Raw genomic sequence first — 56,527 nt, 5'->3', positions numbered from 1 at the left:
GTCAACAAGGCGAAAACACACTGCCTTATCAACTCCTTCGGGCCTCGATGAACCGAAGCGTAACCGCTGCCGAAAACTGCGTAACTCTTTGTTTACCAAGGAGTTTTCCGTTTCGACTGCGCCGGAAGTGGGGCGAATTATAGACTTCCAGAATCTGCCGTCAACCCCTAATTCCAGCTTTACTCGGATTTAAGCGTAATACGCGCGAATGCCTTCTTTCCGGCCTGGCAAACATGGGTCGCGCCCAGCGCATATATAAAGGTGCGATCAACCACTTCACCATCTATACGCACGCCGCCAGAACCGAGCAGGTCGCGCGCGACCGCCGAGTTCTTTACCAGCCCTGCTTTATTAAGCACAGCTGCAATCGGCATATCCTCAGCAGCAGTCAGCTCGATCTCTGGCAGATCATCCGGCAGCTCGCCTTCCTTCATACGGTTACCCGCAGCACGGTGAGCATTCGCCGCAGCTTCTTCACCATGGAAACGCGCAACAATCTCTTCAGCCAGCTTGATCTTGATATCTCGCGGATTGGCGCCAGCTTCGACATCAGCACGCAACGCATCGATCTCATCCATGGAGCGGAAGCTGAGCAATTCGAAGTAGCGCCACATCAGCACATCAGGAATCGAAACCAGCTTGCCGTACATGACGCCCGGCGCTTCTTGAATACCGACGTAGTTGCCCAACGACTTGGACATCTTCTTCACGCCATCCAACCCTTCGAGCAATGGCATGGTCAGAATGCACTGAGCCTCCTGACCATAACTGCGCTGCAGCTCACGCCCCATCAGCAGGTTGAACTTCTGATCAGTACCGCCCAACTCGACATCCGCGCGCAACGCTACCGAGTCATACCCCTGAACCAGTGGATACAGAAACTCGTGAATAGCGATCGGCTGATTGGTCGTATAGCGCTTACTGAAGTCGTCGCGCTCAAGCATACGCGCCACGGTGTATTGCGAAGTCAGGCGAATGAAGTCCGCAGGCCCCATCTGATCCATCCAGGTGGAGTTGAAAGCCACTTCGGTTTTCGCCGGATCAAGAATCTTGAACACCTGAGTCTTATAGGTCTCGGCATTCTCGAGAACCTGCTCACGCGTCAACGGAGGACGGGTAACACTCTTGCCGCTCGGATCACCGATCATCCCGGTGAAGTCACCTATCAGGAAGATCACCTGGTGACCCAGTTCCTGGAACTGACGCAGTTTATTAATAAGCACCGTGTGACCCAGGTGCAAATCCGGCGCAGTCGGATCGAAGCCAGCCTTAATACGCAGCGGCTGGCCGCGCTTGAGCTTCTCGATCAGCTCGGACTCGACCAACAGTTCTTCCGCACCACGTTTGATCAGCGCTAGCTGCTCTTCAACCGACTTCATAACAGACCCGCAAGGCTCAGATTCAAAGGGAACCAACCATACAAGATCGCGCACCAATTACAAGTTTTGCCCGGCGCACGGACACCAATCCACGAACAGAGCATTCGCGACTTGCTTAAGAGATGATTTGGTTATATTTTATACAGTTATTTCATCTTCATCATGTCATTCATCTTTTCCAATTCATCTTTTCCAAAGTCAAATTACCTATGACCACAGAACCGTCTAAAGCGCCGCCGCTTTATCCGAAGACTCATCTGCTCGCGGCGAGCGGCATCGCCGCACTCCTCAGCCTGGCGCTCCTGGTATTCCCTTCCAGCGACGTTGAAGCCAAAAAGACAACCCTGAGCCTTGAACTGGAACGCCCTGCAGAACAACTGACACAAGATCAAGACGCTGCTGACGCCGTTCAAGCCACAAACGAGCCGGTCGAATCTCCATTCGCCCAGATCGAAGACAGCACCGACGATACCAAGGAAACAGCTAAAGCGGCCCCGGAACCGGTCGTTGAAGAGAAGAAAGCGCCTGGCCACCGGGAAGTAATCGTTGCCAAGGGCGACACCCTCTCCACACTGTTCGAAAAAGTCGGGCTCCCGGCCGCTTCAGTGCACGATATATTGGCCAGCGACAAGCAAGCCAAGCAGTTCACCCAGCTTAAACACGGTCAGAAACTCGAGTTCGAACTGGGCCACGATGGCCAGCTGACCAATCTGCACAGCAAGATCAGCGACGTTGAAAGCATCAGCCTGAGCAAAAACGCCAAGGGCTATACCTTTAACCGCATCACTGCCAAACCAACCGTGCGCTCCGCCTATGTTCACGGCGTGATCAACAGCTCGCTTTCGCAATCCGCAGCGCGTGCCGGCCTGTCCCATAGCCTCACCATGGACATGGCCAGTGTGTTTGGCTACGACGTCGACTTCGCCCAGGATATTCGCCAGGGTGACGAGTTCGACGTGATCTACGAACAGAAAGTCGTCAACGGCAAAGCTGTCGGTAATGGCCCCATTCTTTCCGCCCGTTTCACCAACCGCGGCAAGACGTACACCGCCGTGCGCTACACCAACAAACAAGGTAACAGCAGCTACTACACGGCCGACGGCAACAGCATGCGCAAGGCGTTCATTCGTACGCCAGTGGACTTCGCCCGTATTAGCTCGCGTTTCTCCATGGGCCGCAAGCATCCAATTCTGAACAAAATTCGCGCGCACAAAGGCGTCGACTACGCAGCGCCTCGCGGCACACCAATCAAGGCGGCCGGTGACGGTAAAGTGCTGCTGGCCGGGCGCCGCGGCGGTTACGGCAACACAGTGATCATTCAGCACGGCAACACCTACCGCACGCTTTACGGCCACATGCAGGGCTTCGCCAAAGGCATCAAGACTGGTGGCAACGTCAAGCAGGGCCAAGTGATCGGTTATATCGGCACTACCGGACTCTCTACCGGTCCACACTTGCACTACGAGTTCCAGGTCAACGGCGTTCACGTCGACCCGCTGGGACAGAAGCTGCCGATGGCCGACCCGATCGCCAAGGCTGAGCGCGCGCGCTTCCTGCAACAAAGCCAGCCGCTGATGGCGCGCATGGAGCAAGAGAAAACCACCCTGCTGGCTTCGAGAAAGCGCTAAGCCATGGCGCTCTATATAGGTGTGATGTCCGGTACCAGCCTTGATGGCCTGGACATTGCCCTGATCGAACACGCCGTGGCGATCAAACTGATCGCCACACACTACATTCCCATGCCCGAATCCCTGCGCGCCGAGCTGCTTGGCTTGTGCGCCAGCGGGCCTGACGAGATCGCCCGCAGCGCCATCGCCCAGCAAAACTGGGTGAAACTGGCCGCCCAGGGCATCAATACCCTTCTCGCAGATCAACAGCTGAAACCGGACGATGTGCGGGCTATCGGCAGCCACGGACAGACCATTCGCCACGAGCCTGCACGCGGTTTTACCGTGCAGATCGGCAACCCCGCGCTGCTCAGCGAACTGACCGGAATCACCGTCGTCAGTGACTTCCGTAGCCGCGACGTGGCTGCCGGCGGGCAAGGCGCACCGCTGGTTCCAGCGTTTCATGAAGCTTTGTTTGAAGAGCGCAGCGGCAACCGCGCAGTCTTGAACGTCGGCGGCTTCAGCAATCTCAGCCTGATCGAGACCGGCAAACCCGTCTCAGGCTTTGACTGTGGCCCAGGCAATGTCCTGCTGGACGCCTGGATTCACCAGCAACGCGGCGAAACCTTCGACCGTGACGGCCTGTGGGCCGCAAGCGGCAACGTAGAACCTGTTCTGCTGAAGGCCTTGCTCAGCGACCCGTTCTTCCTGACCAAGGGCCCGAAAAGCACCGGCCGCGAAGTGTTCAACCTGCAATGGCTGACACAACACCTGGCGCGCCTGCCCGCATTTGCTGCACAGGACGTACAGGCCACGTTGCTTGAGCTGACGGCGCTGACCATCGTCGAGTCGCTGCAAGCCGCACAAGCCGATACGCAAGAGCTGCTGGTCTGTGGCGGTGGTGCCCATAACGCAACGCTGATGGCCCGCCTCGCCAGCCTGCTACCAAACGCCAAGGTCAGCAGCACCGCGGCTTACGGCGTAGACCCGGACTGGGTCGAAGCCATGGCCTTCGCCTGGCTGGCCCATTGCTGCCTCGAAAACATCCCGGCCAATCGCCCGAGCGTCACCGGCGCTCGTGGTTTACGCGTTCTCGGCGCCATCTACCCCGCCTGAATCCCGGACAGTAAAACGCCGCAAAGCCGTGAAGCCATGCGGCGTTTAGTGATGCTTTGAAGTGCGATCAGATCGAGAACGAAGAGCCGCAACCACAGGTCGTGGTGGCATTCGGGTTCTTGATCACGAAACGCGAACCTTCCAGACCTTCCTGGTAATCCACCTCGGCACCTGCCAGGTACTGGAAGCTCATCGGATCTACGACCAGGCTGACGCCTTCGCGCTCGACGATGGTGTCGTCATCGGCCACTTCTTCATCGAATGTGAAGCCGTACTGAAACCCCGAACAACCGCCGCCCGTAACGAATACGCGCAGCTTCAAGCGATCATTACCCTCTTCATCGACCAGGCTCTTCACCTTGTGCGCGGCACCGTGGGTGAATTGCAAAGCCGTGGGGGTGAAGGATTCGACGCTCATGCTGACTATCTCCCGGCGTTACGCCGCCATAATGCGTGATGACGCGCATTATCCGCTTCTCCCAGAAAATCGGTCAACTATTGTTACGGTATATCAATCAACACAATTGTCAGCCCGGAATACAAACAGGCCCGTTCAACGGGCCTGTTTGCTGAGCGGGATAAAGCCTTAAGGCAGCATGCCTGCATGGGACAGGCCCAGACGCTCGTCCAGACCAAACAGGATGTTCAGGTTCTGCACCGCCTGACCCGACGCGCCTTTGACCAGGTTGTCGATCACCGACAACACCACCACCAGATCGCCGTCCTGTGGACGATGTACCGCAATACGGCAAACGTTGGCACCCCGCACGCTACGGGTTTCCGGATGGCTGCCAGCAGGCATGACATCGACGAACGGTTCGTTGGCGTAACGCTTTTCAAACAGCGCCTGCAAGTCCACCGAGCGGTCGACCACGGTGGCATAGAGCGTGGAGTGGATACCGCGAATCATCGGCGTCAGGTGCGGAACGAAAGTCAGACCGACGTCCTTGCCGGCAGCGCGGCGCAGCCCCTGGCGAATCTCCGGCAAGTGACGATGCCCTTTGACGGCATAGGCCTTCATGCTCTCGGACGTTTCGGAGTACAGCGAACCGACGCTGGCGCCGCGACCAGCGCCGCTGACACCCGACTTGCAGTCAGCGATCAGGCGCGACGTATCGGCAAGACCTGCTTCAAGCAACGGCAGGAAGCCCAGTTGCGTGGCGGTTGGGTAGCAACCCGGAACCGCAATCAGGCGCGCCTGCTTGATCTGCTCGCGATTGACTTCCGGCAAGCCGTAAACCGCCTCCGTCAGCAGTTCTGGAGCACCGTGCGGCTGGTTGTACCACTTGGCCCACTCGTCCGCGTCCTGCAGACGGAAGTCTGCCGACAGGTCGATGACCTTGGTCCCGGCCGCCAGCAATTCACCGGCCAGTGCATGCGCTACGCCGTGCGGAGTGGCGAAGAACACCACGTCGCAGGCACCGAGGGTTTTGATGTCCGGAACGCTAAACGCCAGGCCGTCGTAGTGGCCTCGCAGGTTCGGGTACATGTCGGCAACAGCCAGGCCTGCCTCGGATCGGGAAGTGATCACTACCACTTCAGCTTGCGGATGCTGTGCCAACAGACGCAGCAATTCAACCCCGGTGTAACCCGTGCCGCCGACGATACCGACCTTGACCATAAACCTGCCCTCAACGAACCCACTGGAAAGCCGTCGATAATAGGACGCGCACCGCCCTGCGACAACCGTCAAGGTGACGTACGGAGGCTCAAGCCTCTACTATTCGGGCTACCGTGAACCTGGGAATAACCAAAAATGCTTTATCTGTGGCTCAAAGCGCTTCACATCATCAGCATGGTCTGCTGGTTTGCCGGCCTGTTTTACCTGCCGCGCCTGTTCGTCTACCACGCGCAAAGTGAAGACAGCATCAGCAAGGAACGCTTCAGCATCATGGAGCGCAAACTGTATCGGGGAATCATGGGCCCGGCGATGATCGCCACGCTGGCTTTCGGCATCTGGCTGATCAGCCTCAACCCCAGCGCGTACTTCGGTCAAGGCGGCTGGATGCACGCCAAGTTGACCCTGGTGGTGATCCTGATCGGCTATCACCACATGTGCGGTGCGCAGGTAAAACGTTTTGCCCGTGGCGAAAACACCCGCAGCCATGTCTTTTATCGCTGGTTCAATGAAGTGCCAGTTCTGATATTGCTGGCTATTGTAATTCTGGTCGTCGTACGGCCGTTCTAATCTTAATCAGTCGCACCTTATCGGGGTACTTCCAATGTCGCTGCCCGCTTTGCTCGAACAACGTTTGCGTCTGCCTGTCGTGGCGGCGCCGATGTTCCTGATTTCCAATCCGCAGTTGGTGCTCGCCTGCTGCCGCAATGGCGTGGTCGGCAGCTTTCCAGCGCTGAACCAGCGTGAAAGCAGCGGCTTCAAAGCCTGGCTGGAGGAGATCGAAGCGGGCCTGGCGCTACTGGAGAACCCGGCACCCTATGCAGTGAACCTGATCGTTCACCACAGCAACCCGCGGCTGGAAGCGGATCTGGCGATCTGCATCGAGCATAAAGTGCCGATCGTGATCACCAGCCTTGGCGCGGTGAAAGAGCTGGTCGATGCGGTACACAGCTACGGCGGCCTGGTGTTCCATGACGTGACGACCCGTCGTCATGCAGAAAAAGCCGCCGAGGCTGGCGTTGATGGTTTGATCGCCGTTGCCGCCGGCGCCGGTGGTCACGCCGGAACCTGGAGCCCCTTTTCACTGATTGCCGAGATTCGTCAGTTCTTCGACAAAACCTTGCTGCTGGCTGGCTGCCTGAACCACGGCCACGAAATTCTCGCTGCGCAACTGCTTGGTGCGGATCTGGCCTACTTCGGCACACGCTTTATCGGCACCACCGAAAGCCACGCGCCTGAAGCGTATAAAGAGATGTTGCTGACCTCCAGGGCCGCCGACATTGTCCATACTCCAGTGGTGTCTGGCGTTCCGGCAAGCTTCATGCGCCAAAGCCTGGTAAACGCCGGTTTTGACGTAGACGCGTTGCAAGGCAAGGGTGAAGTCAACTTCGGCTCCAAGCTCAAACCCTTGAGCGATGAAGCCAAAGCCTGGAAAACCGTCTGGTCCGCAGGCCAGGGCGTGGGTGAAATCGACGACCTGCCGAGTGTCGATCAACTGGTTGCACGGCTGGACGCCGAATACCGCAAGGCGCAAGAACTCGCAGCCCAACTGCCCAAACGCTGGCCGCGCTGACGCACAAGGTTTGGCCAGCCGATTCTGGCTGGCTTAAACTGCTGGGTACCGAACATAGACTCGCGACAAGGATGCCCCGGCATGAGCGAAAATCGTTTCAAGATCGTCTTCCAGGGTGCCCTGCTTCCGGGGGTCGACATCACCACCGCGAAACTCAATCTCGCCCAGCTGTTCAAAAGCGACGTCTCGGCCATCGAACGCTTGTTCAGCGGAAAACCTGTCGCACTTAAACGCGGCCTGTCCCACACAGATGCACAAACTTATCTGAATGCCCTGTCAAAAACCGGCATCGATGCACGCATCGAAGCCGAACCGTCGATCGAGCTCAATCTGACCGACGTTCACGAATCACCCCCGCCCCCTTACACGACACCCGCATTCGGCGACAACGAATCACCCTACAACCCTCCTCGCGCGCCCGTTGGCGAAGCCTTGCCAGAGTTTTCCGAACTCAAGGTGTTTGGTGTGCAGGGTCGAATCGGTCGCCTGCGTTATCTCGCCTGGTCATTGGCCGCGCTACTGGTCATTGGTGCTATCGCCGGCGTTTTTGGGCTCAGCCTGTTGGCCGGCAATCAAATGGTGCTTAGCGCGATTGTTTGTGTCGTGGCGATCGTGGCGTACCTCTACATAAACATCACCATCAGCGTGCAACGTCTGCACGATCTTGGCTGGTCCGGCTGGCTATGGTTTCTGAACCTGGTGCCCTTTATCGGCGGCCTGTTTCCGATCGCGTTGGCGGTGCTGCCAGGAAACATCGGGGCTAATCGCTATGGCGCGCCGCAGCCGCCTAACAGCACGGCCGTGAAAGTCCTGTGCGGGCTGTGGCTGGTGGTGATCGCGGTGGTCTTTGTCGGTGGGCTTGCCGGCGGCCTCAGCACTATTACCGAAGAATACGAAAGCACCTCGACCAGCCGTTATGAAAGCAGCGAGTCGCCTGACGCGGTTGAAGCAGACGATGCGGCGAAAGCAGCTCAGCCCCCTGTAGACTATGAGAAACAATAAACGCGCTCGGTATCTGTGACAGCTCTGTCCACAGGCCGCGAGCCGTTGCGATGGAGAATTGCATGACCCGTTACGCTCTGATCACTGGCGCTTCCAGCGGCATCGGCCTGGCCATGGCCGAAGCGCTGGCGCGACGCGGCCGCAGCCTGATTCTGGTGGCCCGCCAACGTGATCAGTTGGAAAGTATCGCCATCGAACTGACCCAGCGCTTCGGCGTCGAGGTGCTGTTTCGCGCTTGCGATCTGGGTGAACCGCTGCGCCTGTCCGGCTTTCTGCTGGAACTCGAAGAGGGTGACCGACAGATCGACCTGCTGGTCAATTGTGCCGGTATCGGCACCTGCGGCCCGTTTCTGGCGCAGGACTGGATGACCGAACAAGACCTGATCGAAGTGAATATCCTGGCCCTGACTCGCCTGTGCCACGCCATTGGCAACAGCATGGCTTTGCAGGGCGGCGGACAGATTTTGAACGTCGCATCGATGGCGGCCTTCAATCCAGGCCCATGGATGAGTACCTACTACGCCAGCAAAGCGTATGTACTGCACTTCTCCGAAGGTTTGCGGGTAGAGCTGAAAAAATGCGCGGTCAAGGTTTCGGTTCTTTGCCCCGGCCCCACGCGCACGGCGTTTTTTCGCACAGCGCAACTGAACGCCGACAAACTGGCCAACAGCAAACTGCTGATGAGCCCCGAGGAAGTGGCCCTGTACACGGTGCGTGCGCTGGAGAAGAACCGCGCGATCATCATTCCCGGGCGCCGCAATCGCTGGTTCGCGCTGTTGCCGCGCTTCGGTTCGCGCTGGCTGACTCGTACCATCGTGGGCATGGTCAACAAGGCGTATTGCCCGCGCTGAGCGCTCAACCACGTAAAAGTCTGGGCTCGGGACTGCTCCGTTCAGTACACTCAGCCCGGACCAACACAATGGAGAAACAGCTGTGGATACTCTGTTCACCAAGATCATCAACAGAGAAATACCTGCCAGGATCATTTACGAGGATGACCAGGTCCTGGCCTTCCACGATATCGCCCCGCAGGCGCCCGTGCATTTTCTGGTAGTCCCGAAAAAACCGGTACGCACCCTCAACGACCTCACCGAGGACGATAAGGCACTGGCCGGACATATTCTGTTCACTGCCCAACGCCTGGCACTGGAGCTGGGCTGCGAAGAAGGCTTTCGCGTGGTCATGAACTGCAATGAACAGGGTGGGCAGACCGTCTACCACATTCATATGCACGTGCTGGGTCAGCGCCAGATGCACTGGCCGCCGGGCTGATTGTATTTTCGCTCAAAAAGATCGCAGCCTGCGGCAGCTCCTACAGACGGATAGTGTAGGAGCTGCCGCAGGCTGCGATCTTTTGCTTCAGGTGCAAACAGCCTACATGACCCAGCGCAAACCTTACCCGGCCGATTGCGGTAAACTGGCCGCCGAGATTCTTCCCGGAGGTCAGCATGACTACCCAACGTCACTACTCGCCGATTGACCGTCTTCTGTTGCAAGCCGACGCCGCCATGCGCACTTTGCTGCCCTTCAGTGGCCAGCCATATCGCCCATCGCCAGCCATCGTGCAGCCAGAAGCGAAAATGAGCGACGAAGACACCCGGCACGTCGCCGGCCTGATGCGCATCAACCATACCGGCGAAGTCTGTGCCCAGGCGCTGTACCAGGGCCAGGCCCTGACCGCCAAGCTGCCGCAGGTGCGTGAGGCAATGGAACATGCGGCCGAGGAAGAGATCGATCACCTGGTCTGGTGCGAACAGCGCATCCGCCAACTGGGCAGCCACACCAGCATTCTCAATCCACTGTTCTACGGCATGTCGTTCGGCATTGGTGCCGTCGCCGGGCTGATCAGCGACAAAGTCAGTCTGGGTTTCGTCGCGGCAACTGAAGATCAAGTCTGCAAACACTTGAACGAACACCTTGAGCAACTGCCGGCCGAAGACGAGAAGTCCCGGGCCATTCTCGAGCAAATGCGCATCGACGAAGAACAGCACGCCGAAAGCGCGCTGGATGCCGGGGGTTTTCGCTTCCCGGCGCCGGTGAAATTCGGCATGAGCCTGATGGCCAAGGTCATGACCAAAAGTACCTACCGGGTCTGACTTCAGCGTCGTCAGACAGGGCCTCATCGCGAGCAAGCTCGCTCCCACAATGGATCTATGTTCGCAGGACTAATGTGGGAGCGAGCTTGCTCGCGAAGGCCATACCACGGTCAATAAAAAAGGCGACTACCGCAAAGTAGTCGCCTTTTTTGTGTTCGAAAATCTTAGCTCGACATGTTGCGCGCGTAGAAGATCTCGAGCATTTCGTGTTTCACACGCTCAGTCACCTGGGCACGTTGCTCAGAGGACAAGTTGCTGGTGGCGTCGCCGAACAGGTAATTATCCAGTTCAAAGTTCTTCAACAGCATTTTGGTATGGAACAGGTTTTCCTGGTACACGTTCACGTCGGTCATCTGATAACTGTCGCGGGTATCTTCGGACAGGTAGTTCTGGATCGAGTTGATCTCGTGGTCGATGAAGTGCTTTTTGCCTTCAACGTCACGGGTGAAACCGCGCACACGATAATCCACGGTCACGATATCCGAATCGAACTGGTGAATCAGGAAGTTGAGCGCCTTAAGCGGTGAAATGACTCCGCACGTCGACACGTCGATGTCCACACGGAAGGTGGCGATACCGTCCACCGGATGGATTTCCGGGTAGGTGTGCACCGTAATGTGGCTCTTGTCGAGGTGGGCCAGAATGATTTCGGGTATCGGCCCTGGAGACTCTTCGATCTGACTGTCGGTCGGCGTCACCGGCTCTTCAGAAATCAGAATCGTGACGCTGGCGCCCTGGGGTTCATAGTCCTGACTGGCGATGTTCAGGATGTTGGCACCAATGATATCGACAACTTCTGTGAGAATCTGCGTCAGGCGCTTGGCGTTGTACTCTTTATTGATGTACTCAACGTAAGCCTGCTGGTCTTGCGGGGTTTCCGCGTAGCAGATGTCATAGATGTTGAAGCTCAAGGTCTTTGTCAGGTTATTGAACCCATGGAGCTTGAGTTTGCTTTTCACCGTTTAAAAACTCTCTATGTATGCGGCCGGGCCGCGTGATCAAGCATGCCCGTCAAATGCGAACAACGCACCTGCGTAGGACGGTTAACACCTCTTCGCGATGGCGATTTTGGTTGTCTGTTCTGGGGAGGTGACCTGTCGGCTGACCGATCACTGCCCTGAAAAAAGTGGCGCATTATGCAGACCTGGGCCAGTGATCGCCAGAGTCTGCACTGCATTTATGATAGTTGAATGTCGATTCAACCGAGTTCGATGATTTCATAGTCGTGAGTGATGGCTACACCGGCCGCCCCGAGCATGATCGACGCCGAGCAATACTTCTCGGCCGACAGTTCGATGGCCCGCTTCACCTGAGCCTCTTTCAGCGCCCGGCCCTTGACCACGAAGTGCATATGAATCTTGGTAAAAACCTTGGGATCTTCAGTCGCGCGCTCGGCTTCAAGGAAGGCTTCGCAGCTTTCCACGGCCTGGCGGGACTTCTTCAGGATGCTCACCACGTCGAAATTGCTGCAGCCGCCCACACCGAGCAGGAGCATTTCCATCGGACGTACACCCAGGTTCCGACCGCCGGCATCAGGCGGACCGTCCATGACCACCACATGACCGCTGCCGGATTCACCGAGGAACATGGCTTCGCCAGCCCATTGGATGCGTGCCTTCATCGCCAAGACTCCACTGTTAAAAAAGGGTCGCCAGCTTAGCACAGGGACTTTGCCTGACAGGGTTGGCATCAGCGTAAGTAACGCACTTACAGTATTGATAAATTCTCGAATAACGACGGAATGCGTCTGTTAAGCTGGCGCCAATTCAATGGCGCATAGCCAGTTCCAGTAGCGAATAAAAAGATCGCAGGCTTCGCCAGCCCCTACAAAAAAAACTACATCACACCGTGCAGTCTTTTCGGGATACAACCATGGTTGCTGTTAGCCAAACACCCAAAATCAAGAACCTCGACAAGTTATTGATGCATTGCCAGCGCCGTCGTTATCAGGCCAAGAGCAACATCATTTGCGCTGGCGATCGTTCGGATGCGCTGTTTTTCATCATCAAAGGCTCGGTCACCATCCTCATCGAGGACGACGATGGCCGGGAAATGATCATCGCCTACCTCAATGCCGGTGACTTCTTCGGCGAGTTGGGCCTGTTCGAACAAGCTGGGCAAGAGCAGGAGCGCAGCGCCTGGGTTCGCGCCAAGGTCGAATGCGAAGTGGCCGAGATCAGCTACTGCAAGTTCCGCGAGCTGTCCCAGCAGGATCCGGACATCCTTTATGTGCTCAGCGGCCAGATTGCCCAGCGCCTGCGCAATACCACACGCAAGGTTGGCGATCTGGCGTTCTTCGACGTCACCGGCCGGGTTGCACGCTGTTTGCTGGAGCTGTGCAAGCAGCCCGACGCCATGACACATCCGGACGGCATGCAGATCAAAGTCACCCGCCAGGAAATCGGCCGGATCGTCGGTTGCTCGCGGGAAATGGTCGGGCGCGTGCTCAAGGACCTGGAAGAACGCAACCTGGTCGACGTCAAAGGCAAGACCATGGTGGTGTTCGGCACTCGTTAAGCCGACATCACTTCGGCGAGCATTTGCCGATACAACGTGTCCAGCCGTTCGATGGCGTCCGGGGCGGCGAATTGTTCATGCAGGGCGATATGGCTCTGTGCGCGAACCCGCTGCTCCAGACCGCAAGCCTCGTTAAACCGATTTACCGCCTCAACCATCGACTCCCGCTCGTCGTCCAGCAACAGCGCACCGTGCACCAGCCCCACCGGGCGCTGACCACCCTTGCTCTGCCGCCAGCGCTGAGCAGTGCCGACCATCTTGCGACCGTCGAGATTGACGTTGAAACGCCCGTCACAGAACGCACCCTCGACTTCACCCAATGAAGGCTTGCCGCCGAGCTCCGTCAGCAGCGCGCAAATCGGATCGCACAGACGCCGATAAGCGGTTTCGATCCGACCGTGATCACCTTCACTACGCGGCGGTGCATACACCAGCGCGATATTAATCGTCGCGGCAGACTGCGGCACCGGCTCACCGCCGGTTTCACGCAGCAACACCGGCCAACCGTTTGCAGCCGATACCTGGCAAGCAGTCTCGAAGCCTGGCAAACGGCTCAAACGCCTTGGCATGACCAGCGCGCGATCGCTCGGCTGCCAGAACAACAAACCAAACTCCTGGTCGCCGGTACATACCGTCGCCAATAAATCCTGCTCGGCACGCAGACCGGCTTCGATGGTCAAGGCAATGGGTTGATTCATGGCAGTGCGAATCCTTTGCGGTGGATACAAAAAAGCCGGCAACGCCGGCTTCTTCATTGAATCAGGTTCAGTCGAGGGTAGAACCGCTGACCGCAATGCCACGCTCCGGAAAGAACAAGCGTTGCAGTTCAGCACCCGGACTCTCGGCGCGCATGAACGCTTCGCCGACCAGGAACGAATACACCTCGCTGATTTCCATCAGCTCGACGTCGGCGCGATTAAGGATGCCACTCTCAGTGATGACCAGGCGATCGCGTGGGATACGCGGCAGCAGATCAAGAGTGGTTTCCAGGCTGACTTCGAAGGTGTGCAGATTGCGGTTATTCACGCCGACCAGCGGAGTGTCGAGGGTTTTCAAGGCCCGCTCCAGCTCATCACCGTCGTGGACCTCTACCAACACGTCGAGGCCAACACCTTTGGCGACGGCTGCCAGTTCGGCCATTTTCACGTCATCCAGCGCGGCAACGATCAACAGCACGCAATCGGCACCCAGCGCCCGGGCTTCAACGATCTGATAGGGATCAATCATGAAGTCCTTGCGGATCACCGGCAGTTTGCACGCGGCACGCGCCTGCTGCAGGTAGATATCGGCGCCCTGGAAATAATCGATATCCGTCAGCACCGAGAGGCAAGTCGCCCCGCCCTTCTCGTAGCTCTTGGCGATTTCGGCCGGCACGAAGTTCTCGCGAATCACGCCCTTGCTCGGCGAAGCCTTCTTGATTTCAGCAATCACCGCCGGGTGTTTGAGCTTGGCCTGGGCGATCAGCGCCTTGGCAAAACCACGCGGCGCATCGGCCACCCTGGCCAACGCTTCCAGCTCGGCAAGCGTTACGCGAGCGCTGCGCTCGGCCACTTCCTCGACTTTGCGGGCGAGAATCTTTTCCAGAACCGTCGGTACACTCATGCCTCATTCTCCACTCTGAATACCGCGGTAAACGCACCCAACTCTTCAAGCTTTTCACGCGCAAGGCCGGTGTGCAGTGCGTCATGAGCCAGGGCAACGCCCTCTCTCAGGCTGCTCGCATGATCAGCAGCGTACAGCGCGGCACCGGCATTGAGCACAATCATTTCTGCGGCTTTCTGACCGTTTTCGGTTTTGCGGCGCCCCAAGGCATCGCGAATCAGTTCGAGCGAGGCCGCCGGGCTTTCCACCGCCAGACCGTGCAAGCTCTGGCTCTTCATGCCGAGGTCTTCAGGCTCGACCCAATACTCGCTGATCTGGTCATCCTTCAATTCCGCAACAAAGGTTGGCGCCGCCAGACTGAACTCGTCCAGGCCATCCTTCGAATGCACGACCAGCACATGTTTGCTGCCCATCCGCTGCAAGACCTCGGCCAATGGGCGGCACAACGCCTGACTGAACACGCCCACCACCTGATGCTTCACGCCGGCCGGATTCGTAAGCGGGCCGAGCATGTTGAACAGGGTGCGCAGGCCGAGATCGCGGCGCGGGCCGGCGGCGTACTTCATTGCACCATGATGAGCCTGGGCGAACATGAAGCCGATGCCGACGTTGTCGATGCAACGCGCCACTTGAACCGGCGTCAGGTTCAGGTAGATCCCGGCTGCCTCCAGCAAGTCGGCGCTGCCGCTCTTGCCCGATACCGCACGGTTACCGTGCTTGGCCACGGTGCAGCCAGCCGCCGCGACCACAAACGAAGAAGCCGTCGAGACGTTGAAGATGTTTGCACCGTCACCGCCGGTGCCGACCACATCGACGACACCGTCGAGGGTTTTCAGCTCAACCTTGTCCGCCAGTTCACGCATGACCGAAACGGCGCCGACGATCTCGTCGATGCTTTCGCTTTTCATGCGCATGGCCATCATGAACGCGCCGATCTGTGCGTCAGTGCATTGCCCGGTCATGATTTCGCGCATCACATCGCGCATTTCATCAGTACTCAGGTCCAGGTGGCCGACGATACGGCTCAGGGCAGTCTTGATATCCATGGAAAGTCCTTAGCGCGTGCCGCCGGTTTGTTTGAGGAAGTTGGCGAACAGCTCATGGCCCTGCTCGGTAAGGATCGACTCGGGGTGAAACTGCACCCCTTCGATGTTCAGTGTCTTGTGGCGCAGGCCCATGATTTCATCGACCGAGCCGTCTTCGAGCTGAGTCCAGGCGGTCAACTCCAGGCAATCGGGCAAGGTTTCACGCTTCACAATCAGCGAGTGATAGCGGGTGACGGTCAGCGGACGGTTCAGACCCTCGAACACGCCCTTGTCCTCGTGGAATACCGGGCTAGTCTTACCATGCATAACCTGGCGGGCGCGCACTACATCACCACCGAACGCCTGGCCGATGGATTGATGACCCAGGCAGACGCCGAGAATCGGCAGTTTGCCGGCGAAATACTTGATGGCTTCGATGGACACACCAGCTTCGGTCGGGGTGCATGGACCGGGGGACACGACGATACGCTCAGGCTTGAGCGCTTCGATCTCGGCAATGGTCAGCTCATCGTTGCGCACAACCTTGACCTCGGAGCCTAGCTCACCAAGGTACTGCACAACGTTGTAAGTAAAAGAGTCGTAGTTATCGATCATCAGCAACATGGTTTGAAACCTCTTGAATTCACTGACTTTTGAGACGGCCTTCGAATGATTTACCCGCAGTCTTGCAGCGCTCAGTCAGTTGCAGGAATGGAACCGGCAAAAGCGGCATTTCATACGGGTAAAGAAGGCAAACAGGTACAGGTCCGGCCAGGCCGGCAGAGAAAGTTCAGGCGCGCCAACGCCAACGGGCGTGGGCCTTGATGACTTGATCCAAGAGTTTGCTGGCGATCAACACGGGGAAGGTCTCATTCATACGTTCCCGCACAGTAACTTAGCTGAGCAGAGGGTGCAATATGGCGCAGCGCAAGCAATCGACGCGGCCTTTAGCCATAGCTAAAACGCAAAAGTTTTTGGTACTGTCGTTTCGTTTACTACAACAATAAATAAAACGGACTTGCTCATGATCAAACAGACGTTGTGTGTACCGCTCGCCGGTTGTCTTCTTGCAATGGCCTGCGCTCAGGCCATTGCGGCGCCCGCCCCTTATTCGAAATTCATTGTCTTTGGCGACAGCCTGAACGACGCCGGGCAGTTTACCGATACCGGGGGTCCCGCCGGCTCTACGTTACGCTTCACCAACCGTGTCGGCCCGACTTACATGGATGGCAGCGGCGAGGTAAAAGCCGCCAACTCGACGCAATTGCTGGGGGGGAAACTCGGATTTTCGGCTGACCAAACAGCCGCCTCAACCTCGGCGGTCCGCGCCAGCCAAGGCCTGCCAGATGGCAATAACTGGGCGGTAGGTGGATATCGCACCGATCAGATTCTCGACTCGATTACCACCACCTCAGACACCGGTGAGCGCAGTCGCCCCGGTTATCTGCCGAGCAACGGCTTCCGTGCCGACCCGAATGCGCTCTACTACCTCTCCGGTGGCGGCAACGACTTCCTTCAGGGCCGGGTGACGAGTCTCGATCAGGCCAACGCCGCAGCCGATCGCCTGGTCAGCAGCGTGCAAACTCTGCAACAGGCCGGCGCCAAATACATCATGGTCTGGCTGCTCCCGGACATTGGCCTGACCCCGGCGATCAACGGCAGTCCGCTGCAGGCCTTTACCTCCCAACTCAGTGCCCAGTTCAACACCGAACTGGTCAGCCAGTTGCAGCACGTCAATGCCGAAGTCATCCCGCTCAATATTCCGGTACTGCTCAAAGAGACCTTCGCCAACCCGGCGCAGTTCGGCCTGGCCACCGACCAGAACCTCACCGCGACCTGCTTCAGCGGCGATAGCTGCACGGAAAACGCCCGGTACGGTATCAACAGCGCCACGCCGGATCCGACCAAGTTGATCTACAACGACTCGGTCCACCCGACCGAAACCGGGCAACGGCTGATCGCCGATTACGCGTATTCCATACTGGCAGCGCCTTGGGAACTGACGTTGTTGCCAGAGATAGCCCAGGGCACATTACGCGCGCACCAGGATGAACTGCGTAACCAATGGCTGGCCGACTGGGAAAACTGGCAAGGCGTTGGCCAATGGCGAGCGATTGTCGCCGGTGGTGGCCAGCATCAGGATTTCGACGACCAACGCAGCAGCGCCAGTGCTGACGGAAACGGCTACAACCTGAACATCGGTGGCAGTTACCGCCTCGATGACGCCTGGCGCGTAGGCGTAGCGGCAGGGTTCTATCACCAGAAGCTCGAGGCAGGCCAGGACAACTCGCAATACAAGCTCAACACTTACCTGGGCACGGCGTTTGCCCAGTATCAGCAAAATCGCTGGTGGGCCGATGCCGCTCTGACTGCCGGGCACCTGGACTACGACAGCCTCAAGCGAAAATTCGATCTGGGCGTCAACGAGCGCGGAGAAAAAGGCGATACCAGCGGCTACACGCTGGCCGCCAGTGGCCGGGTCGGCTACGACATCGCACCGCTGGCCAGCAGTCCGTGGCATCTGTCGCCATTCGTCAGTGCCGATTACGCCAAGGTGAAAGTCGACGGTTACTCGGAGAGCGGTAACGACTCTACTGCTCTGACTTTCGCTGACCAGACGCGCACCTCCAAACGCCTCGGTGTTGGCTTGCAGGGCAAGTACCAGATCACCTCGCAGACTCAGGTATTCGGCGAATTCGCTCATGAGCGCGAATATAAGGACGATACCCAGGACCTGACCATCAACCTCAACAGCCTGCCCGACAACCGTTTCACGCTGCAAGGGTATACCCCGCAAACCAACCTGAACCGCCTGAACCTGGGTGTCAGCCACAAACTGACCCCAGACCTGGCGTTGCGGGCCAGCTACAACATTCGCAAGGATGACGACTTCACCCAACAGGGCATCAACGTGGGTGTCAGCCTGGACTTCTAAACCGCAGGCAATAAAAAACGCGGCGCCCTCACAGGCGCCGCGTTTTTTATGGTGGTGAATTCCTTGTGGGAGCGAGCTTGCTCGCGAAAGCGGTGGGCCAGGCAACATCAATGCTGGCTGTTATGCCCCCTTCGCGAGCAAGCTCGCTCCCACAGGTTCTGCGTGACCTCAGGCGTCCGGGGTTTGCTCGGCCAGGGCCACGGCGCGGAACATGGCGCGGCGCTTGTTCAGGGTTTCTTCCCATTCCAGCGCGGGCACCGAGTCGGCAACAATGCCGCCGCCGGCTTGCACATGCAGTTCGCCGTTCTTGATCACCGCCGTGCGGATCGCAATCGCGGTGTCCATGTTGCCGTTCCAGGCGAAGTAACCGACCGCACCGCCGTAGACGCCACGTTTGACCGGCTCCAGTTCGTCGATGATCTCCATCGCGCGAATCTTCGGCGCGCCCGACAACGTGCCGGCCGGCAGAATCGCCCGCAGTGCGTCCATCGCCGTCAGGCCGGCCTTCAACTGGCCGGTGACGTTGGAGACGATGTGCATCACGTTGGAATAGCGCTCGATGACCATTTTCTCGGTGAGTTTCACCGAACCAATCTCCGAGACCCGGCCGGTGTCGTTGCGGCCAAGGTCGATCAGCATCAGGTGCTCGGCGATTTCCTTGTCGTCCGACAACAGGTCTTCTTCCAGTGCCCGGTCAGCTTCCTCGGTGGCACCGCGTGGGCGGGTGCCGGCGATCGGCCGTACGGTAATCAGGTTGTCTTCGACCCGCACCAGCACTTCCGGCGAACTGCCAACGACGTGGAAGTCGCCGAAGTTGAAGAAGTACATATAAGGCGTCGGGTTGAAGCAACGCAGCGCCCGGTACAGATCGATCGGCGCAGCCTTGAAGTCGATGGACATCCGTTGCGACGGCACCACCTGCATGCAGTCACCGGCGAGGATGTACTCCTTGATGGTGTCCACCGCCCGCTCGTAATCGTCCTGGGTGAAACTGGAGCGGAACACCGGATCAGCCGCTTGCTGCTTGCTGAAGTCCAGGCCGCGACGCGGAGTAATTGGCTGGCGGAGTTTTTCCAGCAGTTCTTCCAGACGCGCCTGACCTTGCTCAAAGGCGTTTTCCTGCGACGGGTCGGCCAGCACGATGGCGTGCATCTTGCCGGCCAGGTTATCGAACACCACCACCGCATCGGAAACCATCAACAGAATGTCCGGCACGCCCAGCGGATCCGGGTTCGGGCATTTGCCCAGACGCTTCTCCACGTAACGCACGCAGTCGTAACCGAAGTAGCCCACCAGCCCGCCGTTGAAGCGCGGCAAACCGGCAATGGTCGGCACGTTGTAGCGCGCCTTGAAGGCTTCGACGAAGGCCAGCGGGTCTTCGACATCGTGGCTTTCCACTTCGGTGCCATCGACGGTCACGCTGACGTGGTGATCATGCACCCGCAGCACCGTGCGGCACGGCAGCCCGATGATCGAGTAACGGCCCCATTTCTCGCCGCCCTGCACCGACTCCAGCAGATAGGAGTTGGGCTCGTCGGCCAGTTTCAGGTAGATCGACAGCGGCGTGTCGAAGTCGGCAAGGGTTTCGCAGGCAAGCGGGATACGGTTGTAGCCGGCAGCGGCCAAACGCAGGAATTCTTCGCGGATCATGAGGTGCCTCGTGGCATGAGGGTCAAACGGTCAGGTGTGCAAACGCGCCGGATAGCCGGCCAGGATCAAGTCAGGCGCGCCAACGCCAGCGGGCCAGGGCCTTGATGACTTTCATCCAGAGTTTGCGAGTGACCACCACGATGGAATTTCCAGGAGGGGATTGAACAGCGTCGGGCAACGTTATCTCAGCGGCCGGATCCAGGCAACCGGGAATTAGCTTGCGCAGATCGTCGATCACCAGCGCCGGCGACTCTTCAGCAATCGGCCGGCCATGGTTATAGCCATAACTCAGGGCTACGCACTTTACGCCGGCAGCCTTGGCCGCCAGCACGTCGCTGCGCGAGTCACCGATGAACAACGATTGCGAGGCCGGTATGTTGGCCATTTTCATCACGAAAAACAGCGCCGCCGGGTCAGGCTTCTTCTGCGGCAGGGTGTCGCCGCCGATGATCCAGCGGAAGTAGCGGCCGATCTTCAGCTGATCCAGCAACGGTGCGACAAAGCGCTCCGGCTTGTTGGTGATCAGTGCCATTTCGACACCCTGTTTGTGCAGCCACTTCAGGGTGTCGCGTACGCCGGGGTAGACCACCGTCAGTTCATGGCCGCCTGCGTAGGCTTCCATGAAAATCTCCAGCGCGTGTTCGGCCTCGACATCATCGACACTCGTGTGATCGATATTGCCCGCCAGAGCACGACGGACCAGCACCGGCGCACCGTTGCCCACCCATTCGCGCACCGCGTCGAGACCTGCCGGGGCACGCCCGAGTTTGAGCAGCATGTTATCCACGGCCACTGCGAGGTCCGGAACCGAATCGATCAACGTGCCATCCAGATCGAACATCACCAGCCGCGGCAGACGCCCCGGGAACAACTGCTCAAAGCCACTCATGGGCGAGCCAGGGCCAGTTCGGAACGCATCTTCTCAATCACTTCCTGATAGTTCGGGGCGTTGAAGATGGCCGAGCCGGCGACGAAGGTGTCAGCGCCAGCAGCGGCGATTTCGCGAATGTTGTTCACGTTCACGCCACCGTCGATTTCAAGGCGAATGTCACGGCCCGACGCATCGATCAGCGCGCGTGCTTCACGCAGCTTGTCGAGGGTACCGGGAATGAATTTCTGCCCACCGAAGCCCGGGTTGACGCTCATCAGCAGGATCATGTCGACCTTGTCCATCACGTACTTGAGCACGTCCAGCGGGGTCGCCGGGTTGAACACCAGGCCAGCCTTGCAACCGCCTTCGCGGATCATTTGCAGGGAACGGTCGACGTGCAGCGTGGCTTCCGGGTGGAAGGTGATGTAGGTCGCGCCGGCGTCGATGAAGTCGCCGATGATGCGGTCTACCGGGCTGACCATCAGGTGCGCGTCGATCGGCGCGGTGATGCCGTACTTGCGCAATGCCGAGCAGACCATCGGCCCGATGGTCAGGTTTGGCACGTAGTGGTTGTCCATGACATCGAAGTGAACGATGTCGGCGCCGGCGGCCAGAACGTTGTCCACTTCCTCGCCCAGGCGGGCGAAGTCGGCGGAGAGAATCGACGGAGCAATAGCGAAGGGCTGCATGACGCACCTTTTTTGAGCAAAATCACGATGGCGCGCATTGTATACCTCATGCTTTGACGCGCGCACCGTGACCGCGATGATCAGTAGGCGGCTCGATAGATCTTCTCGATATCGGCGGTGCTCAATTTGCGCGGGTTGTTGCGCATCAATCGCTCTATTCCCGCGGCCTCCACGGCCATCGCCGGGATTGCATCTTCCGGTATGCCAAAACTGTGCAGGCCTTGGGGGATTTCCACTGCGGCACAGAGTCGCGCCATGGCCTCGACGGCTTTATCCGCCGCCTCGTCAGCGCTCAACTGCGCCGTTTTCACGCCAAGAGCTTCGGCGATATCGCGCATGCGCTCGACGCACGCCATTTTGTTCCAGGCCATGACATACGGCAGCAACAAGGCGTTGCTGACACCGTGCGTAATATTGAAACGCCCGCCCAGCGGATAAGCCAAGGCATGCACCGCGCCGACCCCGGCGTTACCGAATGCCATGCCGGCCATCAGGCTGGCGGTGGCCATGTCTTCACGGGCCTGCAGGTGCGAAGGGTTGGCGTAGGCTTTGGGCAATGCCGTGGCGATCAGCTTGATGGCGCCGATGGCCAGCGCGTCGGTAATCGGTGAGGCGTTGAGCGACAAGTAGGATTCGACAGCGTGCACCAGCGCATCGACACCACTGGCGGCCGTCACGCTGCGCGGGCAGGTCAGGGTCATTTGCGGGCTGACCAGCGCCACATCCGGCAGCAGGTAATCGCTGATGATGCCTTTTTTCAACTGCGCGACCTTGTCGGAAAGAATCGCCACGTTGGTGACTTCCGAGCCGGTGCCGGCAGTGGTCGGGATCGCAATCAGCGGCGGACCTTTACGCGGCACCTGATCGACACCGAACAAATCCTCGAGCGCGCCGTGATAACCGGCATAGGCTGCAACACTTTTGGCGATGTCGATGGCGCTGCCGCCACCAAGGCCGATCAAACCGTCATGCCCGCCGTCGCGGTAGACGCGCATGCAGTCTTCAACGATGGCGATTTCCGGGTCGGGCAACACTCGATCGAAAATCTCGTACGTGCGCCCCCCCAGTTGCGCCAGCGCCAGCTCCACTGTACCGGACTTGACCAGCGCGGCATCGGTGACAATCAGTGGGTAGTCGACATCCAGGCGGGTCAGCTCAGAGGCCAGTTGTTCGATGGCAGCCGTGCCGGTGAGCAATTTGTGAGCGATTTTGAAAGAGGAAATACTCATGTGCGCAGCCTCTTATAAATAGGGGAGCTGGGCACAATAGTAGCTGGGGATTGGGGTTTGTCTGTTATTCAGTCAGTGAATAATCAGAGATCCAATGTGGGAGCGAGCTTGCTCGCGATGAGGGACTGACATTCACTATTGATGTCGACTGACAGTCCGCTATCGCGAGCAAGCTCGCTCCCACAGTTGATCGAGGCGTAGCGTCAGACCTGCGCGGTACGCAGTTTCTCGCTGCGGCCACGCAGCCATTCCAGGGTTAGCAGCAGGAACACCGAGAAAGCGATCAGCAGCGTCGCGGCGGCGGCAATGGTCGGGCTTAGGTTTTCGCGGATACCGCTGAACATCTGCCGCGGCAATGTCGCCTGCTGGGGACCGGCAAGGAACAACGTGACCACCACCTCATCGAACGACGTCGCGAAGGCAAACAGCGCCCCGGAAATGACCCCCGGCGCGATCAACGGCAAGGTCACCCGGCGGAACGCCGTCAGCGGTGAAGCCCCAAGGCTGGCGGCAGCACGCACCAGGTTCTGGTTAAAACCTTGCAACGTCGCCGACACGGTAATGATCACGAACGGCACGCCCAACACCGCATGCACGACAATCAGCGAAACAAAGCTGTTGCCAAACCCCAGCGGAGCGAAGGCCAGGTAACTGGCCACACCGATGATCACCACCGGCACCACCATCGGCGAGATCACCAGCGCCATCACCAGCGCCTTGCCGGGGAAGTCGCCACGGGTCAGGCCTATCGCCGCCAGCGTACCGAAGACCATCGCCAGCACCGTCGCCGCCGGGGCGACAATCATGCTGTTCTTCAGCGAGCGCATCCATTCGGCCGAGGCAAAGAAGTCCTGATACCAGTGCAACGAGAAGCCTTGCAGCGGGTAGACCAGAAAACTCCCCGAGTTGAACGACAGCGGGATAATCACCAGCACCGGCAAAATCAGGAACAACAGGATCAGCCCGCAGAGAATGCGCAAGCTGTAGAACCACACCCGCTCGACGGGCGACATATAAGGACTCAGCATTTCGATTCTCTCCTTAGCTCAGACGCAGGCGGCTCGCGCCTACCAGCCAGCTGTAAATCAGATAGAGCACGATGGTCGCCATCAGCAGCAGCCCACCGAGAGCGGTCGCCATGCCCCAGTTGATGCTGGTGTTGGTGTAGAAGGCGACGAAGTAGCTGACCATCTGATCGTTCGGGCTACCGAGCAGCGCCGGGGTGATGTAGTAACCAATCGCCAGGATGAACACCAACAGGCATCCGGCGCCGACACCGGCATAGGTCTGCGGAAAGTACACCCGCCAGAAGCTGGCGAACGGATGGCAGCCCAGCGAGATCGCCGCACGCATGTAGGTCGGCGAGATGCCTTTCATCACGCTGTAGATCGGCAGAATCATGAACGGCAGCAGGATGTGCACCATCGAGATGTAAACCCCGGTGCGGTTGAACACCAGTTCCAGCGGCTTATCGATGATGCCCATGGCCATCATCGCGCTGTTGATCAGCCCACCCGATTGCAGCAAGACAATCCACGCCGCCACCCGCACCAGAATCGAGGTCCAGAACGGCAGCAGCACCAGAATCATCAGCAGGTTGCTTTGACGCGACGGCAGGTTGGCCAACAGGTACGCCAACGGGTAGGCCAGCACCAGGCAGATCGCGGTGATGATCAGGCCCATCCAGAAAGTCCGGGCAAAGATCTCGAGGTAGATCGCCTGATCGGGGGTCGCCGGGGCGATTTCGCCGAGGTCGTCGATCCGATGGTCGACCGCTGCCAACAAATAATATGGCGTGATGCTGCTGGTGTTGCGGCGCACCGCTTGCCAATAGGCCGGGTCCCCCCAACGCTCATCCAGCGCTTCGAGCGCGTCTTTATACGAGGCCGGTTCCGTCGTGAACGGCAGCGCTCGCGCGGTTTTGGTCAGCAGGCTGCGATAGCCGGCCAACTCCATGTTCAGTCGCTTGGACAGATCGCCCAGGGTTTGATTCTTGCGGGCCTCAAGGAGGTCTTCGCTGGCAGCCTTGAAGACCGGATCCGCCGGCAAGCCTCGACCATCCCAGGTGGCAATCGCCGCCACGGTGCGCGGCATCCCGCCGACCACTTCCGGGTTGCCGACACTTTTGTAGAGCAGCGCCACGATCGGCACCAGAAACACCAACAACAGAAACAGCACCAACGGCGCGATCAAGGCTTGGGCTTTCCAGCGGTTGACCCGCTCGGCACGCGCAAGGCGCTGCTTCAAGGTGCGATGGGTGCCCTCGTTCAGGGGAACGGCGATGGCCATGGCGAACTCCGAAATTCTTTGATCAATCGTTAATGTGGGAGCGAGCTTGCTCGCGATGGCGCCTTCAAATTCAACATTGATGTTGACTGATACACCGCAATCGCGAGCAAGCTCGCTCCCACAGGTGGGCTAGCCCACCATCGCAGGGTTGTGGTTACTTCGCAGCCCACGAGTTGAAACGCTGTTCCAGTTGCTCACCGTTGTCAGCCCAGAAGCTGACATCGATCTGCACCTGGTTGGCGATGTTTTCCGGGGTGGTTGGCATGTCTTTCAGAATGTCTTTGGACAACAGCGGTACGGCTTGGGTATTGGCCGGGCCGTAGGCGATGTTTTCCGAGTAGGTTTTCTGCTGTTGCGGCATGACCGAGTACGCGATGAATTTCTTCGCGGCTGCAGCGCGGGTTTTATCCAGGCCTTTTGGAATTGCCCAGGCGTCGAAGTCGTAGATGCCGCCGTTCCACACTACTTTCAGATTGCTTTCTTTTTGTACGGCAGCGATCCGACCGTTGTAGGCCGAGCTCATGACGACGTCGCCGGAAGCCAGATACTGCGGTGGCTGAGCGCCTGCTTCCCACCATTGAATACTTGGCTTGAGCTCATCAAGTTTCTTGAATGCGCGGTCCTGACCATCCTTGCTGGCCAGCACTTTGTAGACGTCTTTCGGCGCAACGCCGTCGGCCATCAAGGCGAATTCCAGGGTGTACTTGGCGCCTTTACGCAGGCCACGTTTGCCCGGGAATTTCTTGGTATCCCAGAAATCCACCCAACTGGTCGGTGCGCTTGCCAGCTTGTCGGCGTTGTAGGCCAACACGGTCGACCACACGAAGAAGCCCACGCCGCATGGCTGGATGGCGCCCTTCACGTAGTCTTCGGACTTGCCGAACAGCGCCGGGTCGAGCGGCTCGAACATGTCTTCGTCGCAACCACGGGACAGCTCTGGCGATTCAACTTCGACCAGGTCCCAGGACACGCTCTTGGTGTCGACCATGGCTTTGACCTTGGCCATTTCACCGTTGTATTCACCGGCGACGATCTTGCCGTTGCCCGCGGCTTCCCACGGTGCATAGAAAGCCTTGACCTGCGCCGCCTTGTTCGCGCCGCCAAACGACACCACGGTCAGGTCGGGGCCGGCCATTGCTTGCGCTGCGCCCATCATGCCCAGTGCGAGGGCTGTGAATTTCAGGGATCTCAACATTTATTATTCTCTCCACGTGCGGGGTTGGTGTTGGTGAAGCGAGGGCGATCAGTTCGCCTCTAGAAGTGGGTCGAGCGCGCGAACGTGTTCGACCTGCCAGCCAAGCGGTACCACGTCTCCGACCGCCAGCGCCGGATCCAGCTCGGCGATCGGCTGTTTCACGAAGAAGTCGGTCTTGCCACAGACTTCCAGCCGAACACGGACGTGGTCGCCCAGATAGATGAATTCCGCCACCCGCCCTGAGAAGCGGTTGACGCACGACTCGCTGGACCCGTTGAGGCTCACGCGCTCCGGTCGGATGGACAGCGTCACTGGCTCGCCGGTCTTGCCGACATTCACCGCCAGCGCTTCGACCTTTTCACCACGCCCCAGCTCAACCACGCAGCGGTCGCCGGTGTGGCTGTGCAAACGACCGTTGAGACGGTTGTTCTCGCCGATGAAGTTGGCGACGAAGGTGTTCTTTGGCTTTTCATAGAGCTCGCGCGGTGGCGCGATCTGCTGGATTTCGCCTTGATGGAAGACCGCCACGCGGTCGGACATGGTCAGGGCTTCGCCCTGGTCGTGGGTCACGTAGACCACGGTCACGCCGAGGCGCTGGTGCAGGTGCTTGATTTCCATCTGCATGTGTTCACGCAGCTGTTTGTCCAGAGCGCCCAGCGGTTCGTCCATCAGCACCAGTTGCGGTTCGAACACCAGCGCCCGGGCCAAGGCCACACGCTGTTGCTGACCACCGGAAAGCTGCGCCGGATAACGCTGGGCGAACGCGTCGAGCTGAACCATGCTCAGCACGCGCTTGACCCGGTCACTGACGTCACTTTTGTTCAGGCCGCGCACGGTCAGCGGGAACGCCAGGTTCTCGGCCACCGTCATGTGCGGGAACAATGCATAGTTCTGGAACACCATGCCGATGTCGCGCTTGTGCGGCGGCACGTTGTTGATCGCACGTCCGGCCAGCAGGATTTCGCCGGCGGTCGGCGTTTCGAAACCGGCGAGCATCATCAGACTGGTGGTCTTGCCGGAGCCGGACGGCCCGAGCAAGGTGAGGAATTCGCCTTTGCGAATCTCCAGGTTGAGGTCTTTGACGATCAGGTTCTCGCCGTCGTAGCTCTTTTGCACTCCACGAAAGCTGACCAGAACATCATTCGCTCCAGCGCTTGAATCGACCTCGCTCATACCTGCACCTTTGTATTCTTTATATGTAGGACTGCTGAGTACTAAGCCTAGTGGAGCCTTGGGACCACGCAAATCGGGGCGCAGGAGAGAATCGCCTCAGCCGTATGGAAGGTTGGGGGTAGGGATTTCCCTACAAGAATGGCGCGTTTTGGCATATGCAGCGGCATGCTGTTAGCTGCAAGCCACAAGAGTCGGCAAAGGCGGTCTTGAGAGATGTCGTAAATGGATATGCGTAAGCGATCTCTGTGGGAGCGAGCTTGCTCGCGATAGCGGTGGGTCAGTCGACATCGATACTGAATGACATGCCCTCATCGCGAGCAAGCTCGCTCCCACAGGGTATAGCGGTGTTCTTCAGAGCAACTTGTGCTCCATCGCGTACTTCACCAGCTCAGCCAGTGAGGTGATGTTGAGTTTCTGCATCAGCCGCGCCTTGTGGGTGCTGATGGTTTTGCTGCTCAACGCCAGTTGCTGGGCAATGTCATTGACATTGGCGCCCTGAGCCAGGCGCTCGAATACCGAAAACTCGCGCTCCGAGAGCAACGAATGCAGCGGCCGCGAATCCGTCAGGCCGACTTCGAAGACCATTCGGTCCGCCAGCTCCGGATCAATGTAACGCCCGCCCGCCGCGACTTTGCGAATCGCCGTCAGCAGCAACGCCGGGTCGCTGTCCTTGGTCGCATAACCGGCAGCGCCTACCTTCAGCGCCCGCGCAGCCATTTGCGCCTCGTCGTGCATCGACAGCACCAGAATCGCCGGTGGATTGTTCAGTGCGCGAATCCGTGGAATCGCCTCCAGCCCATTAACCCCGGGCATGGAGATATCCAGCAACACCACCTCGCAGGGAATATGGCGCAATTGCTCGAGCAATTGCTCGCCATTGCTCGCCTCCCCCACCACCAGCAAATCCTTGGCGAGGCCAATCAACTGCTTGATACCCTCACGGACGATGGTGTGGTCTTCGGCTACCAGTACACGGATCACGTTCTTCTCCAGATTCAAGATCAATCGCGAGCAAGCTCGCTCCCACACTGTTCCGCGTACATAGGGACAACACAGATCAATGTGGGAGCGAGCTTGCTCGCGAAGGCGTCAGTGCAAACAACACAAAACCCTCAGGCTTCATCCAGCGGCACACGCACGCTCAATGTCGTGCCCTCGCCCGGTTCACTCTCAAGCGACAACTGGCCACCCATAATCAGCACCCGCTCGCGCATGCCGACCACGCCAAAGGATGTCGGCCTGCCCGTGGACGCGACAAAGCCTACGCCATCATCGCTGACCGTCAGGCACAACTCGTCGCCTTCCAGCACCAGTGTCAGTTCAACAGTATGCGCCTGCGCATGGCGCATGACATTGGTCAGCGCCTCCTGAAGGATCCGGAACAGGCCGATGGCCTTGGCGTCGCTGAGGGCCGGCAGATTGTCCGGTACTTGCACCAGACACGGGATCTGCGTGCGCGCTTCGAAACGCCGGGCCTGCCACTCGATGGCTGATGCGATCCCGGCGTCGAGAATCGGTGGGCGCAAGGCCGTGGCCACATCGCGCACCAGCTGGAACAGTTGGGCGATCAGGCGCTTCATGCTGTTGAGGCGGTCACTCAACCCCGGATCGAGTTCGGCGTAGGCCAGTTCGCACATCGAGGTTTCGAGCTTGAGCACCGTCAGCATCTGACCCAATTCATCGTGAACTTCCCGGGCAATCCGGGCCTTTTCCTCTTCCCGCACGCTTTCCAGGTGCGCGGACAATTCACGCAATTGCTCGCGGGAGCTGGCCAGTTCCAGCTCGATGCGCTTGCTCTCGCTGATGTCCCAGACAATCCCGTCCCAGACGAATGCACCATCGTCGAGCCGGCGCGTGATGGCCTTGATTTCGGCCCAGCGCTGCTCGCCCTGGCGGGTGAGAATCCGGCCTTGCCACGACCAGTCACTATCAGTGTCCAGCGCCTGATCCTGAGTCTGGTGATAACTCGCCCGGTCATCCGGATGCACCAGACTGCGCAGGCCCATGTCGCGATGGCTCAAGGTCGCCGGTGAATACCCCACCAGGCTCTCGCTACCCTCGCTGATGTAGGCAAAGTCAATCTGCCCGGTCACTGGCGCCCGCTCCAGGCGAAAGACCAGGCCCGGTACGTTGGCAGCAATCCCCTGCAACCGCGCCTCGCTTTCCTGCAAGGCAGCCAACGCCCGACGGCGTTCGGTGACGTCATTGAGGTAAACCACCAGATATTCACCGTCGCGAAAACGCAGGAAACTCAACGACACGTCGGCCGGCAGAATGCTGCCATCGGCGCGCACGCAGTTGGTTTCAAAGCTCTGTGGCCCGTCCTCGCTGGCCCGGGCGCGTTTCCACAGGCTCAACCAACGGTCCATGTGCAGACCGGGTTCAAAGTCGATCAGTGGCCGATCAATGACGCCGTCCGGCGCATAACCGAGCATGTCCTCGGCCGCACGGTTGGCGTAACGCACATGGCTATCCCAATTGACCCAGAGGATCCCGACCGTGCTTTGATCGATGGAAAACTGCGTCAGGCGCAACGCTTCTTCGCTCGCCTCGCGCAGCGCAATGTCTTCGCGGGCCGCCAGCAAACGCTGCTCAAGCGTATGTTGCTGACGGCGCTGCCACAGCACGATGGCCATGCTGCTGAGGAACAACACGACCAGCAACAGACAGAGGTTTTGCCAGAAGCCCGGCGATTCGGCCAGACGTGGGTACTTGGGTTGCAGCCAGCGCACGTGCAACTGTTCAAGATCCTTGGCCGGAATGGCATGCAAGGCGCTTTCAACGATGCCGGCCAACTCCGGCCAGTCGCGGCGAGTCGCCACCCGTAGCAACTGTGGCAGGCCTATATCCCCTACCACCGTTAACCCGGAGAATTCGGGCTCGGAGGACAAACGGCTGAGCTGGGCTTCATCCACGACCGCGTACCGGGCCTGTTGAGTCAGCAGCAATTGCAGGGCCTCACGCTCCATCGGCACGCCCTGCAAGTTGAGATTGCCGTAGTTGCTGCGCAGATAATCGGCGATCGCGCTGGGCATCCGCACCGCGACCCGCGACTGGTTGTCGAGTTTTTCCAGTTCGACGACACCCGCGCCCTTCTGTTCGCCGACCACCAGTTGCGGTACGCGCATGTACGGGTCGGTGAATTGCCACAGACGCAGGCCGGCGGGGGTTTGGGTCAGGCCCGGAGCGAGGTCGACTTCACCCTCGCGCACCGCCTCTTCCAGTTGCGCCACATCGGGAAAATTGCGCCACGTCACCTCGATGTTGAGCGCACTGGCCAGCCACTGCATCAATTCGACATTGGCCCCGGACAACCGCTGCAAACGCCGGTCGTACTGTGCGAAAGGCGCTTGCAGCACCACGCCAACGCGCAGTTCGTTGTGCTCCGCGAGCCACTGGCGCTGCGCGGCGCTCAACTGCGCAACATGCGCAGACGACGTGGGCGCCGCCCATGCCATCAAGGGAAGCCAACAACAGCCGATAACCAACAGGCAGCGAAAACGCATCATCCGAAGTCTCACACACTGACAAATACTGACCAACCCATTAGGCTGCCGGGATTACTTCTGGCCTGGAATATCCGATGCCCCCTGTCTATCGCTTGGCACTGCCAGCATTGTGCCTGTCGCTGATCCTGCCTTGTGCCTTTTCAGCCCAGGCCGCCGACCCGGCACCCACCACCGCGGAAAAGCCCGCTGCAGAAAAACCGGTCGAACGCCAGCCACTGCCAGAGCGTAGTCAGGAAGAAGCCGCTGCCCTTGAACGGACAGTCCCCGCCCAAGAACAACAGCAATTGCAGGCCGGCAGTGACGGTTTTCTCGCACTGTGGAAACCGGCCAACACCAGCGACCCCAAGGGTGCGGTGATTATCATCCCCGGTGCAGGTGAAACTGCTGACTGGCCTCAAGCAATCAGCCCATTGCGGCAAAAATTGCCCGATGCCGACTGGAGCAGCCTGAGTCTTACCTTGCCTGACCTGCAAAGCAATGCCCCGCAAGCGCGTGTTGTCGAAGTCGCACCCGCGCCGGCCAAACCCGCGACTGGCAGCAAAGACGCCAGCACCACCGCACCGATCGAGCAAGTGACCGGGGGAGAAGGGGACGTCGCCGACCGCGCGATCGCCGAGACCAGCGAAGAGCAAGCCAAGGCCGACGCCGAGCGCATCTACGCACGAATCGACGCAGCCATTGCTTTCGCCGAACAACAAAGTGCTCGTAGCATCGTCTTGCTCGGTCACGGTACAGGGGCCTATTGGGCCGCGCGCTACCTGAGCGAAAAACAACCCTCGCAAGTCGCGAAATTCGTGATGGTCGCCGCGCAGACACCGGTGACGGTGAAAACCGGACTGGCGGAACTGACCACCACCTTGAAACTGGCCACTTTCGACATCTACTACAAGGACAAGGCGTTGGTGCAGAGCGCCGCGCTGGAACGCTTGCAGGCCAGCAAACGCCTGAAGGCCTCGACGTTCAGTCAGCTTGCACTCAAGACCTTGCCCGGTAACAGCGCTGCCGAACAGGAGCAATTATTCCGGCGTGTGCGCGGTTGGTTGAATCCACAGAGCGCCCCCCTGTAGGAGCTGCCGCAGGCTGCGATCTTTTGACCTTCCAAGCCGTTAACGAAAATCCCGCCGCTCGCGAATCAACGTATAGGCGTTGTGCAGCTCGCGGGTTTTGTCAGTCGCTTCGCGCACCTGGGAAGGTGTCGCACCAGTGCCGGCGATCTTGTCCGGGTGATGACGACTGAGCAGGCGTCGGTAAGCACGCTTGATCTGCGACGGCTCGCTGGTGGCCGACACTCCCAGCACTCGCATCGCTTCCTGATAGGCCGCCGCACTGTTGGGCAACGTTCGCTTGTGCGGTTCGTAATCACTGGCCAGTGCCTGCACTTGTTCCGGCGTCCAGCCCAGCCACTTGCCCCACTGCGCAATCAGCTCGCGCTCGGCACTTGCGGCACGCCCGTCAGCCCAGACCATCCGCCAACAGGCGCGCAAGACACCTTCGGCGGCATGCGGTTGCGCGCTTAAACGGCGCAGGTAACCGCGCAAGCGATCATGACCGGACTTGCCACGGTTGAACGCCGCGATCGCGCGTTTCTGCGCCGACTCGCTCATTTCCAGCGCACGCATTTCCTGACGCGCCTGATAGATATGACCGTCCACCACCCGACCATCGCTCTTGGCCAGACGCCCCAGCAATACAAACAACAATTCATCGTTACGCAACATCGGCCGACCGCCGAGTCGCTCACGCAAATGCCCGAGGCTTTGCAGCTGCAAGCGCCGGTCCAGCGCCTGCCCTAACAATGCGCCGAGCATGGCCCCCGGAATGCTGGCTATGGCAAAGCCCGCTCCGGCTCCAATCAGAGTCCCTGGCCACAACATGTCAGTAGCTCGCTTCTATCAATTGCTCAACTTCGGCCAGACGTTCGTGAGTGCCGACATCGACCCAGTGCCCATGCAGTCGCTCGCCGCTCACCTGCCCTTGCGCCATGGCATCGCGTAATAGCGGGGCCAGTTTGAAGGCACCGTCCACGCAGGCCGCGAAGAGCTTCGGATGCAGCACGGCAATGCCACTGTAAGTGAGCGTCTGTGCACCTGGCTGGCCGTCCCGTACCTGGCCATCGACCAGACTGAAATCGCCGGCCGGGTGGTGCACCGGGTTGTCGGCAAGCACCAGGTGGGCCAGGCCCGCTATCGGTTGACGCAGAGTGGTGAAGTCGTAATCGGTCCAGATATCACCGTTGACCACCACAAAGGCTTCCTCACCCAAGAGCGGTAACGCGCGGCAAATTCCGCCGCCCGTTTCCAGCGGCTCACCTTCCGGCGAGTACTGAATGCTCAGGCCATAGCGCGAACCGTCCCCCAGGTAATCTTCGATCTGTTGCCCTAGCCAGGCGTGATTGATCACCACCTCGGTGAAACCTGCCGCTGCCAGCGCCTTCAGGTGATACTCGATCAGCGGCACCCCGCCAACACGCACCAGCGGCTTGGGAGTGGTCAGCGTCAGTGGGCGCATGCGCTCACCTTTACCGGCTGCCAGAATCATTGCTTTCATGCAGAGACTCCGACCGACTGGCGCAGACTGGCCAGCAACACATCCAACTCCACGAGCTCAGGACGACGAGCGACTACTGCGTCTATATAAGCAAAGAAGCGCGGCACATCGCCGAGGTAGCGCGGTTTGCCGTCGCGGTGGCAGATACGGGCGAAAATGCCGATCACCTTCAAGTGACGCTGCACACCCATCAGGTCGCTGGCGCGCAGGAAGTCTTCGAAATCGGACTGAACCGGAATACCGAGAGCGCCCGCTTGCTGCCAGTAGTCCGCCAGCCAACCGCGCACGCGCTCCTCGGGCCAGCTGAGGAAGGCATCCTTGAACAGGCAGGTCACGTCATAGGTAACGGGGCCGTAAACCGCATCCTGAAAATCCAGCACGCCAGGATTTGGCTCGCCGAGCATCAGGTTGCGCGGCATATAGTCGCGATGCACCAGCACTTTAGGCTGGGCCAGGGCGCTGTCGATCAACCTGTCGCTGACTTGCTGCCAGAGCATTTGCTGCGCCGAATCGAACTCGATACCCAACTCGCGTTTTACATACCACTCGGGGAACAGTTCCAGTTCGCGGCGCAACAGGGCCACGTCATAGCTCGGCAGCGGTGCAACCATCGGCAACTGCTGAAAAGCCAGCAACGCTTGCAGGGCATCCTTGAACAAATCGTCAGCATTTTCGCTGTCGATCACGTCCAGATAAGTCTGATTACCCAGGTCATTGAGCAAAAGAAAGCCGCGTTCAAGATCTTCTGCGTAGATTTTCGGCACGTTAATTCCGGATTTCGCCAGCAAATATGCGATATCTACGAAGGGTTTGCAGTTTTCCTGGGGCGGCGGAGCGTCCATTACGACGAAACTTCTGCCTTCACCTTCCCAACGGAAGTAACGGCGGAAACTCGCGTCGCTGCTGGCCGCGGTCAACGTGGCCGGGGGTACGGCACCCCATCCTTGCGCGGCAAACAGCATTGCCAATTGCTCATCAAGCCAAACTTTCAGGTGTTGCAAGCGTACATCTTGGTCAGGCATTACAAGGGTCTCCGACGGCGCTAGCCGTCAAGCGGGTCATGCTTTATTATCCAGCATCTTTTTCAGACCATCGAGAGGCGTGCGGCCCACACCGCGGGCAGATGGCACGCAGGAAGCCCGGACTAATAAGATGGCATTGAAATCCCCCGCGTTTCGTAAAAAATTTCCGTTGTTGGTGACCGGCAGTTTGCTGGCCCTGCAACCTCTAGCCACTTCGTTCGTGGTCGCCGCGGAACAGTATGACTGCTCAGTCTCTGCTTCGGGAGCCTGGGACTGCGCGCCGAAAGCCAACGCAGCTCAACTGCCACCACGCCCTGTACATGATGCCGGCGCGGTCAGTTCGAACAACGAGTCGGCGGCAGACCGCACTTCAGGTGGCGAAACCGCCGACAAGCCGGTACTGGTCACAGAAGCCAAGGGTCGCGCCCTGAAGTCGCGCAGTGCTGACTACAGTCACCTCGACTGGGTCCCGCGTGAGAAGCTCACCGCTGCGCAATTGGCCGAAACAGGTCCTTACTGCTCTGGTTCCTATATCGAACCAATTCGTCCTGGCATGAATGACACGACGAATAAAAGTGACGCCCCGACGTTTATCGGCGCCAAAGCCTCCCGCTATCAGCAGGAAGAACAGGTGGCGACCCTCGCCGGTGACGTGGTCATGCGTCAGGGCAGCATGCAGGTCGAGGCCGATGAGGCCAGCCTGCATCAAGCCGAAAACCGTGGCGAGCTAACTGGTAACGTTCGCCTGCGCGACAACGGCGCACTGATCGTCGGCGACCACGCTGAGGTGCAGCTCGACACTGGTGAAGCCCAAGTCGACAACGCCGAATACGTGATGCACAAATCCCGTGTCCGCGGTAGCGCGCTGTATGCCAAACGCGCCGAGAACGCGATCATCCGCCTCAAGGATGGTACGTACACCACGTGCGAACCGAACAGCAACGCCTGGCAGCTCAAGGGCAACAACATCACCTTGAACCCGGCGACCGGTTTCGGTACCGGGACCAACGTGACGCTGCGGGTCAAGGACATTCCGGTGTTCTACACCCCGTACATCTATTTCCCGATCGATGACCGTCGCCAGTCCGGCTTCCTGCCACCAAGCTTCGGCACCAGCACCAAAACCGGCTTCATGCTGGAAACACCGTACTACTTCAACCTGGCACCGAACTACGATGCCACGTTGTATCCGCGCTACATGGACAAGCGCGGCATGATGATGGAAGGCGAATTCCGTTACCTGACCAAGTCCAGCGAAGGTCAGTTCGGCGCCGCGTACCTCAACGACGACTCCAACGATCGCAGCAAGCAGACCGATTCCGAAAAAACCCGCTACATGTACAACTGGCAGCACAAGGGCGGGCTTGATTCGCGGGTATTCACCCAAGTCGACTACACCAAGATCAGCGATCCGTACTACTTCCAGGATCTGGAGACCAGTCAACTGGGCGTGAAAAGCGCCCCCGACTATGTGAACCAGCAAGGTGCAGTCACCTACCGTGGCGACACCTTCAATGCACGCCTCAACTTGCAGGCTTACGAGCTGGCGTCGGTTTCCAACATCACGCCTTATAATCGCCTGCCGCAGATCACCTTCAATGGTTTCCTGCCTCAGAAACCTGGCGGGCTGAATTTCGCCTACGAAACAGAAGCCGTGCGGTTTGAGCGGAGCCTGCAAACAGGCAATTATTTCGACCAGGATGGTGGTCCTTTTGATGCGAATGGCAATGCTATAGGCACCCCTCGTCTGGACACCAATGTCTTCGGCCTGGCACGCGCCAACGGCAATCGCCTCAATGCGGCGCCAAGTGTCAGTCTGCCGCTCAACTGGACTTATGGCTTCCTGAAGCCAACGCTCAAGTATCAGTACACTCAGTACGATCTTGACCTGGATAGCACAGGTAAAGGCCAAGTCGCCGGTCAGACCGCGGACCAGGATCGCCTCCTTGGCACTTACAGCCGAAATCAGAGTCGTGCGGTTCCTATCGCCAGTATCGACAGCGGCCTGTACTTCGACCGCAACACCCAATGGTTTGGCAAGAACTACCGCCAGACCCTGGAACCTCGCCTGTACTATCTCTATGTTCCCGAGAAAGACCAGAGCAATATTCCAGTATTTGATACTGGCGAGTACACGTTCAACTACGCCTCGCTGTTCCGCGATAACCGCTTCTCGGGCTCCGACCGTGTCGGTGACGAGAACAAACTGTCGCTGGGCGTGACCAACCGCTGGATCGAAGACAACGGCTTCGAACGTCAACGCATCAGCGTCGGCCAGGCCATGTACTTCAAGGACCGCGAAGTCCAGTTGCCGGGTATCGATGCAAAAACCCGCGCCGATGCGCACTCCAACGTATCGCCGTATGCCCTGGAATACGAATATCACTGGAACCGCGATTGGCGCACCACGGCCGACTACAACTGGGACCCGGATAGCCGCAAACCTCGCTCGGGCAGCGCGATGTTCCACTACCAGCCGGAAGACAATCCGAACAAGGTCATCAACGCCGGTTATCGCTATCGCAATGACCAGGTTCGTTACGACCAGAATACGGGTAAATGGGCTGTGGGCGGCGGTGACTATGGCACCCCTGGCACACCTGGCTACGTGAAGGATTACTACAAGATCAAACAGCACGACTTCTCGGTGATCTGGCCTGTCGTGCCGCAATGGAATGCCATCAGCCGCTGGCAGTACGACTACAACCGCAACCGTACCCTGGAAGCCTTTGGTGGTTTCGAGTACGACAACTGCTGCTGGAAACTGCGCCTGATCAACCGTTACTGGGTGTCGTATGACGAGTTCAGTCAAGCAGCCCCACAAAACGAAACAGGCGACCACGGCATCTTCCTCCAAATTGTTCTGAAGGGTCTCGGCGGCGTTACTGGCGCCAAGGTAGAGAGCTTCCTCGACAAAGGCATTCAAGGTTATCGTCAACGTGAAGACCAAGCTTTCTGATTGTCTGCGCCCGCTGATGCTGGGCGCTCTGTTCCTGGGTACTGCGGCTAGCGCCGCGGTACAGTCCATCGACAAAGTGGTGGCCATCGTCGACAACGACGTGGTCATGCAGAGCCAGTTGGACCGGCGAGTTCATGAAGTTCAGCAAACCATCGCCAAGCGCGGCGGCGGCACACCGCCAGCCAGCGTGCTGGAACAACAGGTGCTCGAACGCCTGATCGTCGAAAACCTGCAACTGCAGATCGGCGAACGCTCCGGCATTCGCATTACCGATGAAGAGCTGAACCAGGCGATCGGCACCATTGCCCAGCGCAACAACATGAGCGTGGAGCAGTTCCGCGCCGCCCTGACTCGCGACGGCCTGTCTTATGACGACGCCCGCGATCAGGTTCGTCGCGAGATGATCATCAGCCGTGTTCGTCAGCGTCGTGTGGCCGAACGGATTCAGGTGTCCGAGCAGGAAGTGAAAAACTTCCTCGCCTCTGACCTGGGCAAAGTGCAGCTCTCTGAAGAACTGCACCTGGCCAACATCCTGATCCCGACCCCGGAAAGCGCCAATTCGGAAGCGATCCAGAACGCTGCCCGTCAGGCCATGGCGATCTATCAGCAACTCAAACAGGGCGCTGACTTCTCTCAACTGGCCATCGCCAAGTCCGCAAGCGACAACGCACTGGAAGGCGGCGACATGGGCTGGCGTAAAGCCGCTCAACTGCCACCTCCGTTCGACCGTGAGCTGAGCGCCATGGCGGTGGGTGAGATCACTCAACCGGCACGTACACCTGGCGGTTTCATCATCCTGAAAGTGCTGGAAAAACGCGGCGGCGGCAATCAGGTGCGTGACGAAGTACACGTTCGCCACATTCTGATCAAACCAAGCGAAATCCGCAGCGAAGAAGAAACCAAGCGTCTGGCGCAGAAACTCTACGACCGCATTTCCGCGGGCGACGATTTTGCTGAACTGGCGAAAAGCTACTCGGAAGACCCGGGTTCTGCCCTTAACGGCGGCGACCTCAACTGGATCGACCCGAACGCGCTGGTGCCGGAATTCCGCGAAGTAATGGCCAAGACCCAACAAGGTCAACTGTCCAAGCCGTTCAAGACTCAATATGGCTGGCACGTTCTGGAAGTCCTTGGCCGCCGCGCCACTGACAGCACCTCCCAGGCCCGTGAACAGCAGGCAATGACCGTACTGCGTAACCGCAAATACGACGAAGAGCTGCAGACCTGGTTGCGTCAGATCCGTGACGAAGCCTACGTTGAAATCAAGCTCCCTGGCGTCGACCAGGCGGCGAAGTGAACCCCAAGCGTTTTGCGCTGACACCCGGCGAGCCGGCCGGCATAGGTCCTGACCTGTGCCTGCTACTCGCCTCGCAAGCCCAGCCACACCCCCTGATTGCCATTACCAGCCGCGACCTGCTCATTGAGCGGGCCGCGCAGCTGGGTGTGGTCGTTGATTTGCTGGCGGTGACGCCGGGCAACTGGCCGGACGTTCCTGCGCCGGCCAACAGCCTGTATGTCTGGGATACACCGCTCAGTGCGCCGGTCACCGCCGGACAACTGGACAAGGCCAATGCCGCCTTCGTCCTGGAAACCCTGACCCGCGCAGGCCTTGGCTGCCTGGACGGGCATTTCGCCGGAATGATCACCGCCCCCGTGCATAAGGGCGTGATCAATGAGTCGGGCATTGCCTTCTCCGGCCACACCGAGTTTCTCGCAGACCTGACCCACACCCCTCAAGTGGTGATGATGCTCGCCACACACGGTTTGCGGGTCGCACTGGTTACCACGCACCTGCCGCTGCGGGAGATTGCCGATGCAATCACCCCTGAGCGCCTGGAGCGGGTCACGCGAATTCTGCACACCGACCTGCAACAAAAATTCGGCATCGCCCAGCCACGCATCCTCGTCTGCGGACTCAACCCGCATGCCGGCGAAGGCGGACACCTGGGCCACGAAGAAATCGACATCATTGAACCAACCCTGGAGCGTCTGCGCGCTGAAGGCATGGACCTGCGCGGTCCCCTGCCCGCCGACACTCTGTTTACCCCCAAATATCTGGAGCACTGCGACGCGGTGCTGGCGATGTACCACGACCAGGGCCTGCCTGTGCTGAAATACAAAGGTTTCGGCGCGGCAGTCAACGTGACCCTCGGCTTGCCGATCATCCGCACCTCAGTCGACCACGGCACTGCCCTGGACCTGGCTGGTAGCGGAAAAATCGACACCGGCAGCCTGCAAGTCGCCCTGGAAACCGCCTACCAGATGGCCGAGACCCGTTTATGACCGAGCATTACCAACACCGGGCGCGCAAGCGTTTCGGCCAGAACTTCCTGCACGATGCCGGCGTTATCGACCGAATCCTGCGCTCCATTCACGCCAAAGCAGAAGACCGCCTGCTGGAAATCGGCCCGGGTCAGGGCGCGCTCACTGAAGGCCTGCTCAACAGCGGCGCCCAACTGGACGTGGTTGAACTGGACAAGGACCTGATCCCGATCCTCAATCAGCAATTCGCCGGCAAGAGCAATTTCAACCTGCACCAGGGTGATGCGCTGAAGTTCGACTTCAACAGCCTGAATGCCGCGCCAAACAGCCTGCGCGTTGTTGGCAACCTGCCGTACAACATCTCCACGCCACTGATTTTCCACCTGCTGAACAACGCAGGCATCATCCGCGACATGCACTTCATGCTGCAAAAGGAAGTGGTCGAGCGTCTGGCGGCAGGTCCTGGTGGTGGCGATTGGGGCCGTCTGTCGATCATGGTTCAGTACCACTGCCGGGTCGAACATCTGTTCAACGTCGGCCCTGGTGCGTTCAACCCACCACCGAAAGTCGATTCGGCGATCGTCCGTCTGGTACCGCACGCCGTGCTGCCGCATCCAGCCAAAGACCATCGCTTGCTGGAGCGCGTCGTTCGCGAAGCCTTCAACCAGCGCCGCAAGACACTGCGCAACACCCTCAAGGCCCTGCTGAGCAACGCTGAAATCGAAGCCGCTGGCGTCGATGGCAGCCTGCGCCCGGAACAGCTTGATCTGGCGGCCTTCGTCCGCCTGGCTGACAAGCTCAGCGAACAAGTCGCCGAGCAGCCTGCCGACATCTGACAGGCCAGAAGCGTTATCGGGTAGGACACCAGCGCCCATGTCTGGTTTACTATCCGATACTTGGCCTAGACTGACCTCAATCAGTTACGCCCCGCGTCCCGCTTTGCTTTTAAGGCCTCTTGCATGTCCGATCCTCGTTATCAGGTCGACGTCAGCGTCGTCACCCGCTATCTGGCAGAACAATCGCAACCCGAGCAAGACCGCTTTGCCTTCGCCTACACCATTACCGTACAGAACAACGGCCTGCTACCGGCCAAGTTGCTCTCGCGGCACTGGGTGATCACCGATGGCGACGGGCATGTCGAAGAGGTTCGCGGCGCAGGCGTGGTTGGCCTGCAACCGCTGATCGGTGTCGGCCAAAGCCACACCTACAGCAGCGGCACCGTGATGACCACCCGCGTTGGCAACATGCAGGGGACTTATCAAATGCTCGCCGAAGACGGCAAACACTTTGACGCCATCATCGCGCCTTTCCGCCTGGCGGTGCCCGGAGCCCTGCACTGATGGCGACGTACGCCGTCGGCGACCTGCAAGGCTGCCTCGAACCACTGCAATGCCTGCTCAAGCGGGTTGCCTTCGACCCTGCAAAGGATTATCTGTGGCTGGTTGGCGACCTGGTCAACCGGGGCCCGCAATCGTTGGAAACCCTGCGCTTCCTCTACAGCATCCGTGAATCGCTGGTGTGTGTCTTGGGCAACCATGACCTGCACCTGCTGGCCGCCGGCTACAACATCGAGCGCCTGAGGAAAGCCGACACCCTGCGCGAGATCCTCGACGCGCCGGATCGCAAAGAGCTGCTTGAGTGGCTGCGCCAGCAAAAGCTCATGCACTACGACGAACAGCGCGGCATTGCGCTAGTCCATGCTGGCATACCGCCGCAGTGGTCCCTGCGCAAAGCCTTGAAGTGCGCAGCCGAAGTCGAAGAAGCATTGCGTGACGACAGCCGCATCGCGCCCTACCTCGATGGCATGTATGGCAACGAGCCAGTGAAGTGGGACGGCGACCTTAAAGGTGTAACCCGCCTGCGGGTGATCACCAACTACTTCACCCGCATGCGTTTCTGCACCAGCGACGGCAAGCTTGATCTCAAGAGCAAGGAAGGTCTCGGCACCGCGCAACCGGGCTACGCGCCATGGTTTGCACACCCGGAACGCAAGACCCGCGGCCAGAAAATCATTTTCGGCCACTGGGCAGCCCTTGAAGGTAAATGTAACGAACCAGGCCTCTTCGCCCTGGACACCGGTTGCGTCTGGGGTGGTTCGATGACCTTGATGAACGTCGACACCGGCGAATGCCTGCATTGCGCATGCGATGCCCAGGGCCACACCAGGCCGCACGTCACCCCAACCAACCCCGAACTATTGTCGGCCAGCGCCAAGCGCTAGGCTGCGCTTTCAGCCAGGCCACAGGAGCCCGCCATGAGCGAATTCAAACGCATCCCCCCAGAACAGGCCCAGGCCCTGCGCGAACAAGGCGCCGTGGTGGTCGACGTCCGCGACCCGCAGACGTTTGCCTTGAACCACATCAGCGGTTCGAAGCACCTGGACAATCACTCCATCTCCGACTTCATCCGCGCTGCCGACCTCGACGCACCGACCGTGGTGGTCTGCTATCACGGTAATTCCAGCCAGAGCGCTGCGGCTTACCTGATCAGCCAGGGCTTTTCCGACGTTTACAGCATGGACGGTGGTTTTGAGCTGTGGCGCACGATCTATCCTTCAGAAGTCGCGCAAGGCACTTCCGAATAATTTTTTTTCACCCGCTCTAGCCCACGCCCGCCGTGGGCTGACGAACGGTCAGTCATAACAAATTACGCATTGCCCCTTTACCTCCCTGATTCCGAACTATCCTTAGCCTCAGGCCATCCAAAACAGGGGAGAGCCGGTACACCGGCGCACGGATCATCGGGAGTAGCTTTCAGGGTTGATAGCTTTGAAGGTGTTCTGGGGGGGTAAAAGGCAGCTGCACTTTCAGTTGCTTGCCAGCATCCACTGACTGATCCGACGTCGGCTCCACGTATCGAGCGAGGTGACGTCATGAGTATCTTTAGCCACTTCCAACAACGCTTCGAGTCCACACGCCAGGAAGAGCTCTCTCTGCAGGAGTATCTCGAACTGTGCAAAAAGGACCGCAGCGCTTACGCGTCCTCCGCCGAGCGTCTACTGCTGGCAATCGGCGAGCCCGAACTGCTGGACACCTCGACCAATTCGAGACTGTCGCGCATCTTTTCCAACAAGGTGATCCGTCGGTATCCGGCCTTTGAAGACTTCCACGGGATGGAAGAATGCATCGACCAGATCGTCTCCTACTTCCGCCATGCGGCTCAGGGCCTGGAAGAGAAGAAACAGATCCTCTACCTGCTCGGCCCCGTTGGTGGCGGTAAATCGTCCCTGGCCGAGAAGCTCAAACAGCTGATCGAAAAAGTGCCCTTCTACGCCATCAAGGGCTCTCCGGTGTTCGAGTCTCCACTGGGGCTGTTCAACGCCACGGAAGATGGCGCGATCCTCGAAGAGGATTTCGGCATTCCTCGGCGCTACCTGAACACCATCATGTCGCCCTGGGCCACCAAACGGCTGGCCGAATTCGGCGGTGATATCAGCCAGTTCCGGGTGGTCAAACTCTACCCGTCGATCCTCAACCAGATCGCCGTGGCCAAGACCGAGCCCGGTGACGAAAACAACCAGGACATCTCGGCGCTGGTGGGTAAAGTCGATATCCGCAAGCTGGAAGAATTCCCGCAGAACGACGCCGATGCCTACAGCTACTCGGGTGCCCTCTGCCGCTCCAACCAGGGGCTGATGGAATTCGTCGAAATGTTCAAGGCACCGATCAAGGTGCTGCACCCATTGCTGACCGCCACCCAGGAAGGCAACTACAACAGTACCGAAGGTCTGGGCGCGATTCCGTTCACCGGGATCCTGCTGGCGCACTCCAACGAATCGGAGTGGCACACCTTCCGCAACAACAAAAACAACGAAGCCTTCATCGACCGGATCTACATCGTCAAAGTGCCGTACTGCCTGCGGGTCAGCGACGAAGTGAAGATCTACGACAAGCTGCTGTTCAACAGCTCCCTGGCCAAGGCCCACTGCGCACCCGACACCCTGAAGATGCTCGCTCAGTTCACTGTGCTCTCACGCCTCAAAGAGCCGGAAAACTCGAACATCTATTCGAAAATGCGGGTGTATGACGGCGAAAACCTCAAGGACACCGATCCGAAGGCCAAGTCGATCCAGGAATACCGCGACACCGCAGGCGTCGACGAAGGCATGAACGGTCTTTCGACCCGGTTTGCCTTCAAGATCCTGTCGAAAGTCTTCAACTTCGACCCGCACGAGATCGCCGCCAACCCGGTGCATCTGCTGTACGTGCTGGAACAGCAGATCGAACAGGAACAATTCCAGGCGGAAACCCGCGAACGCTATCTGCGCTTCCTGAAAGAGTACCTGGCACCACGCTATATCGAGTTCATCGGCAAGGAGATCCAGACCGCCTACCTGGAGTCTTACAGCGAATATGGGCAAAACATCTTCGACCGCTATGTGCTCTACGCGGACTTCTGGATTCAGGATCAGGAATACCGCGATCCGGAAACCGGCGAGATCCTCAACCGCGTAGCCCTCAACGAAGAGCTGGAGAAAATCGAAAAACCGGCGGGCATCAGCAATCCGAAGGATTTCCGCAACGAAATCGTCAATTTCGTCCTGCGTGCCCGGGCCAACAACAACGGCAAGAATCCAACCTGGCTCAGCTACGAGAAGCTGCGAGTGGTCATCGAGAAGAAAATGTTCTCGAACACCGAGGATCTGCTGCCGGTCATCAGCTTCAACGCCAAAGCCAGCAAAGAGGACCAACAGAAACACAACGACTTCGTTACACGGATGGTCGAGCGCGGCTACACCGACAAACAGGTACGACTGCTCTCCGAGTGGTACCTGCGAGTCAGGAAATCGCAGTAACCCGCTGCCGGTCAGACCGGTTGTCGTTAGCCCGGGCCTGCGTAATAAAATTCTGTTACACAGGTTTCAGGAAGGTGTTTGGAAATCGACAGCGAAGCCCAGGCAACGCACAGGTGGTACGGGGGCGCAAGACCGCGCCCCCCCTGCCCTGTGCCCATTACGGCCAGACTTGTTCGCGATTTCTCAAGACAGCTTCTAAGGAGAAGTCATGAGCTATGTGATCGACCGACGTCTCAATGGCAAGAACAAGAGCACGGTGAACCGTCAGCGGTTTCTGCGGCGTTACCGTGACCATATCAAGAAGGCCGTCGAAGAGGCGGTCAGCCGGCGCTCCATTACCGATATGGAACACGGCGAGCAAATCAGCATTCCCGGCCGCGATATCGACGAGCCAGTACTTCACCATGGTCGCGGTGGCAAGCAGACCATCGTGCATCCTGGAAACAAGGAATTCACCAGCGGTGAGCATATTGCTCGCCCACCGGGAGGTGGCGGCGGCAGAGGCCCTGGCAAGGCTGGTAACTCTGGCGAGGGCATGGACGAATTTGTCTTCCAGATCACCCAGGAAGAGTTTCTCGAGTTCATGTTCGAGGACCTGGAGCTGCCGAACCTGGTCAAACGCAACCTGAGCGGCACCGACACTTTCAAAACCGTGCGTGCCGGTATCAGTAATGAAGGCAACCCTTCGCGAATCAATATCATCCGCACGCTGCGTTCGGCCCATGCGCGGCGTATCGCACTGTCGGGCAGCAGCCGGGAGAAATTGCGGGTAGCGAAAGAGGAACTGGCGCGACTTAAACTGGAAGAACCAGACAACTTCGGCGATATTCAGGAAATCGAGGCAGAAATCGAACGTTTGAGTGCGCGCATCAACCGCGTGCCATTTCTCGATACCTTCGACCTCAAGTACAACCTGCTGATCAAGCAACCCAACCCCAGCTCCAAGGCGGTAATGTTCTGCCTGATGGACGTTTCCGGCTCCATGACCCAAGCCACCAAGGACATCGCCAAACGGTTCTTCATCCTGCTGTACCTGTTCCTCAAGCGTAACTACGAGAAGATCGATGTGGTGTTCATCCGTCACCACACCAGTGCCCGGGAAGTCGACGAGGAAGAGTTCTTTTACTCTCGCGAAACCGGCGGCACCATCGTTTCCAGCGCCCTGAAGCTGATGCAGGAAATCATGGCCGAGCGTTATCCAAGCAACGACTGGAACATTTACGCCGCGCAGGCTTCCGACGGCGACAACTGGAACGATGACTCGCCGATCTGCCGCGACATCCTGATCAACCAGATCATGCCATTCGTGCAGTACTACACTTATGTGGAGATTACCCCTCGCGAACATCAGGCCCTGTGGTACGAATACGAGCGTATCAGCGAAGCCTTTTCCGATACGTTTGCCCAGCAACAACTGGTTTCGGCCGGGGATATCTATCCGGTCTTCCGTGAACTCTTCCAGCGCAGGTTAGTGACATGACCGCCAAAGAGCAGAAGCGCCACCCCATATCCACCGGCTCCGAATGGACGTTCGAGCTGATCCAGGCCTACGACCGAGAAATCAGCCGTCTTGCGGCCCGCTACGCGCTGGATACTTACCCAAACCAGATTGAGGTGATCACCGCCGAGCAGATGATGGACGCCTACGCCTCCGTCGGCATGCCGCTGGGTTACCACCACTGGTCCTATGGCAAACACTTCCTCAGCACCGAGAAGTCCTACAGTCGCGGCCAGATGGGTCTGGCGTACGAGATCGTGATCAACTCGGACCCGTGCATTGCCTACCTGATGGAAGAAAACACCATCTGCATGCAGGCACTGGTGGTGGCGCACGCCTGCTACGGCCACAACAGCTTTTTCAAAGGCAACTACCTGTTTCGCACCTGGACCGACGCCAGCTCGATCATCGATTACCTGGTATTCGCCAAGCAGTACATCATGCAATGCGAAGAGCGCCATGGCATCGACGCCGTAGAAGACCTGCTGGACTCCTGCCACGCCCTGATGAACTACGGTGTCGACCGCTACAAACGCCCGTACCCGATTTCCGCGGAAGAAGAGCGGCGCCGGCAAAAGGATCGCGAAGAACACCTGCAAAAGCAGATCAACGACCTGTGGCGCACCATTCCAAAAGGTGCAGACAAGTACAACGAGAAGGACAACGCACGTTTTCCGGCAGAGCCGCAGGAGAACATCCTCTACTTCATCGAAAAACACGCCCCGCTGCTGGAGCCATGGCAACGGGAAGTCGTGCGGATCGTACGCAAGATTGCGCAGTACTTTTATCCACAGCGTCAGACTCAGGTCATGAACGAAGGCTGGGCAACGTTCTGGCACTACACCCTGATGAACGACCTGTACGACGAGGGCCTGGTGACCGAAGGCTTCATGATGGAGTTCCTGGCCTCCCACACCAGCGTGGTCTTCCAGCCGGGGTTCGACAGCCCTTACTACAACGGCATTAACCCCTATACCCTGGGTTTTTCCATGTACCGAGACATTCGGCGCATGTGCGAATCGCCCACTGAAGAGGATTACCGCTGGTTCCCGGAAATCGCCGGGACCGACTGGCTGTCGAGTATCAAGTTCGCCATGAGCAGCTTCAAGGACGAAAGCTTCATCCTGCAGTATCTGTCACCCAAGGTGATCCGTGACCTGAAGCTGTTCAGCATTCTCGATGACGACCAGAAGGACGACCTGCTGGTACCCGCCATTCATGACGAGGAAGGTTATCGAACCATTCGTGAAACCCTGGCTGCGCAGTACAACCTGGGAAACCGCGAGCCGAACATACAGATCTACAGCATCGACCGTCGTGGCGACCGCTCGTTGACGCTTCGTCATCAGCAACACGATCGCAAACCACTCGGGGACTCCACCGAGGAAGTGCTCAAGCACCTGCACCGCCTCTGGGGCTTCGATATTCACCTGGAAACCCTCCAGGGCGACCAGGTCATGAAAACCCATCACGTCCCGCCTAGAGGCGAGCATAGCGAGGGCGAATACGGTCGGCTGGACCTGGCCGTCATTCATCTTTGATGCCACCCGGACCTCCGGAAGCTCGACGCAAAGGTTATCCTGTCGAGCTAACGGAGGTTTTTTATGCAGATTTATAAAGTCGGCGGCGCGGTCCGTGATCGCCTGCTCGGCAAGCCTGTTACCGACATCGACTGGGTGGTGGTGGGCGCCAGCACCGAAGAAATGCTCGCCAGGGGCTATCGCCCCGTAGGCGCCGACTTTCCGGTGTTCCTTCACCCCAAGAGCGGTGAGGAGTACGCGCTCGCCCGTACCGAACGCAAAAGCGGACACGGCTACGGCGGTTTCACCTTCCATGCCAGCCCGGAAGTCACCCTCGAAGAAGACCTGATTCGTCGCGACCTGACGATCAATGCCATAGCCGAAGACGATCACGGTCAATTGACCGATCCGTATCACGGCCAGCGCGATCTTGAAGCGCGCCTACTCCGCCATGTTTCCCCCGCGTTCGCCGAAGATCCGCTCCGCGTCCTGCGTGTTGCCCGCTTCGCCGCGCGCTATGCCGGACTCGGCTTCACGGTAGCCCCGGAGACCCTGGAACTGATGCGTCAGCTCAGCGAGTCAGGTGAGCTTGAGGCACTGACAGCAGAACGCAGCTGGAAAGAAATATCCCGCGCCCTGATGGAAGATCAGCCACAAGTATTCATCCAGGTTCTGCGCGACTGCGGCGCCCTGAAAGTCTTGATCCCTGAAATTGACGCGCTGTTCGGTGTGCCGCAACCCGAAGCCCACCACCCGGAAATCGACAGCGGCGTGCACACCCTGAGCGTTCTCGAACAGGCCGCCCTGCATAAACAGCCGCTGACCGTGCGCTGGGCCTGCTTGCTGCACGATCTGGGCAAAGGCCTGACACCCGAGAGCCAGTGGCCCAGACACATCGCTCACGAGCACAAGGGCCTGAAGCTGATCAAAGCGGTCAACGAACGCTTCAAGGCCCCGCGCGACTGCCAGGAACTGGCGTTGCTGGTAGGCGAATACCACACCCACGGTCACCGCGCGCTGGAGCTGAAGCCGTCGACATTGCTGGAGTTATTGCAAAGCTTCGACGTTTACCGACGGCCGCAGCGTTTTGAAGAATTCATCAAAGCCTGCGAAATGGACGCCCGTGGCCGCAAAGGCCTTGAGCAGAGAAGTTATCCACAAGCGGATTATTTGCGAGGCGCGGCAACCGCCGCACGAACCGTGGCGGTTCAGCCGTTGCTGGAGCAGGGATTCAAAGGCCCGGAACTGGGCGAGGCCTTGAAGCGCGAACGGCTTAAGGCACTGAAGGCGTACAAGGAACAAGAAAAAGCCTAAGCAAGATCAAAAGATCGCAGCCTTCGGCAGCTCCTACGCCGCCCCTGGTTATCCCGTGTTATTGCGGGTGTACACCACCCCTGTAGGAGCTGCCGCAGGCTGCGATCTTTTGCTTTACAGCAGGTCGGCCGGAGTCAACGATTGGCCGCGCCACTCAAACGCGACCGGCGCCAGAACCTGATCGATCTGTGCTTCGCTCCACAGCGTCGCAAAACTTTTACCCACGCCAGGATGCACTCTGTCCGGCGCAATCAGCGACAACGGCCACAGCACAAAGGCATTTTTCAGGATTTCCGCTCGCGGCAGGATCAATCCGTCGAAATTTCCCACCAGATCGCCATACAGCAGCACGTCGATATCCAGCGGCAAGCCTTTGCGATCGGGAGCATAACGACCGTTGTCAGCCTCGATAAACTTCAACCGACGGTCCAGCTCCATCAACGGTAGATCGGTAAACGCCGACACCACAAAATTGAAAAACGGCCCGCTCTTGATCCCGACCGGCTGGCTTTCGAACACCGCCGAGCAGCGCATATCCACCAGAAAGCCGGCAAGCGCTTCCAGCCCTGCCTGCAAATGAGCTTCGCGCTCGACATTGCTACCGAGCCCAAGAAATACCTGAGTTAGCGACATCCGCGCTCGATCTCCACGCCCACACCCGTTGCAGCCGGGATAGCCCCCGGTTTGGTCAGCTTGAGGCGCAGCCAGGTAATCTTGAATTCGCTCATCAAGACTTCCGCCAGACGCTCGGCAAAGGTTTCAACCAGCTGATACTGCGCCTGCTCGGCGAACGCCTGAATACGTGCCGTCACGCTGGCGTAGTCGAGCGCCAGGGTCAGGTCATCACCGGCCGCTGCCGGGCGATTGTCCCAGGCGAAGCTCAGATCAAGACGCAGGCACTGACGGATGCCACGCTCCCAGTCGTAGGCACCGATCACCGTGTCGACTTCCAGGCCCTCGATAAACACTCTGTCCAAGCACTCTTCTCCGCAGCACGACAAGGGCGCAATGCGCCGTTAGAATCAGGGCGTCCTCGCCCGGAATAGTTAGCATGTTTTGGTTACTGGCGATCCTCGCCTACCTGCTTGGCTCTCTGTCCTTTGCCATTTTGCTCAGCCGCCTGACCGGAAGCCCCGATCCGCGAATGAGTGGCTCGGGTAATGCCGGCGCCACCAACATGTTACGCCTGGCCGGCAAAAAACTCGCCGTCCTGACGTTGCTCGGCGACCTCTGCAAAGGTCTGCTGCCCGTGCTGGTCGCAGGGCTTGCAGGCCTCTCGGTACAGCAACAGGCCTGGGTCGGCGTCTATGCCGTCATCGGCCATCTGTTTCCGCTGTACTTCCGCTTTCGCGGCGGCAAAGGTGTTGCAACGGCGGCCGGCATGCTGCTGGGGCTTTACCCTCCGGCAGCGCTTCTGGCTATCAGTGCCTGGCTACTGACCTTCTACCTCACCCGCACCAGCTCGCTGGCCGCCCTGATCGCTACGCCCCTGACCTTGCCACTGCTGGCCTGGCAGGAACCCGGAGCATTGCTGCCCATGAGCGCCCTGACAGCGCTGATCGTCTGGCGCCATCGCGGCAATCTACGCGACCTGTTTGCCGGGCGCGAACGGCATTTTTAAATACTGTTGCCGAGTACGACCCAAGCTCACCCGCCTTTACAACGGCGACAACTGCTCCATCGGCCAGCGCGCCTGCACACTGATCGCCAGGCTTTCCTGCTGACCGGCCTGTAGCCGCTGACACCCGGCAAAAGCAATCATCGCGCCGTTATCGGTGCAGAACTCCGGGCGTGCGTAGTAAACGTCGCCCTTCATGTCGCCAAGCATTTTCTCCAGGGAAGCGCGCAAGGCCTTGTTGGCGCTGACGCCGCCAGCGATCACCAGACGCTTGAGACCCGCCTGCTTCAGGGCACGCTTGCACTTGATGGTCAAAGTCTCCACCACCGCCTGCTGGAAGGCCAGCGAGATGTCGCTGCGGGTTTGCTCGCCGTCGTCCCCAGCGCTGACGCACTGCTGCCACGTGTTCAAGGCAAAGGTTTTCAAGCCGCTGAAGCTGAAATCCAGACCCGGCCGATCACACATCGGACGCGGGAATACGAAACGTCCGGCAACGCCTTGCGCAGCCAGTCGTGCGATTTCCGGACCGCCGGGGTAATTCATTCCCATCATCTTCGCGGTCTTGTCGAACGCCTCACCTGCTGCATCGTCGAGGGTCTCGCCTAATAGCTCGTATTGGCCGATACCATCGACCCGAACCAGCTGCGTATGGCCACCGGACACCAACAAAGCGACGAACGGAAATTCAGGGGGTTGCGGCTCCAGCATCGGCGCCAGCAAGTGGCCTTCCATGTGGTGCACACCCAAGGCAGGAATGCCCCAGGCAAATGCCAGCGCCTGAGCGCAGGAAGCCCCCACCAGCAAGGCACCGACCAGGCCAGGACCCGCGGTGTAGGCGATCGCATCGATCTCGGTCGGCACGCAGTCAGCTTCGGCCAACACCTGACGAATCAAGGGCAGCATGCGTTTGACGTGGTCACGCGAAGCCAGCTCCGGCACCACGCCACCATAGGCACGATGCAGGTCGATCTGACTGAACAGTGCATCGGCCAGCAGGCCTCTTTCACTGTCGTAAAGTGCGACACCGGTTTCGTCGCAGGAGGTTTCTAATCCCAGTACTAGCATGGGTTTGCGCCTTGTTTAGGCTAAATTCGAAGGCGCGCATAATAGTCGCCATGCGATGCCCCGACTAGCGGTTTTCGATCAGAGGCTTTGCATTCCGAGCGATGAGGAGTTAACATCCGCAACCCTTAAAAACCGACGTCTTCAAGTGCACTTTTGCCGCGAGGATGTTGACCCCGGTAATGAATGAAGGTAGCTCTGGATGCCAGCCGTCAAAGTAAAAGAGAACGAACCCTTCGACGTAGCTCTGCGTCGTTTCAAGCGCTCCTGCGAAAAAGCCGGTGTACTGGCTGAAGTTCGTAGCCGCGAATTCTACGAGAAGCCAACTTCTGAGCGTAAGCGTAAAGCAGCAGCCGCTGTTAAGCGTCACGCCAAGAAAGTTCAGCGCGAACAGCGCCGCGCCGTTCGTCTGTACTAATACACAGACGTTCGTAGCAAGCTTCTGCCAAGCCCGGCCCTCAGCCGGGCTTATGGCATTTGCGGATATCGCTTGATGCTTCACTGTCAAAGCCGCAGACGCGACCGAGACAAATCTGCTTCACACGTCAGACCTGGCTCTTTTGCCAGCGGTGCACGTCTCTTCTGACGAGCCTTCCAAGGCTACTGACGAGCACAACCTTTTACTGATTCCTCTCACGACGATCAGCCCAAGGCACGATTTTGCGTGCCAGCTTATGAGCTATCCGAGGCCTCTCATTGGCCATTGCGGACTCAGCGCAACACTTTCAAACAGTCGATTACCGATGAGCACTAACGTCAGCGGATTTTCGGCAGATACACTTCCCGACAGCGAATACGCAGACGATACCTGGTCGAGCCGCACATCTGCCGTGCCTCAAAACTATGACCAGCATCAGGCCGCCCTTCGCGCGGGTTAAATTTTCAGCGCAGTGATGACGAGAACGCCATGGCCGGGCTAATTCCCCAGAGCTTTATTGACGACCTTCTGAACCGCACCGACATCGTCGATGTGGTCAGCTCGCGCCTGCAAATGAAAAAAGCCGGCAAGAACTACACCGCTTGCTGCCCGTTCCACAAAGAAAAAACCCCTTCCTTCAGCGTCAGCCCGGACAAACAGTTCTATTACTGCTTTGGCTGCGGCGCTGGCGGCAATGCCCTCGGCTTCATCATGGACCACGACAACCTGGATTTCCCCCAGGCCGTCGAAGAACTGGCCAAAGCCGCCGGCATGGAAATACCCCGCGAGGAAAGCGGTCGCCCGCACAAACCGCGACAGCCAACCGACTCGCCGCTTTACCCGCTGCTGACCGCCGCCGCAGACTTTTACCGCCAGGCACTGAAAAGCCATCCTGCGCGCAAAGCGGCTGTCGACTACTTGAAAGCTCGCGGCCTGACCGGCGAAATCGCCCGCGATTTCGGCCTCGGCTTCGCGCCACCGGGCTGGGATAACCTGTTCAAGCACTTGAGCAACGATACCCTGCAACAAAAAGCCATGATCGATGCCGGCCTGCTGATCGAGAACGCCGAAACCGGCAAACGCTACGATCGCTTTCGCGACCGCGTAATGTTCCCGATTCGCGACAGTCGCGGGCGCATCATCGCGTTTGGCGGCAGGGTACTGGGCGACGACAAACCGAAATACCTGAACTCACCGGAAACCCCGGTATTCCATAAAGGCCAAGAACTCTATGGCCTGTATGAAGCACGCAAGAACAACCGCAATCTCGACGAGATCATCGTCGTCGAAGGCTACATGGACGTCATCGCCCTGGCCCAGCAAGGCCTGCGCAATGCCGTCGCCACGCTTGGCACCGCCACCAGCGAAGAACACCTCAAGCGATTGTTTCGCGTCGTGCCCAACGTGCTGTTCTGCTTCGACGGCGACCAGGCCGGCCGCAACGCCGCATGGCGCGCACTGGAATCAACGCTTTCGAGCCTGCAGGACGGACGGCGCGCACGTTTTCTGTTCCTGCCCGAAGGCGAAGACCCGGACACATTGATCCGCTCCGAAGGCACCGACGCCTTCCGCGCGCGAATCAATCAGCACGCCCAGCCATTGGCAGACTATTTCTTCCAGCAACTGACCGAGGAATCCGATCCGCGCTCGCTCGAAGGCAAGGCCCACATGGCCACCCTCGCCGCGCCGCTGATCGACAAAGTCCCGGGAGCCAACCTGCGCACCCTGATGCGTCAGCGCCTGACCGAAATTACCGGCCTCAATAGCGAAGCCGTTAGTCAGTTGGTACACAGCGCACCGCAGGAAGCGCCACCCGCCTACGATCCAGGCATTGATTACGACGCGATGCCGGACTATTCCGACTACCACCAACCGCAGGAGGCCTACGCGCCCCAGCAGGAGTGGACGCCGAAAAAACCCGGCAGCGGTGGCAAGAAGTGGGAGAACAAGCCGTGGGACAAGAAAGGCAAACGTGGCGGTGATCGCGATCAACCTCGCGCCCCACGCATCCCGGCCGCGGTTGAGCCGCCAACACTGGCAGCCCTGCGCACCTTGCTGCACCACCCGCAGTTGGCGGAAAAAGTTGAAGACGCCGGGCACTTCGCTGCCGAGGACCACTCCAACACGCAATTGCTGGTGGCACTGCTCGAAGCCGTACAGAAGAATCCTAAGCTAAACTCATTTCAGTTGATTGCGCGTTGGCATGGCACCGAACAAGGACGTCTGCTCAAGGCACTGGCGGAAAAGGAGTGGCTGATTGACGGAGATAACCTTGAACAACAGTTTTTCGACACCATTACTAGCTTGTCAGCCCGTCAACGCGAACGAAATCTGGAACAACTTCTCAGGAAAGCACGTCAAAGTGAATTGAGTAGCGACGAGAAAAACCAACTGCGCGACCTCCTGAGTCGCAATGTTTCCGCATCAAACCCGACCTCAAGTGGCGCGTGAGGTCATAGCTAAGGTATAATCCTCGGCTTGTTTTTTGCCCGCCAAGACCTTCAGTGGATAGGGTGTTATGTCCGGAAAAGCGCAACAGCAGTCTCGTATCAAAGAGTTGATCACCCTTGGTCGTGAGCAGAAGTATCTGACTTACGCAGAGGTCAACGACCACCTGCCGGAGGATATTTCAGATCCGGAACAGGTGGAAGACATCATCCGCATGATTAATGACATGGGGATCCCCGTACACGAGAGTGCTCCGGATGCGGACGCCCTTATGCTGGCCGACGCCGATACCGACGAGGCTGCCGCGGAAGAAGCGGCTGCAGCGTTGGCAGCGGTTGAGACCGACATTGGTCGCACTACCGACCCAGTGCGCATGTACATGCGTGAAATGGGTACCGTAGAGCTCCTCACACGTGAAGGCGAAATTGAAATCGCCAAACGTATTGAAGAGGGCATCCGTGAAGTGATGGGCGCAATTGCGCACTTCCCTGGCACGGTTGACCACATTCTCTCCGAGTACACTCGCGTCACCACCGAAGGTGGCCGCCTGTCCGACGTCCTGAGCGGTTATATCGACCCGGACGACGGCATTGCGCCACCTGCTGCAGAAGTGCCGCCGCCTGTCGACCCGAAAGCCGTGAAAGCGGACGACGATGCCGAAGACGACGACGCTGAAGCCAGTGACGACGAAGAAGAAGCCGAAAGCGGTCCGGATCCGGTCATCGCAGCACAGCGTTTTGGCGCTGTGTCCGATCAGATGGAAATCACCCGCAAGGCGCTGAAAAAGCACGGTCGCGAAAACAAGCAGGCGATTGCCGAGATGTTGGCGCTGGCTGAGCTGTTCATGCCGATCAAACTGGTTCCGAAGCAATTCGAAGGCCTGGTTGAGCGTGTGCGTAGCGCCCTGGATCGTCTGCGTCAGCAAGAGCGCGCGATCATGCAGCTCTGCGTTCGTGATGCACGCATGCCGCGTGCCGACTTCCTGCGCCAGTTCCCGGGCAACGAAGTTGACGAAAGCTGGACCGAAGCACTGGCCAAAGGCAAAAGCAAATACGCTGAAGCCATTGGTCGCCTGCAGGCCGACATCGTTCGTTGCCAGCAGAAGCTGACTGCACTTGAAGCCGAAACCGGCTTGAAGATTGCCGAGATCAAGGACATCAACCGTCGCATGTCGATCGGTGAGGCCAAGGCCCGCCGTGCGAAGAAAGAGATGGTCGAAGCGAACTTGCGTCTGGTGATCTCCATCGCCAAGAAGTACACCAACCGTGGCCTGCAATTCCTCGATCTGATCCAGGAAGGCAACATTGGCTTGATGAAAGCGGTAGACAAGTTTGAATACCGCCGCGGCTACAAATTCTCGACTTATGCCACCTGGTGGATCCGTCAGGCGATCACTCGCTCGATCGCCGACCAGGCCCGCACCATCCGTATTCCGGTGCACATGATCGAGACGATCAACAAGCTCAACCGTATTTCCCGCCAGATGTTGCAGGAAATGGGTCGTGAACCGACCCCGGAAGAGCTGGGCGAACGCATGGAAATGCCTGAGGACAAGATCCGCAAGGTATTGAAGATCGCTAAAGAGCCGATCTCCATGGAAACCCCGATCGGTGATGACGAAGACTCCCATCTGGGTGACTTCATCGAAGACTCGACCATGCAGTCGCCAATCGATGTTGCTACCGTTGAGAGCCTTAAAGAAGCGACTCGCGAAGTTCTCTCCGGCCTCACTGCCCGTGAAGCCAAGGTTCTGCGCATGCGCTTCGGTATCGACATGAATACCGACCACACCCTTGAGGAGGTTGGTAAGCAGTTCGACGTTACCCGTGAGCGGATTCGTCAGATCGAAGCCAAGGCGCTGCGCAAGCTGCGCCACCCGACGAGAAGCGAGCATTTGCGCTCCTTCCTCGACGAGTGATCACAAAACCCCCGGCCCTGCCGTAATGCTGTTCACTTAAGCATTTGAGTCCACGCCGGGCTTCCTAGAAA

Annotated in this window: 51 protein-coding genes; 26 read left to right on the top strand and 25 right to left on the bottom strand. The window is 58.9% G+C overall.

Annotation, left to right across the window (positions count from 1 at the left end):
* Nucleotides 1–179 precede the first annotated feature (179 nt).
* Entirely contained in the window at nt 180–1,379 is a 1,200-nt protein-coding gene (gene tyrS / locus BK659_RS05640; protein ID WP_123424125.1) for a tyrosine--tRNA ligase, read from the bottom strand.
* Between the two features lie 209 nt (nt 1,380–1,588).
* On the opposite strand from tyrS, the gene BK659_RS05630 reads away from it, so the two are divergent.
* The gene (locus tag BK659_RS05630) at nt 1,589–3,007 is read left to right on the top strand and encodes a peptidoglycan DD-metalloendopeptidase family protein (RefSeq protein ID WP_123424124.1); all 1,419 of its coding nucleotides are present in this window, start codon (nt 1,589–1,591) and stop codon (nt 3,005–3,007) included.
* A gap of 3 nt (nt 3,008–3,010) precedes the next feature.
* Complete coding sequence (locus BK659_RS05625; protein ID WP_123424123.1) at nt 3,011–4,102, top strand: anhydro-N-acetylmuramic acid kinase; 1,092 nt, start codon at nt 3,011–3,013, stop codon at nt 4,100–4,102.
* Between the two features lie 67 nt (nt 4,103–4,169).
* On the opposite strand, the gene erpA is transcribed toward BK659_RS05625, so the two are convergent.
* On the bottom strand, nt 4,170–4,520 hold the full coding sequence (erpA, locus tag BK659_RS05620; RefSeq protein WP_007906865.1) for an iron-sulfur cluster insertion protein ErpA: 351 nt from the start codon (nt 4,518–4,520) through the stop codon (nt 4,170–4,172).
* 168 nt (nt 4,521–4,688) lie between these two features.
* Nucleotides 4,689–5,723 carry an N-acetyl-gamma-glutamyl-phosphate reductase gene (gene argC / locus BK659_RS05615; protein ID WP_123424122.1) on the bottom strand — a complete coding sequence of 345 codons (1,035 nt, stop codon included), beginning with the start codon at nt 5,721–5,723 and terminating at the stop codon, nt 4,689–4,691.
* Nucleotides 5,724–5,858: 135 nt separating this feature from the next.
* Here argC and hemJ point away from each other — a divergent pair, with 135 nt between their 5' ends.
* The 6 genes from hemJ (at nt 5,859) to coq7 (ending at nt 10,391) form a co-directional block, all read left to right on the top strand.
* Nucleotides 5,859–6,290: a protoporphyrinogen oxidase HemJ gene (hemJ, locus tag BK659_RS05610; RefSeq protein ID WP_123424121.1), complete on the top strand. Its 432-nt coding sequence runs from the start codon at nt 5,859–5,861 to the stop codon at nt 6,288–6,290.
* 34 nt (nt 6,291–6,324) lie between these two features.
* The gene (locus tag BK659_RS05605; RefSeq protein WP_123424120.1) at nt 6,325–7,293 is read left to right on the top strand and encodes an NAD(P)H-dependent flavin oxidoreductase; all 969 of its coding nucleotides are present in this window, start codon (nt 6,325–6,327) and stop codon (nt 7,291–7,293) included.
* A gap of 81 nt (nt 7,294–7,374) precedes the next feature.
* Entirely contained in the window at nt 7,375–8,295 is a 921-nt protein-coding gene (locus tag BK659_RS05600; protein ID WP_123424119.1) for a DUF805 domain-containing protein, read from the top strand.
* Nucleotides 8,296–8,357: 62 nt separating this feature from the next.
* Entirely contained in the window at nt 8,358–9,146 is a 789-nt protein-coding gene (locus tag BK659_RS05595; RefSeq protein WP_123424118.1) for an SDR family NAD(P)-dependent oxidoreductase, read from the top strand.
* A gap of 82 nt (nt 9,147–9,228) precedes the next feature.
* Entirely contained in the window at nt 9,229–9,567 is a 339-nt protein-coding gene (locus BK659_RS05590; RefSeq protein ID WP_040064873.1) for a histidine triad nucleotide-binding protein, read from the top strand.
* Between the two features lie 176 nt (nt 9,568–9,743).
* The gene (gene coq7 / locus BK659_RS05585) at nt 9,744–10,391 is read left to right on the top strand and encodes a 2-polyprenyl-3-methyl-6-methoxy-1,4-benzoquinone monooxygenase (RefSeq protein ID WP_123424117.1); all 648 of its coding nucleotides are present in this window, start codon (nt 9,744–9,746) and stop codon (nt 10,389–10,391) included.
* Nucleotides 10,392–10,555: 164 nt separating this feature from the next.
* On the opposite strand, the gene speD is transcribed toward coq7, so the two are convergent.
* On the bottom strand, nt 10,556–11,350 hold the full coding sequence (gene speD / locus BK659_RS05580; RefSeq protein ID WP_123424116.1) for an adenosylmethionine decarboxylase: 795 nt from the start codon (nt 11,348–11,350) through the stop codon (nt 10,556–10,558).
* Between the two features lie 239 nt (nt 11,351–11,589).
* Complete coding sequence (locus BK659_RS05575; RefSeq protein WP_017138086.1) at nt 11,590–12,012, bottom strand: OsmC family protein; 423 nt, start codon at nt 12,010–12,012, stop codon at nt 11,590–11,592.
* A 251-nt stretch (nt 12,013–12,263) separates the two neighbouring features.
* Between BK659_RS05575 and crp the strand changes: the two genes are divergently transcribed.
* Nucleotides 12,264–12,908 (top strand): cAMP-activated global transcriptional regulator CRP, encoded by a 645-nt coding sequence (gene crp, locus BK659_RS05570; RefSeq protein ID WP_123424115.1) that lies wholly within the window; start codon nt 12,264–12,266, stop codon nt 12,906–12,908.
* On the opposite strand, the gene BK659_RS05565 is transcribed toward crp, so the two are convergent.
* From BK659_RS05565 to BK659_RS05550, 4 genes are all read right to left on the bottom strand, one after another.
* Nucleotides 12,905–13,606: a lipoate--protein ligase family protein gene (locus BK659_RS05565; RefSeq protein ID WP_123424114.1), complete on the bottom strand. Its 702-nt coding sequence runs from the start codon at nt 13,604–13,606 to the stop codon at nt 12,905–12,907. The genes crp and BK659_RS05565 overlap by 4 nt on opposite strands.
* Before the next feature lie 67 nt (nt 13,607–13,673).
* Complete coding sequence (trpC, locus tag BK659_RS05560) at nt 13,674–14,510, bottom strand: indole-3-glycerol phosphate synthase TrpC (protein WP_123424113.1); 837 nt, start codon at nt 14,508–14,510, stop codon at nt 13,674–13,676.
* Nucleotides 14,507–15,556 carry an anthranilate phosphoribosyltransferase gene (gene trpD / locus BK659_RS05555; RefSeq protein ID WP_123424112.1) on the bottom strand — a complete coding sequence of 350 codons (1,050 nt, stop codon included), beginning with the start codon at nt 15,554–15,556 and terminating at the stop codon, nt 14,507–14,509. The genes trpC and trpD overlap by 4 nt, the downstream gene beginning before the upstream one ends.
* 9 nt (nt 15,557–15,565) lie before the next feature.
* Nucleotides 15,566–16,159 (bottom strand): aminodeoxychorismate/anthranilate synthase component II, encoded by a 594-nt coding sequence (locus BK659_RS05550; protein ID WP_019693903.1) that lies wholly within the window; start codon nt 16,157–16,159, stop codon nt 15,566–15,568.
* A gap of 400 nt (nt 16,160–16,559) precedes the next feature.
* On the opposite strand from BK659_RS05550, the gene estP reads away from it, so the two are divergent.
* Nucleotides 16,560–18,470 (top strand): esterase EstP, encoded by a 1,911-nt coding sequence (gene estP, locus BK659_RS05545; RefSeq protein WP_123424111.1) that lies wholly within the window; start codon nt 16,560–16,562, stop codon nt 18,468–18,470.
* Between the two features lie 168 nt (nt 18,471–18,638).
* Here estP and trpE read toward each other — a convergent pair whose 3' ends face one another.
* The 10 genes from trpE to BK659_RS05485 form a co-directional block, all read right to left on the bottom strand.
* Nucleotides 18,639–20,120: an anthranilate synthase component I gene (trpE, locus tag BK659_RS05540; protein ID WP_123424110.1), complete on the bottom strand. Its 1,482-nt coding sequence runs from the start codon at nt 20,118–20,120 to the stop codon at nt 18,639–18,641.
* A gap of 70 nt (nt 20,121–20,190) precedes the next feature.
* Entirely contained in the window at nt 20,191–21,009 is an 819-nt protein-coding gene (locus tag BK659_RS05535) for a phosphoglycolate phosphatase (RefSeq protein ID WP_123424109.1), read from the bottom strand.
* The gene (gene rpe / locus BK659_RS05530) at nt 21,006–21,680 is read right to left on the bottom strand and encodes a ribulose-phosphate 3-epimerase (protein WP_019693907.1); all 675 of its coding nucleotides are present in this window, start codon (nt 21,678–21,680) and stop codon (nt 21,006–21,008) included. Before rpe ends, BK659_RS05535 begins: the two co-directional genes overlap by 4 nt.
* 80 nt (nt 21,681–21,760) lie before the next feature.
* A complete protein-coding gene (locus tag BK659_RS05525) occupies nt 21,761–22,909 on the bottom strand; it encodes an iron-containing alcohol dehydrogenase (protein ID WP_123424108.1) in 1,149 nt (382 codons plus the stop codon).
* 203 nt (nt 22,910–23,112) lie between these two features.
* Nucleotides 23,113–23,937 (bottom strand): ABC transporter permease, encoded by an 825-nt coding sequence (locus BK659_RS05520; protein ID WP_123424107.1) that lies wholly within the window; start codon nt 23,935–23,937, stop codon nt 23,113–23,115.
* 13 nt (nt 23,938–23,950) lie between these two features.
* The gene (locus BK659_RS05515) at nt 23,951–25,198 is read right to left on the bottom strand and encodes an ABC transporter permease (protein WP_123424106.1); all 1,248 of its coding nucleotides are present in this window, start codon (nt 25,196–25,198) and stop codon (nt 23,951–23,953) included.
* Nucleotides 25,199–25,352: 154 nt separating this feature from the next.
* Nucleotides 25,353–26,393 (bottom strand): ABC transporter substrate-binding protein, encoded by a 1,041-nt coding sequence (locus BK659_RS05505; RefSeq protein WP_123424105.1) that lies wholly within the window; start codon nt 26,391–26,393, stop codon nt 25,353–25,355.
* A 48-nt stretch (nt 26,394–26,441) separates the two neighbouring features.
* Nucleotides 26,442–27,566 (bottom strand): ABC transporter ATP-binding protein, encoded by a 1,125-nt coding sequence (locus BK659_RS05500; protein WP_054594303.1) that lies wholly within the window; start codon nt 27,564–27,566, stop codon nt 26,442–26,444.
* A 351-nt stretch (nt 27,567–27,917) separates the two neighbouring features.
* Complete coding sequence (locus tag BK659_RS05490) at nt 27,918–28,547, bottom strand: response regulator (protein WP_123424104.1); 630 nt, start codon at nt 28,545–28,547, stop codon at nt 27,918–27,920.
* Nucleotides 28,548–28,678: 131 nt separating this feature from the next.
* Nucleotides 28,679–31,075, bottom strand: a complete 2,397-nt coding sequence (locus BK659_RS05485; RefSeq protein WP_123424103.1) for a PAS domain-containing sensor histidine kinase — start codon at nt 31,073–31,075, stop codon at nt 28,679–28,681.
* A 74-nt stretch (nt 31,076–31,149) separates the two neighbouring features.
* On the opposite strand from BK659_RS05485, the gene BK659_RS05480 reads away from it, so the two are divergent.
* Nucleotides 31,150–32,142 (top strand): alpha/beta hydrolase family protein, encoded by a 993-nt coding sequence (locus tag BK659_RS05480; RefSeq protein ID WP_123424102.1) that lies wholly within the window; start codon nt 31,150–31,152, stop codon nt 32,140–32,142.
* Nucleotides 32,143–32,181: 39 nt separating this feature from the next.
* On the opposite strand, the gene BK659_RS05475 is transcribed toward BK659_RS05480, so the two are convergent.
* From BK659_RS05475 to BK659_RS05465, 3 genes are read right to left on the bottom strand one after another with little or no spacing between them, the layout of a single operon-like run.
* Nucleotides 32,182–32,949: a TerB family tellurite resistance protein gene (locus BK659_RS05475; RefSeq protein WP_123424101.1), complete on the bottom strand. Its 768-nt coding sequence runs from the start codon at nt 32,947–32,949 to the stop codon at nt 32,182–32,184.
* 1 nt (nt 32,950) lies between these two features.
* Nucleotides 32,951–33,622: an N-acetylmuramate alpha-1-phosphate uridylyltransferase MurU gene (gene murU, locus BK659_RS05470; protein WP_123424100.1), complete on the bottom strand. Its 672-nt coding sequence runs from the start codon at nt 33,620–33,622 to the stop codon at nt 32,951–32,953.
* On the bottom strand, nt 33,619–34,644 hold the full coding sequence (locus tag BK659_RS05465; RefSeq protein ID WP_123424099.1) for an aminoglycoside phosphotransferase family protein: 1,026 nt from the start codon (nt 34,642–34,644) through the stop codon (nt 33,619–33,621). Before BK659_RS05465 ends, murU begins: the two co-directional genes overlap by 4 nt.
* Nucleotides 34,645–34,774: 130 nt before the next feature.
* Here BK659_RS05465 and BK659_RS05460 point away from each other — a divergent pair, with 130 nt between their 5' ends.
* The 11 genes from BK659_RS05460 (at nt 34,775) to BK659_RS05410 (ending at nt 48,992) form a co-directional block, all read left to right on the top strand.
* Nucleotides 34,775–37,603, top strand: coding sequence for an LPS-assembly protein LptD (locus BK659_RS05460; RefSeq protein ID WP_123424098.1), 2,829 nt, complete (start codon nt 34,775–34,777; stop codon nt 37,601–37,603).
* The gene (surA, locus tag BK659_RS05455; protein ID WP_148050416.1) at nt 37,584–38,900 is read left to right on the top strand and encodes a peptidylprolyl isomerase SurA; all 1,317 of its coding nucleotides are present in this window, start codon (nt 37,584–37,586) and stop codon (nt 38,898–38,900) included. Before BK659_RS05460 ends, surA begins: the two co-directional genes overlap by 20 nt.
* A complete protein-coding gene (gene pdxA / locus BK659_RS05450; RefSeq protein WP_123424097.1) occupies nt 38,897–39,886 on the top strand; it encodes a 4-hydroxythreonine-4-phosphate dehydrogenase PdxA in 990 nt (329 codons plus the stop codon). Before surA ends, pdxA begins: the two co-directional genes overlap by 4 nt.
* Complete coding sequence (gene rsmA, locus BK659_RS05445) at nt 39,883–40,701, top strand: 16S rRNA (adenine(1518)-N(6)/adenine(1519)-N(6))-dimethyltransferase RsmA (RefSeq protein ID WP_123424096.1); 819 nt, start codon at nt 39,883–39,885, stop codon at nt 40,699–40,701. The genes pdxA and rsmA overlap by 4 nt, the downstream gene beginning before the upstream one ends.
* 123 nt (nt 40,702–40,824) lie before the next feature.
* On the top strand, nt 40,825–41,205 hold the full coding sequence (gene apaG / locus BK659_RS05440; protein WP_123424095.1) for a Co2+/Mg2+ efflux protein ApaG: 381 nt from the start codon (nt 40,825–40,827) through the stop codon (nt 41,203–41,205).
* Nucleotides 41,205–42,086 carry a symmetrical bis(5'-nucleosyl)-tetraphosphatase gene (locus BK659_RS05435; RefSeq protein WP_123424094.1) on the top strand — a complete coding sequence of 294 codons (882 nt, stop codon included), beginning with the start codon at nt 41,205–41,207 and terminating at the stop codon, nt 42,084–42,086. The genes apaG and BK659_RS05435 overlap by 1 nt, the downstream gene beginning before the upstream one ends.
* Before the next feature lie 33 nt (nt 42,087–42,119).
* Nucleotides 42,120–42,449: a thiosulfate sulfurtransferase GlpE gene (gene glpE / locus BK659_RS05430; RefSeq protein ID WP_123424093.1), complete on the top strand. Its 330-nt coding sequence runs from the start codon at nt 42,120–42,122 to the stop codon at nt 42,447–42,449.
* A gap of 288 nt (nt 42,450–42,737) precedes the next feature.
* Nucleotides 42,738–44,660, top strand: a complete 1,923-nt coding sequence (locus tag BK659_RS05425; protein WP_123424092.1) for a PrkA family serine protein kinase — start codon at nt 42,738–42,740, stop codon at nt 44,658–44,660.
* A gap of 208 nt (nt 44,661–44,868) precedes the next feature.
* Nucleotides 44,869–46,140 carry a YeaH/YhbH family protein gene (locus tag BK659_RS05420; RefSeq protein ID WP_123424091.1) on the top strand — a complete coding sequence of 424 codons (1,272 nt, stop codon included), beginning with the start codon at nt 44,869–44,871 and terminating at the stop codon, nt 46,138–46,140.
* Nucleotides 46,137–47,699 carry a SpoVR family protein gene (locus tag BK659_RS05415; protein ID WP_123424090.1) on the top strand — a complete coding sequence of 521 codons (1,563 nt, stop codon included), beginning with the start codon at nt 46,137–46,139 and terminating at the stop codon, nt 47,697–47,699. The genes BK659_RS05420 and BK659_RS05415 overlap by 4 nt, the downstream gene beginning before the upstream one ends.
* A 63-nt stretch (nt 47,700–47,762) precedes the next feature.
* Nucleotides 47,763–48,992 carry a multifunctional CCA addition/repair protein gene (locus BK659_RS05410; RefSeq protein WP_123424089.1) on the top strand — a complete coding sequence of 410 codons (1,230 nt, stop codon included), beginning with the start codon at nt 47,763–47,765 and terminating at the stop codon, nt 48,990–48,992.
* A gap of 114 nt (nt 48,993–49,106) precedes the next feature.
* Here BK659_RS05410 and folK read toward each other — a convergent pair whose 3' ends face one another.
* Both folK and folB read right to left on the bottom strand, forming a co-directional pair.
* Nucleotides 49,107–49,625, bottom strand: a complete 519-nt coding sequence (gene folK / locus BK659_RS05405) for a 2-amino-4-hydroxy-6-hydroxymethyldihydropteridine diphosphokinase (protein WP_123424088.1) — start codon at nt 49,623–49,625, stop codon at nt 49,107–49,109.
* On the bottom strand, nt 49,616–49,969 hold the full coding sequence (folB, locus tag BK659_RS05400) for a dihydroneopterin aldolase (RefSeq protein WP_123424087.1): 354 nt from the start codon (nt 49,967–49,969) through the stop codon (nt 49,616–49,618). The genes folK and folB overlap by 10 nt, the downstream gene beginning before the upstream one ends.
* A 74-nt stretch (nt 49,970–50,043) precedes the next feature.
* Between folB and plsY the strand changes: the two genes are divergently transcribed.
* Nucleotides 50,044–50,613 (top strand): glycerol-3-phosphate 1-O-acyltransferase PlsY, encoded by a 570-nt coding sequence (gene plsY, locus BK659_RS05395; protein WP_123424086.1) that lies wholly within the window; start codon nt 50,044–50,046, stop codon nt 50,611–50,613.
* A gap of 36 nt (nt 50,614–50,649) precedes the next feature.
* Here plsY and tsaD read toward each other — a convergent pair whose 3' ends face one another.
* Nucleotides 50,650–51,675, bottom strand: coding sequence for a tRNA (adenosine(37)-N6)-threonylcarbamoyltransferase complex transferase subunit TsaD (tsaD, locus tag BK659_RS05390; protein ID WP_123424085.1), 1,026 nt, complete (start codon nt 51,673–51,675; stop codon nt 50,650–50,652).
* Nucleotides 51,676–51,874: 199 nt separating this feature from the next.
* Here tsaD and rpsU point away from each other — a divergent pair, with 199 nt between their 5' ends.
* The 3 genes from rpsU (at nt 51,875) to rpoD (ending at nt 56,456) form a co-directional block, all read left to right on the top strand.
* Nucleotides 51,875–52,090: a 30S ribosomal protein S21 gene (gene rpsU, locus BK659_RS05385; protein ID WP_002551877.1), complete on the top strand. Its 216-nt coding sequence runs from the start codon at nt 51,875–51,877 to the stop codon at nt 52,088–52,090.
* Between the two features lie 489 nt (nt 52,091–52,579).
* Entirely contained in the window at nt 52,580–54,541 is a 1,962-nt protein-coding gene (dnaG, locus tag BK659_RS05380) for a DNA primase (RefSeq protein ID WP_123424084.1), read from the top strand.
* 67 nt (nt 54,542–54,608) lie between these two features.
* Complete coding sequence (gene rpoD, locus BK659_RS05375) at nt 54,609–56,456, top strand: RNA polymerase sigma factor RpoD (protein ID WP_123424083.1); 1,848 nt, start codon at nt 54,609–54,611, stop codon at nt 56,454–56,456.
* The last annotated feature ends 71 nt before the right edge of the window (nt 56,457–56,527 follow it).

The sequence above is a fragment of the Pseudomonas brassicacearum genome (genome assembly GCF_003732225.1).
Lineage (GTDB): Bacteria > Pseudomonadota > Gammaproteobacteria > Pseudomonadales > Pseudomonadaceae > Aquipseudomonas > Aquipseudomonas brassicacearum_E.
Note: the sequence above shows the minus strand (reverse complement) of the source record. Positions and strands in the feature narration are given on the sequence as shown.

Excerpts from the sequence above, each read along its gene's own strand:
- tyrS (WP_123424125.1), bottom strand. The coding sequence starts at position 1,379 with ATGAAGTCGGTTGAAGAGCAGCTAGCGCTGATCAAACGTGGTGCGGAA.
- BK659_RS05630 (WP_123424124.1), top strand. The coding sequence starts at position 1,589 with ATGACCACAGAACCGTCTAAAGCGCCGCCGCTTTATCCGAAGACTCAT.
- BK659_RS05625 (WP_123424123.1), top strand. The coding sequence starts at position 3,011 with ATGGCGCTCTATATAGGTGTGATGTCCGGTACCAGCCTTGATGGCCTG.
- erpA (WP_007906865.1), bottom strand. The coding sequence starts at position 4,520 with ATGAGCGTCGAATCCTTCACCCCCACGGCTTTGCAATTCACCCACGGT.
- argC (WP_123424122.1), bottom strand. The coding sequence starts at position 5,723 with ATGGTCAAGGTCGGTATCGTCGGCGGCACGGGTTACACCGGGGTTGAA.
- hemJ (WP_123424121.1), top strand. The coding sequence starts at position 5,859 with ATGCTTTATCTGTGGCTCAAAGCGCTTCACATCATCAGCATGGTCTGC.
- BK659_RS05605 (WP_123424120.1), top strand. The coding sequence starts at position 6,325 with ATGTCGCTGCCCGCTTTGCTCGAACAACGTTTGCGTCTGCCTGTCGTG.
- BK659_RS05600 (WP_123424119.1), top strand. The coding sequence starts at position 7,375 with ATGAGCGAAAATCGTTTCAAGATCGTCTTCCAGGGTGCCCTGCTTCCG.
- BK659_RS05595 (WP_123424118.1), top strand. The coding sequence starts at position 8,358 with ATGACCCGTTACGCTCTGATCACTGGCGCTTCCAGCGGCATCGGCCTG.
- coq7 (WP_123424117.1), top strand. The coding sequence starts at position 9,744 with ATGACTACCCAACGTCACTACTCGCCGATTGACCGTCTTCTGTTGCAA.
- BK659_RS05575 (WP_017138086.1), bottom strand. The coding sequence starts at position 12,012 with ATGAAGGCACGCATCCAATGGGCTGGCGAAGCCATGTTCCTCGGTGAA.
- crp (WP_123424115.1), top strand. The coding sequence starts at position 12,264 with ATGGTTGCTGTTAGCCAAACACCCAAAATCAAGAACCTCGACAAGTTA.
- BK659_RS05565 (WP_123424114.1), bottom strand. The coding sequence starts at position 13,606 with ATGAATCAACCCATTGCCTTGACCATCGAAGCCGGTCTGCGTGCCGAG.
- trpC (WP_123424113.1), bottom strand. The coding sequence starts at position 14,510 with ATGAGTGTACCGACGGTTCTGGAAAAGATTCTCGCCCGCAAAGTCGAG.
- trpD (WP_123424112.1), bottom strand. The coding sequence starts at position 15,556 with ATGGATATCAAGACTGCCCTGAGCCGTATCGTCGGCCACCTGGACCTG.
- BK659_RS05550 (WP_019693903.1), bottom strand. The coding sequence starts at position 16,159 with ATGTTGCTGATGATCGATAACTACGACTCTTTTACTTACAACGTTGTG.
- estP (WP_123424111.1), top strand. The coding sequence starts at position 16,560 with ATGATCAAACAGACGTTGTGTGTACCGCTCGCCGGTTGTCTTCTTGCA.
- trpE (WP_123424110.1), bottom strand. The coding sequence starts at position 20,120 with ATGATCCGCGAAGAATTCCTGCGTTTGGCCGCTGCCGGCTACAACCGT.
- BK659_RS05535 (WP_123424109.1), bottom strand. The coding sequence starts at position 21,009 with ATGAGTGGCTTTGAGCAGTTGTTCCCGGGGCGTCTGCCGCGGCTGGTG.
- rpe (WP_019693907.1), bottom strand. The coding sequence starts at position 21,680 with ATGCAGCCCTTCGCTATTGCTCCGTCGATTCTCTCCGCCGACTTCGCC.
- BK659_RS05525 (WP_123424108.1), bottom strand. The coding sequence starts at position 22,909 with ATGAGTATTTCCTCTTTCAAAATCGCTCACAAATTGCTCACCGGCACG.
- BK659_RS05520 (WP_123424107.1), bottom strand. The coding sequence starts at position 23,937 with ATGCTGAGTCCTTATATGTCGCCCGTCGAGCGGGTGTGGTTCTACAGC.
- BK659_RS05515 (WP_123424106.1), bottom strand. The coding sequence starts at position 25,198 with ATGGCCATCGCCGTTCCCCTGAACGAGGGCACCCATCGCACCTTGAAG.
- BK659_RS05505 (WP_123424105.1), bottom strand. The coding sequence starts at position 26,393 with ATGTTGAGATCCCTGAAATTCACAGCCCTCGCACTGGGCATGATGGGC.
- BK659_RS05500 (WP_054594303.1), bottom strand. The coding sequence starts at position 27,566 with ATGAGCGAGGTCGATTCAAGCGCTGGAGCGAATGATGTTCTGGTCAGC.
- BK659_RS05485 (WP_123424103.1), bottom strand. The coding sequence starts at position 31,075 with ATGATGCGTTTTCGCTGCCTGTTGGTTATCGGCTGTTGTTGGCTTCCC.
- BK659_RS05480 (WP_123424102.1), top strand. The coding sequence starts at position 31,150 with ATGCCCCCTGTCTATCGCTTGGCACTGCCAGCATTGTGCCTGTCGCTG.
- BK659_RS05475 (WP_123424101.1), bottom strand. The coding sequence starts at position 32,949 with ATGTTGTGGCCAGGGACTCTGATTGGAGCCGGAGCGGGCTTTGCCATA.
- murU (WP_123424100.1), bottom strand. The coding sequence starts at position 33,622 with ATGAAAGCAATGATTCTGGCAGCCGGTAAAGGTGAGCGCATGCGCCCA.
- BK659_RS05465 (WP_123424099.1), bottom strand. The coding sequence starts at position 34,644 with ATGCCTGACCAAGATGTACGCTTGCAACACCTGAAAGTTTGGCTTGAT.
- BK659_RS05460 (WP_123424098.1), top strand. The coding sequence starts at position 34,775 with ATGGCATTGAAATCCCCCGCGTTTCGTAAAAAATTTCCGTTGTTGGTG.
- rsmA (WP_123424096.1), top strand. The coding sequence starts at position 39,883 with ATGACCGAGCATTACCAACACCGGGCGCGCAAGCGTTTCGGCCAGAAC.
- apaG (WP_123424095.1), top strand. The coding sequence starts at position 40,825 with ATGTCCGATCCTCGTTATCAGGTCGACGTCAGCGTCGTCACCCGCTAT.
- BK659_RS05435 (WP_123424094.1), top strand. The coding sequence starts at position 41,205 with ATGGCGACGTACGCCGTCGGCGACCTGCAAGGCTGCCTCGAACCACTG.
- glpE (WP_123424093.1), top strand. The coding sequence starts at position 42,120 with ATGAGCGAATTCAAACGCATCCCCCCAGAACAGGCCCAGGCCCTGCGC.
- BK659_RS05425 (WP_123424092.1), top strand. The coding sequence starts at position 42,738 with ATGAGTATCTTTAGCCACTTCCAACAACGCTTCGAGTCCACACGCCAG.
- BK659_RS05420 (WP_123424091.1), top strand. The coding sequence starts at position 44,869 with ATGAGCTATGTGATCGACCGACGTCTCAATGGCAAGAACAAGAGCACG.
- BK659_RS05415 (WP_123424090.1), top strand. The coding sequence starts at position 46,137 with ATGACCGCCAAAGAGCAGAAGCGCCACCCCATATCCACCGGCTCCGAA.
- BK659_RS05410 (WP_123424089.1), top strand. The coding sequence starts at position 47,763 with ATGCAGATTTATAAAGTCGGCGGCGCGGTCCGTGATCGCCTGCTCGGC.
- folK (WP_123424088.1), bottom strand. The coding sequence starts at position 49,625 with ATGTCGCTAACTCAGGTATTTCTTGGGCTCGGTAGCAATGTCGAGCGC.
- plsY (WP_123424086.1), top strand. The coding sequence starts at position 50,044 with ATGTTTTGGTTACTGGCGATCCTCGCCTACCTGCTTGGCTCTCTGTCC.
- tsaD (WP_123424085.1), bottom strand. The coding sequence starts at position 51,675 with ATGCTAGTACTGGGATTAGAAACCTCCTGCGACGAAACCGGTGTCGCA.
- rpsU (WP_002551877.1), top strand. The coding sequence starts at position 51,875 with ATGCCAGCCGTCAAAGTAAAAGAGAACGAACCCTTCGACGTAGCTCTG.
- dnaG (WP_123424084.1), top strand. The coding sequence starts at position 52,580 with ATGGCCGGGCTAATTCCCCAGAGCTTTATTGACGACCTTCTGAACCGC.
- rpoD (WP_123424083.1), top strand. The coding sequence starts at position 54,609 with ATGTCCGGAAAAGCGCAACAGCAGTCTCGTATCAAAGAGTTGATCACC.